General features: G+C 41.7%; 55 protein-coding genes, 2 tRNA genes and 1 pseudogene (2 of these 58 cut by a window edge). 57 read left to right on the top strand and 1 reads right to left on the bottom strand.

The window, feature by feature from the left end; genetic code table 11:
* From asp2 to IAE45_RS13295, 53 genes and pseudogenes are all read left to right on the top strand, one after another.
* Positions 1-839, top strand: partial view of an accessory Sec system protein Asp2 gene (gene asp2, locus IAE45_RS13560; protein ID WP_200126620.1) — the 3' portion only. It extends 748 nt beyond the left edge of the window; 839 of the gene's 1,587 nt are visible here — the last part of the coding sequence; the start codon falls outside the window, past its left edge; the stop codon is at positions 837-839.
* Positions 840-854: 15 nt separating this feature from the next.
* A complete protein-coding gene (gene asp3, locus IAE45_RS13555) occupies positions 855-1,760 on the top strand; it encodes an accessory Sec system protein Asp3 (protein ID WP_233619059.1) in 906 nt (301 codons plus the stop codon).
* 16 nt (positions 1,761-1,776) lie between these two features.
* Positions 1,777-3,216, top strand: coding sequence for a glycosyltransferase (locus tag IAE45_RS13550; protein WP_200126616.1), 1,440 nt, complete (start codon positions 1,777-1,779; stop codon positions 3,214-3,216).
* Positions 3,206-4,054 (top strand): hypothetical protein, encoded by an 849-nt coding sequence (locus tag IAE45_RS13545; protein WP_140966009.1) that lies wholly within the window; start codon positions 3,206-3,208, stop codon positions 4,052-4,054. Before IAE45_RS13550 ends, IAE45_RS13545 begins: the two co-directional genes overlap by 11 nt.
* A gap of 7 nt (positions 4,055-4,061) precedes the next feature.
* On the top strand, positions 4,062-4,619 hold the full coding sequence (locus IAE45_RS13540; RefSeq protein WP_200126614.1) for a hypothetical protein: 558 nt from the start codon (positions 4,062-4,064) through the stop codon (positions 4,617-4,619).
* 48 nt (positions 4,620-4,667) lie between these two features.
* The gene (locus IAE45_RS13535) at positions 4,668-4,859 is read left to right on the top strand and encodes a hypothetical protein (protein WP_077452924.1); all 192 of its coding nucleotides are present in this window, start codon (positions 4,668-4,670) and stop codon (positions 4,857-4,859) included.
* 45 nt (positions 4,860-4,904) lie between these two features.
* A complete protein-coding gene (locus IAE45_RS13530) occupies positions 4,905-5,891 on the top strand; it encodes a helix-turn-helix domain-containing protein (RefSeq protein WP_140966011.1) in 987 nt (328 codons plus the stop codon).
* The gene (locus IAE45_RS13525; RefSeq protein WP_140966012.1) at positions 5,888-6,904 is read left to right on the top strand and encodes a sugar transferase; all 1,017 of its coding nucleotides are present in this window, start codon (positions 5,888-5,890) and stop codon (positions 6,902-6,904) included. The genes IAE45_RS13530 and IAE45_RS13525 overlap by 4 nt, the downstream gene beginning before the upstream one ends.
* A complete protein-coding gene (locus IAE45_RS13520) occupies positions 6,901-7,284 on the top strand; it encodes a hypothetical protein (protein WP_140966013.1) in 384 nt (127 codons plus the stop codon). The genes IAE45_RS13525 and IAE45_RS13520 overlap by 4 nt, the downstream gene beginning before the upstream one ends.
* Before the next feature lie 71 nt (positions 7,285-7,355).
* Positions 7,356-8,693, top strand: a complete 1,338-nt coding sequence (locus IAE45_RS13515) for a hypothetical protein (RefSeq protein WP_241508673.1) — start codon at positions 7,356-7,358, stop codon at positions 8,691-8,693.
* A 660-nt stretch (positions 8,694-9,353) separates the two neighbouring features.
* A pseudogene (locus tag IAE45_RS13510) lies at positions 9,354-10,754 on the top strand (collagen-binding domain-containing protein); the annotation flags it as partial.
* A 365-nt stretch (positions 10,755-11,119) separates the two neighbouring features.
* On the top strand, positions 11,120-13,240 hold the full coding sequence (locus IAE45_RS13500) for a Cna B-type domain-containing protein (protein ID WP_442784496.1): 2,121 nt from the start codon (positions 11,120-11,122) through the stop codon (positions 13,238-13,240).
* Between the two features lie 144 nt (positions 13,241-13,384).
* Entirely contained in the window at positions 13,385-14,341 is a 957-nt protein-coding gene (locus tag IAE45_RS13495) for an alpha/beta hydrolase (protein ID WP_200126612.1), read from the top strand.
* Between the two features lie 17 nt (positions 14,342-14,358).
* Positions 14,359-14,631, top strand: a complete 273-nt coding sequence (locus IAE45_RS13490; protein ID WP_005234370.1) for a GNAT family N-acetyltransferase — start codon at positions 14,359-14,361, stop codon at positions 14,629-14,631.
* 156 nt (positions 14,632-14,787) lie between these two features.
* Positions 14,788-15,024 carry a preprotein translocase subunit SecG gene (secG, locus tag IAE45_RS13485; protein ID WP_005228700.1) on the top strand — a complete coding sequence of 79 codons (237 nt, stop codon included), beginning with the start codon at positions 14,788-14,790 and terminating at the stop codon, positions 15,022-15,024.
* A 123-nt stretch (positions 15,025-15,147) separates the two neighbouring features.
* A complete protein-coding gene (locus IAE45_RS13480) occupies positions 15,148-15,900 on the top strand; it encodes an alpha/beta hydrolase (RefSeq protein ID WP_200126609.1) in 753 nt (250 codons plus the stop codon).
* Between the two features lie 3 nt (positions 15,901-15,903).
* A complete protein-coding gene (gene rnr, locus IAE45_RS13475; protein ID WP_200126607.1) occupies positions 15,904-18,264 on the top strand; it encodes a ribonuclease R in 2,361 nt (786 codons plus the stop codon).
* Positions 18,265-18,279: 15 nt separating this feature from the next.
* Complete coding sequence (smpB, locus tag IAE45_RS13470) at positions 18,280-18,738, top strand: SsrA-binding protein SmpB (RefSeq protein WP_008380870.1); 459 nt, start codon at positions 18,280-18,282, stop codon at positions 18,736-18,738.
* Positions 18,739-19,031: 293 nt separating this feature from the next.
* Entirely contained in the window at positions 19,032-19,751 is a 720-nt protein-coding gene (gene atpB / locus IAE45_RS13465) for a F0F1 ATP synthase subunit A (protein ID WP_077452900.1), read from the top strand.
* 32 nt (positions 19,752-19,783) lie between these two features.
* Entirely contained in the window at positions 19,784-19,996 is a 213-nt protein-coding gene (gene atpE, locus IAE45_RS13460; RefSeq protein WP_005228705.1) for an ATP synthase F0 subunit C, read from the top strand.
* An 88-nt stretch (positions 19,997-20,084) separates the two neighbouring features.
* Positions 20,085-20,609 carry a F0F1 ATP synthase subunit B gene (atpF, locus tag IAE45_RS13455; protein ID WP_016612589.1) on the top strand — a complete coding sequence of 175 codons (525 nt, stop codon included), beginning with the start codon at positions 20,085-20,087 and terminating at the stop codon, positions 20,607-20,609.
* Positions 20,596-21,138, top strand: coding sequence for a F0F1 ATP synthase subunit delta (locus IAE45_RS13450; protein WP_016619750.1), 543 nt, complete (start codon positions 20,596-20,598; stop codon positions 21,136-21,138). Before atpF ends, IAE45_RS13450 begins: the two co-directional genes overlap by 14 nt.
* Before the next feature lie 23 nt (positions 21,139-21,161).
* Entirely contained in the window at positions 21,162-22,718 is a 1,557-nt protein-coding gene (gene atpA / locus IAE45_RS13445) for a F0F1 ATP synthase subunit alpha (protein WP_005228708.1), read from the top strand.
* 15 nt (positions 22,719-22,733) lie between these two features.
* On the top strand, positions 22,734-23,636 hold the full coding sequence (locus tag IAE45_RS13440; RefSeq protein ID WP_005228710.1) for a F0F1 ATP synthase subunit gamma: 903 nt from the start codon (positions 22,734-22,736) through the stop codon (positions 23,634-23,636).
* Positions 23,637-23,662: 26 nt separating this feature from the next.
* The gene (atpD, locus tag IAE45_RS13435) at positions 23,663-25,069 is read left to right on the top strand and encodes a F0F1 ATP synthase subunit beta (RefSeq protein ID WP_086291912.1); all 1,407 of its coding nucleotides are present in this window, start codon (positions 23,663-23,665) and stop codon (positions 25,067-25,069) included.
* Positions 25,070-25,100: 31 nt separating this feature from the next.
* A complete protein-coding gene (locus IAE45_RS13430; RefSeq protein ID WP_005228716.1) occupies positions 25,101-25,523 on the top strand; it encodes a F0F1 ATP synthase subunit epsilon in 423 nt (140 codons plus the stop codon).
* A 160-nt stretch (positions 25,524-25,683) separates the two neighbouring features.
* On the top strand, positions 25,684-25,917 hold the full coding sequence (locus IAE45_RS13425) for a DUF1146 family protein (protein WP_008380880.1): 234 nt from the start codon (positions 25,684-25,686) through the stop codon (positions 25,915-25,917).
* A gap of 90 nt (positions 25,918-26,007) precedes the next feature.
* A complete protein-coding gene (murA, locus tag IAE45_RS13420; RefSeq protein WP_086291913.1) occupies positions 26,008-27,300 on the top strand; it encodes a UDP-N-acetylglucosamine 1-carboxyvinyltransferase in 1,293 nt (430 codons plus the stop codon).
* Positions 27,301-27,320: 20 nt separating this feature from the next.
* On the top strand, positions 27,321-27,497 hold the full coding sequence (locus IAE45_RS13415) for a DNA-directed RNA polymerase subunit beta (protein ID WP_005228723.1): 177 nt from the start codon (positions 27,321-27,323) through the stop codon (positions 27,495-27,497).
* A gap of 92 nt (positions 27,498-27,589) precedes the next feature.
* Positions 27,590-27,865: a membrane protein insertion efficiency factor YidD gene (yidD, locus tag IAE45_RS13410; RefSeq protein ID WP_206600723.1), complete on the top strand. Its 276-nt coding sequence runs from the start codon at positions 27,590-27,592 to the stop codon at positions 27,863-27,865.
* 34 nt (positions 27,866-27,899) lie between these two features.
* Positions 27,900-28,358, top strand: a complete 459-nt coding sequence (locus IAE45_RS13405; protein WP_200126605.1) for a GNAT family N-acetyltransferase — start codon at positions 27,900-27,902, stop codon at positions 28,356-28,358.
* 126 nt (positions 28,359-28,484) lie between these two features.
* Complete coding sequence (locus IAE45_RS13400; RefSeq protein WP_140966534.1) at positions 28,485-29,366, top strand: ROK family protein; 882 nt, start codon at positions 28,485-28,487, stop codon at positions 29,364-29,366.
* A 284-nt stretch (positions 29,367-29,650) separates the two neighbouring features.
* Positions 29,651-30,838 carry an ABC transporter substrate-binding protein gene (locus tag IAE45_RS13395; RefSeq protein ID WP_086291916.1) on the top strand — a complete coding sequence of 396 codons (1,188 nt, stop codon included), beginning with the start codon at positions 29,651-29,653 and terminating at the stop codon, positions 30,836-30,838.
* A gap of 108 nt (positions 30,839-30,946) precedes the next feature.
* The gene (locus IAE45_RS13390; protein WP_005228742.1) at positions 30,947-31,825 is read left to right on the top strand and encodes a branched-chain amino acid ABC transporter permease; all 879 of its coding nucleotides are present in this window, start codon (positions 30,947-30,949) and stop codon (positions 31,823-31,825) included.
* A gap of 9 nt (positions 31,826-31,834) precedes the next feature.
* Complete coding sequence (locus IAE45_RS13385) at positions 31,835-32,812, top strand: branched-chain amino acid ABC transporter permease (protein ID WP_005228744.1); 978 nt, start codon at positions 31,835-31,837, stop codon at positions 32,810-32,812.
* Positions 32,793-33,569 carry an ABC transporter ATP-binding protein gene (locus IAE45_RS13380; RefSeq protein ID WP_008380898.1) on the top strand — a complete coding sequence of 259 codons (777 nt, stop codon included), beginning with the start codon at positions 32,793-32,795 and terminating at the stop codon, positions 33,567-33,569. The genes IAE45_RS13385 and IAE45_RS13380 overlap by 20 nt, the downstream gene beginning before the upstream one ends.
* Positions 33,569-34,270, top strand: coding sequence for an ABC transporter ATP-binding protein (locus tag IAE45_RS13375; RefSeq protein ID WP_144771408.1), 702 nt, complete (start codon positions 33,569-33,571; stop codon positions 34,268-34,270). Before IAE45_RS13380 ends, IAE45_RS13375 begins: the two co-directional genes overlap by 1 nt.
* A 3-nt stretch (positions 34,271-34,273) precedes the next feature.
* Entirely contained in the window at positions 34,274-34,921 is a 648-nt protein-coding gene (locus IAE45_RS13370) for a CBS and ACT domain-containing protein (protein ID WP_008380901.1), read from the top strand.
* Positions 34,922-35,043: 122 nt separating this feature from the next.
* A complete protein-coding gene (locus IAE45_RS13365; protein ID WP_005228752.1) occupies positions 35,044-35,277 on the top strand; it encodes a DUF2969 domain-containing protein in 234 nt (77 codons plus the stop codon).
* Positions 35,278-35,362: 85 nt separating this feature from the next.
* A tRNA-Tyr gene (locus IAE45_RS13360) sits at positions 35,363-35,446 on the top strand.
* A gap of 4 nt (positions 35,447-35,450) precedes the next feature.
* Positions 35,451-35,522: transfer RNA gene (locus IAE45_RS13355), tRNA-Gln, on the top strand.
* 380 nt (positions 35,523-35,902) lie between these two features.
* Positions 35,903-36,610 carry an EAL domain-containing protein gene (locus IAE45_RS13350; RefSeq protein WP_096741541.1) on the top strand — a complete coding sequence of 236 codons (708 nt, stop codon included), beginning with the start codon at positions 35,903-35,905 and terminating at the stop codon, positions 36,608-36,610.
* A 4-nt stretch (positions 36,611-36,614) separates the two neighbouring features.
* Positions 36,615-37,724 (top strand): GGDEF domain-containing protein, encoded by a 1,110-nt coding sequence (locus IAE45_RS13345; protein WP_077452885.1) that lies wholly within the window; start codon positions 36,615-36,617, stop codon positions 37,722-37,724.
* 330 nt (positions 37,725-38,054) lie between these two features.
* Entirely contained in the window at positions 38,055-39,107 is a 1,053-nt protein-coding gene (locus tag IAE45_RS13340) for a GGDEF domain-containing protein (protein ID WP_200126603.1), read from the top strand.
* A 60-nt stretch (positions 39,108-39,167) separates the two neighbouring features.
* Positions 39,168-40,208, top strand: coding sequence for a bifunctional glycosyltransferase family 2/GtrA family protein (locus tag IAE45_RS13335; RefSeq protein WP_200126601.1), 1,041 nt, complete (start codon positions 39,168-39,170; stop codon positions 40,206-40,208).
* A complete protein-coding gene (locus IAE45_RS13330) occupies positions 40,205-42,469 on the top strand; it encodes a glycosyltransferase family 2 protein (protein WP_200126599.1) in 2,265 nt (754 codons plus the stop codon). Before IAE45_RS13335 ends, IAE45_RS13330 begins: the two co-directional genes overlap by 4 nt.
* A complete protein-coding gene (locus IAE45_RS13325; protein WP_200126598.1) occupies positions 42,444-44,273 on the top strand; it encodes a lantibiotic ABC transporter permease in 1,830 nt (609 codons plus the stop codon). The genes IAE45_RS13330 and IAE45_RS13325 overlap by 26 nt, the downstream gene beginning before the upstream one ends.
* Positions 44,274-44,576: 303 nt before the next feature.
* Entirely contained in the window at positions 44,577-46,481 is a 1,905-nt protein-coding gene (locus IAE45_RS13320) for a BglG family transcription antiterminator (protein WP_200126596.1), read from the top strand.
* 1 nt (position 46,482) lies between these two features.
* The gene (locus IAE45_RS13315) at positions 46,483-46,932 is read left to right on the top strand and encodes a PTS sugar transporter subunit IIA (RefSeq protein WP_200126594.1); all 450 of its coding nucleotides are present in this window, start codon (positions 46,483-46,485) and stop codon (positions 46,930-46,932) included.
* Positions 46,933-46,955: 23 nt separating this feature from the next.
* On the top strand, positions 46,956-47,273 hold the full coding sequence (locus tag IAE45_RS13310; RefSeq protein WP_005234408.1) for a PTS fructose transporter subunit IIB: 318 nt from the start codon (positions 46,956-46,958) through the stop codon (positions 47,271-47,273).
* Positions 47,263-48,399 (top strand): PTS fructose transporter subunit IIC, encoded by a 1,137-nt coding sequence (locus IAE45_RS13305; RefSeq protein ID WP_200126592.1) that lies wholly within the window; start codon positions 47,263-47,265, stop codon positions 48,397-48,399. The genes IAE45_RS13310 and IAE45_RS13305 overlap by 11 nt, the downstream gene beginning before the upstream one ends.
* A gap of 2 nt (positions 48,400-48,401) precedes the next feature.
* On the top strand, positions 48,402-50,987 hold the full coding sequence (locus IAE45_RS13300; RefSeq protein WP_200126590.1) for an alpha-mannosidase: 2,586 nt from the start codon (positions 48,402-48,404) through the stop codon (positions 50,985-50,987).
* Between the two features lie 103 nt (positions 50,988-51,090).
* Positions 51,091-51,945 carry a GRP family sugar transporter gene (locus tag IAE45_RS13295; protein WP_200126588.1) on the top strand — a complete coding sequence of 285 codons (855 nt, stop codon included), beginning with the start codon at positions 51,091-51,093 and terminating at the stop codon, positions 51,943-51,945.
* 104 nt (positions 51,946-52,049) lie between these two features.
* Here IAE45_RS13295 and IAE45_RS13290 read toward each other — a convergent pair whose 3' ends face one another.
* The gene (locus IAE45_RS13290; protein WP_200126586.1) at positions 52,050-52,931 is read right to left on the bottom strand and encodes an AraC family transcriptional regulator; all 882 of its coding nucleotides are present in this window, start codon (positions 52,929-52,931) and stop codon (positions 52,050-52,052) included.
* Between the two features lie 199 nt (positions 52,932-53,130).
* On the opposite strand from IAE45_RS13290, the gene rhaB reads away from it, so the two are divergent.
* From rhaB to fucO, 4 genes are all read left to right on the top strand, one after another.
* Complete coding sequence (gene rhaB, locus IAE45_RS13285; protein ID WP_233619065.1) at positions 53,131-54,546, top strand: rhamnulokinase; 1,416 nt, start codon at positions 53,131-53,133, stop codon at positions 54,544-54,546.
* Positions 54,543-55,796: an L-rhamnose isomerase gene (rhaA, locus tag IAE45_RS13280; protein WP_144771426.1), complete on the top strand. Its 1,254-nt coding sequence runs from the start codon at positions 54,543-54,545 to the stop codon at positions 55,794-55,796. The genes rhaB and rhaA overlap by 4 nt, the downstream gene beginning before the upstream one ends.
* A 7-nt stretch (positions 55,797-55,803) precedes the next feature.
* A complete protein-coding gene (gene rhaD, locus IAE45_RS13275) occupies positions 55,804-56,628 on the top strand; it encodes a rhamnulose-1-phosphate aldolase (RefSeq protein WP_200126582.1) in 825 nt (274 codons plus the stop codon).
* Between the two features lie 84 nt (positions 56,629-56,712).
* Positions 56,713-57,671, top strand: partial view of a lactaldehyde reductase gene (gene fucO, locus IAE45_RS13270; protein WP_077452875.1) — the 5' portion only. Its footprint extends 193 nt past the window's final position; 959 of the gene's 1,152 nt are visible here — the first part of the coding sequence; its start codon is at positions 56,713-56,715; its stop codon lies beyond the right edge, outside the window.

Genomic DNA, 57,671 nt, shown 5'->3' with positions numbered 1-57,671 from the left:
ATCGAGGGCAATTTACGATCGGGCAGATGCACCTGCGTAGAGCAATGGCGGATGAAAGTGTCATGATTCCAGGAGGTGGTCGGATTCGGGATGAAGAGAATCTGGGGGGAGAAGTGATCTATTACTTTAACCCGGGAGATTTAAAACCTCCATTAGCGGTTTATTTTTCTGGCTATCGTTCAGCTGAAGGTTTTGAAGGCCGTGGGATGATGGGAAGTATGGGCTGTCCTTTTCTGCTGATTGGTGATCCTCGTTTAGAAGGTGGAAATTTCTATCTAGGCAGCCAGAAATTCGAACAAGAAATCGTAGCGATCATCTTAGGAAAACTAGCACTGCTAGGTTTTGAAAAGTCAGATCTCATTTTATCCGGATTGTCGATGGGAACGTTTGGCGCGCTATATTTTGCTAGCGATTTAAGCCCAAACAGTGTCATCGTGGGAAAACCGTTGACGAATCTTGGTTCCATTGCTCTAAATGAACGCATCAATCGACCAACTGGATTTCCAACCTCATTGGATATGCTGCTTTACAATATTGGGGTTGTTTCAAAAGAAGCGAGCAGTCAATTGAATGAGCGGTTCTGGAGCAAATTTAAAAGTGGCGATTATCGTGAGACGACATTTGCTATCGCCTATATGAAACAAGACGATTACGACATGGAGGCATTTCCAATGTTGTTTGATTTTTTAAAAAATAATTTCCCCATGACTCGTGTTCTGTATAAAGGCATGATCGGCCGACATAACGATAATAGTCCCACCATCAATAGTTGGTTTTTGAAACAATACAAAAATATTCTTGTGCATACATTTCACCGTGATATCAAGAAAATATTATAGGGAATGAGGGAGTCGATGAATAGTTTATATCGTATCAAGTGGGGGATCGACTTTAATGACAATTATAATTATGGCGCAAAAATAGCTTATATGCCCTCTGGGGAGGTCTCTTATTCTTCTCCTTTGATGCCTCCCGGCGTCAGTATTAAATCTTGGTATTCGAAAACAGAATTTCATATTAGTCGGAAATCACCAATGCTGCCTATGTTACTGCCGGGACACAAGTACGAGTTAACACTTCATGCTGAATTCGATCGTGAGGAAGCAGTACAGCTATTGATGGAATTTTTTGATAAAGATGGGTTTTTTCTTGAAAAACTAGTCTTCGAAACAAACCAGGAATGTTTTCTCTTTCCCAAAGGTGCCACTGATTACCAGATTCATATGGTAAATAAAAAGCATCAAGAGATTCTTTTTAAGGAATTGGTTTTATCCACTAAGGAGAATCAAGCATTTGAAGTGGTTCCTATAAATGCAGACACTGGAGCAAACGAAGGCTCAAACATAGCTACCAGCGTTGTTGCGGTTACACCGCTGGTTGAGAAACATGCTGCATTATCGGTCGTATTTGAAAAACAGAACAGCTATGTCAAAGAATATGCACTTTCAGATTTTGAAGCAGGATTGTTTGTTGAACCGGATATTAAGGCTGCATCATCGTACTTGGAGGCATTACTTGAAGAAATCTACCAGCGAAGCGACAGTCCCGAAAAAATCAACCTTAAAATGGGACAAAATTTTTCTCTGCTGGAATCTTGTTACCAAGAAGATTTTTCTGTATTAGCTTTATTATTTGCAAAGCCAAATGAAGAAACTGAAGCACCCGAGCTTATGGATCGTTTGCAAAAAAAGATCGTACTTAATCAAAGGGCACTAAAAGTTTTAGAGAATGTAAAAGAAAACAGGAAGAAATCAACCTAATAAAGAGGGGGACATCATGAATTTTTTTGTAAATAAAGCAATGGGGATTGGCAATTCTGGTGTGGAACATGCACAGTTCTATCGTGCTGCTTGTTTTGATAGAAAAAGAATTCCCTATAAGTATATTTTTATGGAATTAGTGAAGAATCTCCATGAAGCCATGGCAGCTTGGAAAATACCAGATGATAAAGTCATCTCCATGTGGGAGTATTTTGCACTAGAAGGTGATTATTTAAGGAAAGGGGCTAAAGCAGTTTTTACTGCACAACAAGATCTCTTAGTAGATGCTACGAACACACATAGAGTCAAAGAAACTATCACATCCTCAGGATTAAAAATCGTAGAGCATATGGAAAAATCTCCTAGTCGAAAAAAAGAAGGCTTACTGCTAGTTTCGGATTATCGGGTAGAGATCTTTGACTATCGAACGAATCAAAGAAAAATCATGTACAGTTACCAAAATGATCCGCATCGAGGAAGAGTAATGACGAATATTCATTTGTTTGCTTTCAAAGGCAAACATCGTTTCTTTAGAAATGAGGTCTTATTGCAGCGATTTTTCTTTAAACAACTGATAGAAGAATTCCCAGAAACCAAAAGTATCATCATTGATCGGGGGGAGGAAAGCGAGGCTGCTTTGTATGATCATTGTCCTCCGGAAATCAAATTGATTGAGATTGTTCATGCCGATCATTTATCTGATCGTGACGTAGCTAGCGCACCTCTTTGGAACAATTACTATGAATTTGCTTTGACACATTTGGAACAAGTCGCTCATATCGTTGTTGCGACAGAATTGCAAAGGCAAGATTTGTTGATCGACTTTCCAAACGAATCTCAAAAAGTTGTCACGATCCCGGTGGGAGGGATTCGTGATATGACAGAAGACTCATTTGAAATAGGCAAACAACAGGCAGAGAAGTTTGTGACGGTCTCTCGTTTGGCATCTGAAAAGCACATTGATCTTGTGATGCGGGCAATTGCTGCAGCAAAAAAAGAATATCCAACGATCTCTTTAGATATCTATGGTCAAGGGGGAGAAGAAGGTAAGTTAAAAGCAGTGATCAAGGAGTTGAATGCAGAAGAGTACATTCGGTTAAAAGGGCATTCTCATGCAATCAATGAAGTATATCCTGATTATGATGCATTTATCTCTGGTTCTTTTTCAGAAGGTTTCGGATTGACTTATATTGAAGCTTTAAATGCAGGATTGCCAATTGTAACCTTCAAGGCTCGTTTTGGGGCCATGGAGTTGATCAAAGAAGGAGTCAATGGTTATTTGAAAGATTTTTCTAGAACTGATGAAGCCTATACTATTCAGCAACTAACAGATGGCATTCGTCAGTTGACTGCTTCTGATTTAAACCAACTTAAAGCCAATACCCGCAAGTCTGTCCGAATGTTTCAAGACGCGATAATTGCAGAGAAATGGAGTGAGTTGATCGATGCATTATGAATTAGTCACCGTGATCCGACCAAATGACCGAATTTGGATGGCACAAAAATCACGAATCAAAGAAGGAAGTCAGGTGTTGTCCATCTCACCGAGTCCAAATTTCCAAGCAATGCTCCAAAAAGAAGCATTGCAGGGAATCAATATTTTAGATCAAGTGACACAGCGCAGTCACGATCCAGAAGCCTTTCTGTTTTTTAACCAAGTACCAACAGCATATTGTACAGAAGTTTATATGAACGAGGATCGGACCATTTCGTTGATCACTGATGGAGATGAAGTAGGTAAAGTGAGCTTGTATCCAATGACTAGAAGACATGTGAAAGAAGTTCGCTACTTTTATCCTGATGGCACGACAGATTTCATTGAAGAATATGCCGCAGATGGGAAATTGTTCTCAATTATTTATTACTGTAATGACCAGGTCCAAGAGATTGCTTTTTTCAATGATCAGCAACAGAGCATCTTGAATTACTACTTTTATCAAGGCACCATCAATTTGGTCACGACTCGTGATACAGAAACATTCAAGGTAACTCAAAAATTTAACACAACACTTGATTTCATTCGGGATCAGTTAGCTTTCCAGTTAACAGAAAATGATACAGTTGGCATTTCGTACATGGGATTAGAATTATTTTCTCTAGCAAAAACCAACTCAATAAATACACTTTATCTGGAAGAATCGCCGCTTGATGGCAAAGGGAATATCAAAGGGAACTTAATGAGTATTTTAGATGACCGCATTCCTTATATTCATAAGGTAGAAGTCGATCAAAAGAATTATCAGTTGTTGGCAAACAAAAATGTATGCATGGACAAAGTTGTGTTGAAAGGATGAAGACAAAATGAAAAAAATGAAAGCCACTGAATTGTATGAGCAAATTAAGTTGTTAATAAAAGAGAACAGTGGGTCCATGCTCACTTTTGAGAAGGAACAAGAGGAAGCAAAGAAACTTTTTGCTCATCAAAACGAATTGATTGATCAGTTGATTCAAATCAATCAAGAAATGAAAGCAATGATGAATCAGCCAGAAAACGACATCGATCTAAATGTGATCCAAACGTTAAAAAAACAATTCAATGCATCTTTTGAGCAGCAGCAGGAGGAGCAAAATAAATTACAAATGATTTATGAGAAGCTCTTTTCTGCTTATGAGGTTGAAAAGCAAATGCTTCGAACCTATTTTTTGAATGAAACCGAGCAGATCATTGATCGGTTAACCTCAACCGTCGAAAGACAAGATAACGATGTGAATCAATTGAGTCAAGAGCTGATTGATGAGCTTCGAGCAGTGGAAGTAGCAGAGGTAGTGAATGAGATAGCTACAAACGAAAATGAACCAGTAGAAAATGTTTCAGAAGTGAGTGAGTCACTACAACTGGCAGTCGATCATAACCAATAGATAAACCAGTTTTCTTCATAGGTGTTTGCCGAAAATAAACTGGAAGAGGTGATATCGTTGGCGAATAATCAGCTAGAAAAAACGATTCAAGCGGGATTTCAAGAAGAACGAGAAAACGTAAGAAATCACTCAGAAGAAAAGAAAAAGGGCAAAGCGATCACCATCGTGCTTTCCTTAGTTATGTCGATCGTGATCCTTGGATCGTTGGTTTATTCTTTATTGGAAGCATTACAGAAGTAAGAATAAAAATAGGTCCTGCATTTTAGAAAAAAGGATTTGAAAAATATGGAAACTAGATTACTAAGCGTTTGTCGATTAATTAGCACGATCAACCCAGACTTAAAGATACCTGATACATCAGTCGTTGCTGTCAATATTGATCGCGAGAAATTAGAAGAGATACGCAAATGTAAAGGACTATCTGTGAAATCTTTTGAAAGAAAGATTGGGTTATCTCGCTCACGGTACTATAGATGGGTACAATATGAGATCGACTTGCCCTTCGAATTGGTTGTTGGCATCAAGAAAATGTTGAGCATATCTGATACCGAATTGTTAGACATGTTTGCAATGTCAACAGATGAACAACTTCATCTATTAAGTGTATTGATTTATAGCTCTTTATCAACGAAAGAGGACATGTTTGTTACCTTTATGAAAGTCAGAAAAGAGTTAGAAAAATTTCGCTCCTCTACTGAGGATAATACGATGTTTAAACTTATGTTAGCCTATTCTGACCTCGTATTTGGTTGTATGAACCAGAAAGTCCCGGATGCAAGTTTAGAAATGCTTGAAACATTTTTTCTGGGAACTGATTTTTATACATTATTTGACAGCCTTTTATATTTAGCTACATTACGCATCAAACAGCGCTATGGCTTGCACGCTTCATCTTTAGAAAAACAAATTTTTTTATTAGAGAGCTGCATTTTAAAGAAAATAAATTCGACTGATTTTACGGAGCTGCGGCCAGTCTTGGTAGGCGCCGTACTAGATTTATCAGAATGCTTGGTAGACATCCAACGATGTGATGATGCGGTTCAATTGCTTCAACATGCAAGTCGTTTAATGGAAGAGCATTGGCATATTGATGTCTATAATCAGACAGTTCTAAAACTAGTCAAATATCTGCTGCTTACAAGGAATACTGCCCAAGAAGATCCAGCTGTACAACTGTTTTCTAAAAATTTGAAGGGGGCAGAATGGTGCTTACCAAAAGATGAAGTGATGTTTGTGCGGGCAATGATGGAAAAGGAGATGGGGCAAGCGTGAATCGGTGGGTGACGACGATCATTGAATCGAATGCAGCAGATTCAGTCAAAAAAGCGAAAGTAGATGTTTATCACATTGCCAATGGGATGGATTATCAGCCTTTATATATTTATCGTTATATCGATGAGAATGAAGATGATTATGCACTTATGTCAAGGATTGATGGCATTACAGCTGGTGTCGCTTATGAAGATATCGTGGTCTATCAATATCCAAGTTATAACGGAGCCCATTTTGATCGGTTGTTTTTACAAAGAATGAAACAAAGAGGGATTTACACGATCTTATTTATCCATGATGCCGAGATGTTGCGTGGAAAAGTCGATTTTGATGAATCTGCTCTTTTCAATGAAGCTACATTATTAATCGTTCATAGCCAAGCTATGCAGGTAGCACTAGTCGAAAGAGGCGTGACACGGAAAATGGTCCAAAAACCATTTTTCGACTATCAGCACCAGGGAGTTAGTGTCAGTCATGAAAGACCAGAAAAACGTGTTGTCTTTGCAGGAAATTTGGCAAAAACCCGTTTTCTACAGAAGTGGCCCAATCACACGGAAATACTTGTATACGGCGATAAAAACGACAGTCAATTTGGTCCAAATGTTCATTATTGTGGTGTTTTTGAGCAAGAAGAACTGGTTCGTAGGATGGAGAAAAGTAGTTTCGGACTTGCGTGGGATGATAAGTTGCCTGATGGTGGTGACTACCAACAATATACGAAGTATAATGCCCCGCACAAAATCTCGTTGTATCTCTCGTTGGGAATCCCTGTCATTGTATGGAAAGAAGCAGCTATAGCAGAGATGGTACAGAAACTGGAACTTGGCATTACTATCAACGCGATTGAAGACATTGATCATCAATTAAGTGAGTTAACAGATGAAGAGCTGCTGCGGATAAAAAATAATGTTCTTTCATTTAGTTGTTTACTGCAATCAGGAATATTTACTAGAACGGCACTGATGGATTCAGAAGTGAAAATACTCCTAAGCAAAGGAGCAAGTCAAGCATGAAACAATCGATGAGTACAAAGAAGTTATCCGCAATCGTTCAAATCAGCGAGCTAGACCAGATGCTGGCCGATTTGAAACAAGCGATCGAACAACGAGATAGGAAAATTGCACAGTTACAACAGATGATTTTAGAAAAAAAACAGTCAGTCATTGGGTATCGCGATCTTTTTGTCTTAAAGAATAGCCAAGATGAGTTGAGAGAGCTATGTCAAAAAATTGACATACAGCTGGTCAAAACTAATGAACTTCTACGGCATATCCGTAATACAAAAGCTATTTTCAGCGATTTGTTGTTTTTAGAAGCAGAAGTCAATGAGCAAAGGGAGAGAATTCAGGAACTGTCCAATGCATTCTTTATCCAAGAAGTGACAGGAGAATAGAGAATGAAGCGTCAATAGGATGGTATGGAAAGCTGTAAGTCATGATCAATAGGGAAGTTAGGGGGATTAGTGTGAACAAAATCATTGCGTTAGACATTGATGAATTTCGAGTAGGCGTTGTTGGCTACGGTTATCAAGATGTCAGAAGTTCTGTTTACTCAGAAGTCAAAAAAAATAATCTACAATATCTTTTAGGAAAAAATAATGAACCGATCTACCTAAAAAACAAAATAGGGAAACGAATTCTTCTCGAGGGCAGCGAGAAAGAAATTACTTGGGGACTCGACAGGTTGTATAGTCGACGATCGGAAGCCTACCAAACATTTGGGAATCCGTTGATAACTCTCGGAGATCAAAAATTTAAGACATATATCAAAACGATACTCTCTTATTTAGTAGAGAAAAGCCCCTCACTTTTTACCGAAATTGCAGAGGATTGCTTTAGCTGTTCATTATGCCTTGGAGTAGCAACAGAAAGTTTTGACCGGCTTGCTGACATTGAGAGACAACTGGCGGATGAATTCGAGACCGTTGTTGATGGCACTCACTATCGGATTCGTATCGAGCGAGTAAAGCTGATTCCCAAATCTCTAGCCACAGTTTTTGAAAGCAAACGAAATGATATTCATTTGATGTTAGGCGTGGAAGAAATCCTTGCTGGGTTGACCTATGTCATTGAAATCAATGATCATTCTCTCACTTGTGACAGCTACGAAAATGGAGAACTAATCAAAAGTTCAAAAGTCGCAGACGGCTTGTATGAATTGGCAGGCAACGTGGTACAAGCTTATCAAGAAAATGAAGGGAATCATCCGGCACCAATCTTTGAGCTGGATCATGGCGTCGTCTACGATATGCTTGTCACAGCTAAGAAAAACAATCCATTTATTGTGACGATCAATGGACGTCAGACAATAGATTTAACTGAAATCGTTAGTAAAGAGACGACTGCTTTGACAGATCAATTGATTGAGTATGTAAATAGTGATCAAGATATTCAATATGCTGATACAATTCTAGTCAGAGATATTCCTTCAGCAGCGATCAACGAAAACACAGTAAATCAGACACTCATCAAGATGGGGCTATCTTGTAAAGTATTTAACAATAAAAATGCTCTTGGTGTGTATCTCTTTGGGGAGTTGTTCTGGAAAAGTCAACTGAATGCTTCGACGGATCACTTTGAAGATAACAGTCCATTTCCAATGAAGCCAGACGGTTTAGAGACGAAAGTGAATGCAGAACCTTTACCAGTCGAGAAGGCCATCGAATCAGCAACTAACCAAATTGATGCTGAGTTGCCAGAAGCTACCAAGCAAAAGAGTCATAATAGAAGCTTATCAGTAGAAGCAATTTTTGCGGAACAGTCTGAATTGCTCGACTTCTTGATCAACAACGATAAAGAGTAGTCAATTTGGTAAAGAAAAAGTGAATCTTCTGCAAACAACGATAACCATTCCTTTTTCCAAATGGACAGCTTTTTTACAATATCAGAATATCAGACTGCGCAATAAAATCTTTCTCTCATTGAGATTGATGTGTTAGGCAAAATCAAATTTGGGACTGAAGAATCAATTCTGAGTAATCAGTCCCAAAAATGATAAAGACGTTTCTTTGTACAGTAAAAATTAAGAGAACTTATAAATAGAGAGAAAATAACAGTAAGATTTTAAAGAATCTGCTAAAATTTTTGTAATCGAAAATGAAAATAATATGATTGTTTATGAAAATTTTCATTTTTTATTTACAATTATTATTTTTTGACTAGTGAAATTTTAACGAGTTGCTAATCACTGCTGTTGCTCAAGAGTTTTAAATGAAAGAACTTTTATCACAAACAAAAGATTCTTTCTTGATTTTGAGTATTTATCATGAAGAAATTGTTCTGCTCTTTTTTAAAACTAAAGAAATTCTATTTCATTTTCACAAGTTCTCCTGAGAGCAAGAATCATTTTATGATTCTTGCTTTCATTTTTTTCACATAAACAAACTTTGAGGTATTTTGCATTTTGTCTTTTTTCCGATTAGGATAATCACCTGAGTAAAATTTGTTGTTTGGAGGAAGAAAAATGCTTACTTATGTGAAAAAAATAGCTTACCCAATTTTCATGTTATCCTTGCTTGTCATGTCGTATGTGACGCCATTGTTACCAGTCGTTACAGCTCATGCAAACACCGAGGGAAGCACCAAAACAGTCCTATTTCAGAACGAAAAAGGCACAGCGCAAGTGACCTCATTACCAGATCCTACCACAGGGGAGATCACTTGGAGAATCCAAGTTGAAAAAAACCAACAAGCAGCAGCTAATCAACTGGCATTCAGCTTGAGTGAAGGGGAACAAACGATTTTGCCGGAATCAATCCAAAGCAGCGGCACGAACTTTACATATGATTCGCAAAGACAGCAGTTGATAGAAGAAACTGCTAGCAGTTCCTTTAGTCAAATGACGCTAACGTTTCAAACTAAAAGTCTTCAAACATTGACAATCAAATCAGCGTTTCTTCAAACAGATGAAGAAAAGGGTCAAGTGAAAGAAGACCTCATCAACGCAACCGATGTAGCAGTTGTTCTACCTGAAAATCAATCCACAGAAGCAACGAGTACCGAAGCCGTACTTTCTGATAATCAGGATCAAACAGAGGCTTCTGAAAAACAGATTGTAACAACAAGTAGCGAGTCACAACAGCAAACGGCGTCAAATACTGCATCAACAGCAATAGAATCAACACCTGATACCCAAGTAAGTGCACCAGCAGCTTCACAACTTTCAAGTGGCGGCATTTTTAAAAATGATGTTCCTGAAGTTGATGACGCCCTTCTGGGAGAAGCCCAATATTTTCATATTTTTGCTAACCATGCGACGCTAAATACCCATACAAATGGAAACTTAGCAGTGGGAGAACTAAATGGAAATGTCAATTTTGGAACCAGTATTCAGGATGGTTCGTTGGCAACAGAAATCAATTACATTCAAAAGGTCAATACGATTGCAAATTCTTCTTTTGTGTCAGGAACGGATAGTAGAAAAAACAAAGTTGTTTTTGGTCCATCAGTCACAGTAGATTTAGCAGATCAAAATCAACAGCCTGCCGTTTTTGTAAATGGTCAGAGAATGGATCATTTGAAAACTTCCGAAGTTTTTCAAGATCCCTCCGTAAGTGAACCGTATATAGATTTTGAAAAGGTATTTTCAACGTTACAGGCGACGTCAGAAAGGCTGGGAGCTTATCCACAAACACCCGGTGTAACCAAGGACTTTACTGATAATAATCAGCGAGTCATTGATACTGCCAGTGCTGAAAATGATACTCAAGAGGTTGTTTTGACCTTAACAGACGAACAAGGAAAGCCACTTGATGATGGTGTTTACGAACTTCAAAATAAAAAGACACATAAAGAGGTTGATGAAGAGGTCACTAATGATGATGGACAAGTAATCGAAACGGATCTTCCAGAGGGAGAGTATTCCTTTGTGGAAACGGAGGCGCCAGACGGCTACCTGATTGATACGAAACCCATCTCCTTTTCAGAAGATCCAATTGCGAAAGAAGACCAAAAGGTAGTTGTTTCTCTTTCAAAAACAGAATTAGAAAAAGATACGCCGATTACTATCAAAGGGCTGACAAAAGGCACGTCTCCTGTGCTCATCAATGTGGATACCGAAGGAGCAAGTACCGTTAATATCAAGTCGCAAATCAAACTAGAATATACAGATGGTACGTCTCGTAATAGCCATGAAACAGAAGAGTTTGATGATGCTGTATCTTATGGAATTTTGTTGGCCAATCAGAGGGCCAAACGATTTCGATTAATAGTCCCTTCCAAGGAACCATCTTGGCTGTTGGTGATACAGTCGATGTCCATCAAAATGTTGACGGCAGTATCATTGCTGATACAGTATTGGTCAACGCAGAAACCCATCGCTGGGATCTGCAAGCAAATGAAACAATCGTGCCGACTATTAAACTAGCTGCCATGAATCAATTGCTTTCTTTTGATACAACGACAATCAGCGGGACCAAAACGTGGGACGATTATGACAACAAATTTAATACCCGTCCGGCAAGTATTACGGTTCAATTATTGCAAAACGGTGAAGTGTTCCAAACAAAAACGGTTACCCCAAATAAAGAGGGGGAATGGCATTATGAATTTACGGACCTACCGACAACTGACGAATCTGGTCAGACTTATGATTACACAATCCAAGAAACACCTGTTGAAGGGTATAGTACTAAAGTAAACGGCTATGATCTAGTCAACACCTATCGTAACACCGAAACGACAGAAGTATCCGGAACAAAGACATGGAATGACTATGACAATAAGTTCAATACCCGCCCTGAAAGCATCACTGTCAAGCTGATGCGAAATGATAAGGAAATCGACGATCAAATCGTAAAAGCAGATCACCAAGGCAACTGGACTTATCGCTTTGACAATCTGCCTAAGTATGATGTCGAAGGAAAAGCTTACACCTACGCGATCCAAGAAGAAAAAGTGTCAGGATACACCACTGAAATCAAAGGCTATGACCTAGTCAACACCTATCGTAACACCGAAACAACGGCAGTATCGGGAACGAAGACGTGGAATGACTATGACAACAAGTTCAACACCCGCCCTGAAAGCATCACTGTCGACTTAATGCAAAACGGTAAAGAGATTGACAAGCAAACCGTAAAAGCAGATAAAGAAGGCAACTGGATCTATCGTTTTGACAATCTGCCTAAGTATGATGAAAAAGGTCAAGCATACAAGTACACGATCCAAGAAGAAAAAGTGCCAGGTTACACCACTGAAATCAATGGTTATGACCTAGTCAACACCTATCGTAACAACGAAACGACAGACGTAGCTGGAACAAAGACATGGAATGACTATAGCAACAAGTTCAACACCCGCCCAGAAAGCATCACTGTCAAGCTGATGCGAAACGGCGAAAAATACGCAGAAAAAATTGTAAAAGCAGATAAAGAAGGGAACTGGACCTATGGCTTTGACAATCTGCCTAAATATGATGCCGAAGGAAAAGAGTACACCTACACGATCCAAGAAGAAAAAGTGCCAGGTTACACCACTAAAGTAAACGGCTATGACATAGTCAACACCTACAGTAATACCGAAACGACAGACGTAGCCGGAACAAAGACATGGGATGACTATGACAACAAGTTCAATACCCGCCCAGAAAGCATCACTGTCGACTTAATGCAAAACGGTAAAGAGATTGACAAACAAACCGTAAAAGCAGATCACCAAGGGAACTGGACCTATCGCTTTGACAATCTGCCTAAGTATGATGAAAAAGGTCAAGCATACAAGTACACGATCCAAGAAGAAAAAGTGTCAGGATACACCACTAAAGTAAATGGCTATGACCTAGTCAACACGTACCACAATACTGAAACGACAGAAGTAGCCGGAACGAAGACATGGAATGACTACGATAATAAATTCGAAACAAGACCAGAAAGCATTACTGTCAAGCTGGTACGAAACGGTAAAGAAATCGCCAAGCAAGTCGTAAAAGCAGATCACCAAGGGGACTGGAGCTATCGTTTTGACAATCTGCCAAAATATGATGCGAAAGGTCAAGCTTACACCTATAGCATTCAAGAAGTGGCTGTCAAAGGATACAAGTCAGATGTCCATGGCTATGATTTGATCAATACTTATGTCGAACCAAAAACGCCGAGAACGCCTGAGACACCGAATGATCCTAGCGGTCCCAAAGTACCAACCCCTTCTGACAAGTCTGATAAACCGAAAAAAATAGCCAGATACGCCGAGCAAAAGCTGGATGACAAAAAGAACCAGACAGAGTCATCACAGACAGATAATGAAAAACGATTACCTAAGACAAACGAGGAATCCTCTTATGAACTAAGTGTTCTTGGAGGTATCTTACTCACCATGATTGCTTTCCTATTCTATAAACAGAAACATATTTAACCAAACAAATCTTTGTACTGCTCCTTCGCTAGAAGTCAGTACAAAGATTTTTTCTTAAAAAAGTATAGGACTTATTTAAGACTTGCGACAAAACTTTGGCTGAAAACCGGTGTAAATGGTAAACTAAAATGAAGGGGGGATCCTATGGTTTGGCTATTGCTACTACTGCTTATTTTTATTTTTTTGGTGTACTATGTATATCGCACGTCTGTGATGAAAAAGGGCGTACGCTATTTTGTTTCGGCAATTATTATGCGTAACAATGAATGGTATGAAAAAGAAGGCAGAAAGAAACTGGGGATTCCATATAAAGAGCGGATCGCAAAAAGCAGTTCGGCTTTTTGGGCACAAGGTTCGGAATGTACGGTAACGACCACCGATGATCTGATCTTGAGAGCAGAAGTCTTCGATCAGTGTGCTAAAACATGGGTGATTTGCTTGCATGGGTATCGCAGTGATGGGCAAGCAGACTGTCAAGAGGCGGCCGAGAAATTCTGGGCTGCGGGTTACAATGTTTTAGTTCCTGATTTGCGTGGACATGGCCGCAGTGAAGGCAAAGAGATCGGCTTAGGGTGGCTAGATCGGATGGACCTGCTTTTGTGGGTCGATAAGATTTTGGAAAAAGACCCCCAAACCCAAATCTTCCTCTATGGTTTGGGAATGGGGGCGGCGACTTTGCTGCTGGCCAGTGGAGAAGTCATGCCGGTGCAAGTGACGGGGTTGATCTCAGACAGCAGTTACACGTCCGTTTACAGTGCCATTCGGGCAAGTCTACCGCAATTTTCTCGGTTACCCGTCAAGCGCTTTTTGCGATTAGCCAATCGTTACAGTAAACACCTAGTTGGCTACCCCTTCCTACAAATCTCAGTGACCCGACAAGTCGGCAGCAACCATTTACCTGTGCTGTTTTTACAAGGAGAGAAGGATACGTTTCTTTCTGAAAAAGAAATCAATACTTTAATGGAGGCAACGGCTGGTCCGAAACAAAAAGTCCTTTTTCCCAGTATGGGACATTTACAGGCAGTTAAAGACGCACCAGAATATTGGCCAACCGTTTTGCAATTTATTGAGAATAGCAAACAAAATACAGACATTGTCTGATAGAAAGGGAGAATACAATGGAAATAAAAGAAGAAAACAAGCGTTTTGCTTTGTATGATGGAGAAACAGAAATCGGAGAGATCACATGGCAAGAAACGCCAGATGATGTGCTAGAAGTAGACCACACCTTCGTCAACCCTGATTATCGCGGACAGCAATTGGCGCAAAAGTTACTCAAAGCAGTTGTTGAAAAAGCACGACGGGAAGAGAAAAAAATTATGCCTGTCTGCTCTTTTGCGGTCAAGGAGTTTAAAGAGAAACCAGAGTACGATGACGTACTGGTTCGCTGATTTGAACGAAAAGCAATCTATGAGAAAAAGGCTGTCAGAAAGGACAGTCTTTTTTTAAACCATCATGCAACGGGCAATGACAAAAAGAGAGTAGTAATTTCCAGCGGAAAATGCTAAAATGGAAAGGACGACTTTAGCAAGCAAGGAGGAGCTAACGTGTATAACATCTTATTAACTGCTGTGATCGTTATTTCGATTTTAATGGTCATTACGATCATGATGCAGCCTAGCAAGCAAAATAGTGCAGCTAGTGCCTTTACCGGCGGTGCAGATCAATTGTTTGGTAAGCAAAAAGCCCGTGGATTTGAAGCGGTGATGCAGCGTTCAACGGCCATTTTAGGTTTTGTTTGGATGGTCTTGCTCTTTATTTTGGCTTTTCTTTCATCAAACTAATCACTTTGTTAGCGAACCTCTCGTAAAGAGAGGTTTTTTTCTTTTTAAGGGGAAGATTTTGATCGCATTTGTCGAAGTATTCTTGCTAACTATGGTAGAATTGGACGTGAGGTGAAAGGAAACATGAAAACATTTAATCAACCAAAACCGGTTTTTGCTGAACACGGCAAACGAGCGGTCATTTTGTTCCATGCCTATTCAGGCAGTCCTAACGATGTGCGCATGCTTTGTCGTTCGTTAGAACAAAAAGACTACACGGTTTATACACCGATGTTTACTGGACATGGTACACCGAATCCAGATGATATCTTAAATCAAGGGATGGCTGTTTGGCAGCAGGATGCTGCGGATGCAGTTGCTTATGTGAAAGAAAAAGGCTATGAGGACGTTGCTGTTCTGGGACTTTCCATGGGTGGGATTTTAGCGATGGATCGTTTGACCCAAGATCCAACATTGATGGGGGGCGGACTGTTTTGTTCGCCATTATTTGAAACCAAGAATGAAGTGCCAGTCAATTTTGAAAAGTATGCTGAAATGGTCATACCCTATGCTGATTTAGACGAGGCGACCCAAAAAGAAATATTGGCAGAAGTCCCTCGTAAGGTCAGAGAACAGCTACAAGGCATCGAAACAGTCGGACAAACCACAGCTGGGTATTTAGGAAAAATCAAGCGCCCAATCTTCCTGGCGCAAGCAGGAAAGGATCAAATGATCGATCCACAGACAGTTTTCAAAACAGCAGGGGCACTGTCCCATGTTCCCTATACGCTTCAATGGTATCCCGAAAGCGGTCATGTGGTGACCGTTGGACCAGAACGGAAAAAATTAGAGCAGGATGTGTTTGCTTTCTTAGAAACACTTGCTTGGAAAGAGTGAGTTATGACAGAAACGATTAAAACAAAAATCATTCAGTTTCTCGAAGAAAGCCGCAAAAAAAGCTTTTCAATGGAAGAAATTGCTGAAGGTCTAGGACTTCAAAAAAGCACAGACTTTAAGAATCTTGTCCAGACAGTAGCAGCGATGGAACGAGAAGGCAGTGTGATTTTTAACAAAAAAGGCAAAGTGAAATTACCCATGAAACGTGTATTTGTGGAAGGGACTTTCCGAGCCAACGAGCGGGGCTTCGGTTTTGTCACGTTGGATGAAGAAGAAGACGATATTTATATCCCTAAAGAAGCAACAGGCTATGCCATGGACGGCGATACCGTTGCTGTAGACATCGTGCATGTTGCCGATCCTTTCTCAGATCGTGGTGCAGAGGGGAAAGTCGTAGAAATCAAACAACGGGCCATCAGTCAGTTGGTCGGCGAGTTTACATTATTTGACGAAAAAGAGATCGAAGAGTCGGATCTATATGGCGTAGTTCAGCCTAAAGATAAAAAACTAAGTGAATTAAAGGTGTTTATTGGCGCTCAAGGGATTCGACCTGTAGATGGTAGCATTGTGATCGTTGAAATCAGCCATTACCCAGAAAAAGGTTATTCGAAAAGCTTAGAGGGGTTGATCACGAAAGTTGTAGGACATAAAAACGATCCTGGAATGGATATATTGTCGATCGTCGTGGCGAACGGGATTCCCACAAAATTCGAGGAAGAAACCTTAGCGGCGGCAGATGCAGTCCCAGATACGATCGATCCTGCTGACTTTCCAGAACGGCGGGATTTGCGAGATCAACAGATCGTAACGATCGATGGAGCGGATGCCAAAGATTTGGATGATGCGGTGACGGTAAAAGCATTGCCTGACGGCAGCTTCTATTTGGGCGTGCATATCGCCGATGTTTCTTATTATGTGACCGAAAACAGCGCATTGGATAAAGAAGCGTTTGATCGGGGAACGAGTGTCTACCTTACGGATCGAGTGATTCCAATGATCCCACAGCGTTTATCAAACGGCATCTGTTCGTTGAATCCAAACGTGCCAAGGTTGACCATGAGCTGTGAAATGTGGATCAATCAAGAGGGGATCGTCACGGATTACAATATTTTCCAAAGTATTATTCAAACAAGTGCCCGGATGACGTATCAAGCAGTCAATCAAATCATTGAAGATAATGATCCAGAAACCACCAAAAAATATGCGGAACTAGTACCGATGTTCCATGATATGGCCGCCTTGCATCACGTGTTAGAAGCGATGCGCATCAAACGTGGGGCAGTTTCTTTTGAAGACCGAGAAGCGAAAGTCTTAGTCGATGGAGAAGGACACCCACAAGAAATCGTTCTGCGAGAACGTGGTGTCGGCGAGCGATTGATCGAATCCTTCATGTTGGCAGCCAATGAAACTGTGGCGCGCCATTTCAATCGAAAGCACTTACCATTTATTTATCGGATCCATGAGGAACCAAAAGAAGAGAAAATGCGCCGCTTCTTTGATTTTGCGTCTGCTTTAGGGATCGTAGTCAAACAGACCAATGGCTCGATCTCACCAAAACAACTACAAAAAGTGGTTGAAGATGTGGCAGATAAGCCAGAGGCAATGGTTGTCAATACGATGCTACTAAGAAGTATGCAACAAGCGAAGTATTCTGAAGAAAACGTCGGTCACTATGGTTTGGCAGCGGAAGATTATACCCACTTCACGTCACCGATCCGTCGGTACCCCGACTTGATCGTGCATCGCTTGATTCGTTCTTACAGTGAAGATGTCTCTGAAGCCAACCAAAACAAATGGGCGGAAATCTTGCCGGACATCGCGATGCACAGCTCCCAAATGGAACGACGAGCAGTCGATGCAGAAAGAGAAGTCGATGCGCTTAAAAAAGCTGAGTATATGGCCGATAAAGTAGGAGAAGAGTTTGACGGTATCATCAGTTCAGTGGTCAAGTTTGGCTTGTTTATTGAATTGCCTAACACGATTGAAGGGCTGATCCATATCAATAACTTGAAGCAAGATTACTTCCATTATTTGGAAAACCATCTAGCACTTGTGGGGGAACGGACAGGCTTGACCTTTAAAATTGGTCAGAAAGTTCGCATCAAAGTCGTAAAGGCTGATCCAGAAACAAGAGAGATTGATTTCGAACTGGTAGCAGCAGAAGAAGTTGAAAAACTGCAAGCACCAAAAGCTAACAAACGAAGCAACCATCAAAGAAATGAAGCGAACCGCCGTGGAAAAAAACAACGAAACCCTGAGAAAAACCAAGGGAAACGGTTTGAACAATCAGGCAAAGGCAAGCCGAAAAAAGCTGGCAAAGTGAAAAAGAAAAAACCTTTTTATAAAGGAATCAAGAAAAAATAATTGGAGGGATGGCCCGTGCCTAAAGGAGAAGGGAAATTAATCGCCCAAAACAAAAAGGCCCGCCATGATTACACGATCCTCGATACGATCGAAGCGGGGATCGTCTTGCAAGGAACCGAGATCAAGGCGATTCGCAACAGTCGGATCAATTTGAAAGACGGCTTCGTGCGCATTCGTAACGGTGAGGCATTCTTAGTCAATGTGCATATCAGTCCTTACGAGCAAGGCAACATTTTTAATCACGATCCATTGCGGACGAGAAAACTGTTGCTACACAAAAAGCAGATCGCTCGTTTGATTGGCGAAACAAAAAATACTGGTATGACGATTGTGCCATTAAAGGTGTATATCAAGGATGGTTATGCCAAAGTTTTGATTGGTTTAGCGAAAGGAAAACGCGAGTATGATAAGCGAGAATCCTTAAAACGCAAAGATCAGGAAAGACAAATTGACCGAGTTCTTAGAAATTTCTAATTTTCTAAGAACTTCTTTTAGAATCCGACAGAGGTTATTGCTTTGAAAATCACGCTAAATTTGGTAGCATTTAAGGGAAAGCTGTTGATTTAATAGGCTTTTTCTTCCACATAGCGACACGAGGATTTTTCACTTAATTTAGGATTTTTAGCATTGTGAGTTTTTTGTCTAATTTTCTTGAAAATGCTTTGAAATTTTCCATTCGTGGTGGTATGATACCGATTGTTATGAGAGGAAACGCATTGTAACACCAGATTTTTTTCTGGAGATGACAGGAAAAGAGGTGAGAAAGATTGGAAGATAAATCGCTTATGTTTCATATCGGTCCTATATGGTTTGATGGAACTGTAGCTATGATGACAATCATTTCTTGTATCATTGTTTTTTTGGTGGTCTTTATTTGTACACGTAATTTGCAAATGAAACCGAAAGGGAAGCAGAACTTCATTGAATGGGTCATTGACTTTGTTCGTGGCATCGTGGCGGACAATCTACCAGGATCTCAAGTGAACAACTTTCATTTGCTCGGTGTAACAATGTTTCTTTTTGTGTTTGTGGCAAATGAGATCGGCTTAGTCACGAAAATCGTGACGACAGATGACATTACCTTATGGAAAAGTCCGACAGCAGACCCGTTTGTTACATTGACACTCGCACTTATGGTTATTTCCTTGACACATTTCTTTGGGATCAAGTCGTTGGGCTTCAAAAATTACTTGATCAATTCGTATCTGAAACCGGTGGGCTTTTTATTGCCACTAAAAATCATCGAAGAATTTACGAATGTCATCACGTTAGGCTTGCGTTTATATGGAAATATATTCGCTGGTGAAGTGTTATTAGGATTGATTGCCAACATGTTTATTAGTCTTGGTTGGTGGTCATTGCCGATCGTGATGCCGCTAGAAATGATCTGGATTGGCTTCTCGCTCTTTATTGGAGCGATCCAAGCTTATGTATTTGTTACATTGACCATGGTATTTATGAGCCACAAAACCGTGGCAGAACATTAATCGAATCGACATACAATTAGGAGGAAAAAAGAATGAACTTTATTGGAGCAGGATTAGCAATTATCGGAGCAGCAATTGGTGCAGGGTATGGTAACGGACAAGTAATCGCAAAAACGATCGAATCAATGGCACGCCAACCTGAAATGTCAGGTCAACTACGTTCAACAATGTTTATCGGGGTAGCGCTAGTCGAAGCTGTACCGATTCTAGGGGTAGTTATCGCGCTGTTATTAGTCTTCCGATAAGACAAGCACGAAAAGGCAGAAACGAACAATTGCACTCGTTTTTGCTTTTTTCTAATGAAACAATGACTTTCAGAAAGGAAGAATCGTTATGCTAAATCAGTTGGTTATGGCGGAAGTTCAAAATCCAATGCTTGGCAATATTATCGTTGTCAGCGGATCAATTCTTCTTTTGCTATTCTTATTGAAACATTTTGCATGGGATGCCATCAGTAGCATGATGCAAAAACGGGAAGATAAAATCGCCAATGATTTGGATTCAGCGGAACAATCACGCTTGAATGCAGCAAAATTAGAAAAAGAACGCCAAGAAAAATTGGCACGTTCTCATTCTGAAGCTGCGGAGATCATCAAGAGCGCCAAAGATAGCGGGGAATTGAGTCGGCAAAATATTTTGAGCGAGACCAAAGAAGAAGTGGCTCGTTTGAAAGAAAAAGCCAACTCAGATATCACCCTTGAAAAAGAAACTGCGTTAAAAGAAGTGAAAGATGATGTGGCAGAACTTTCGCTTCAAATCGCAGAAAAAATCTTAGGCCGCGAATTGACTCCCGAAAATCATGAATCCCTAATCAATCAATATATCGAAGGATTGGGTTCAGTTAATGAAACTCGATAAATTCACAGTGGGAAAACGTTATGGAAAAGCGTTGTTCGAATTGGCGATGGAAGAACAGCGCTTGACAGAAGTTTACCAAGAATTAATGACCTTGCGTCAGATTTATCAGGAAATTCCAACATTCGGCCAAATCGTGACCGATAACCGTTTGGATCTTCATGAGAAAAGACAATTAGTCGATCAATTGCTGAAGGGCTTTGAAGGCTTGGTCAGAAATTTCTTAGAGATCGTTTATGAATATGATCGCATGGATGATCTATTGCTGATCATTGATGAATACGAACGTCGTTACGATGAATATCAAGGTCTTGTTCTCGGAACGATCACAACGGCTGTTGCTTTGTCAGCAGAACAAAAAAGCAAAATTGAAAAGCAGATCGCCGATAAGCTTGGGTACAAGCAGGCACAATTGAAAGAAACGATCGATCCAACGATTTTAGGCGGTGTCATCGTTGAAGCAAATCATCAAGTGATCGACGGTAGTATTAAGAGCCAACTGGATTATCTGCGACAAAAAATCGGCAGATAAACAAGAGATAAGAGGTGAATCGGATGGCCATCAAAGCAGAAGAAATTAGTGCCTTGATCAAAGAGCAAATTAAAAATTATCAGAACGAACTTTCTGTAGAAGAAATCGGTACTGTCACATACGTTGGGGACGGGATCGCCCGCGCCCACGGTTTAGAAAATGCCATGAGTGGAGAACTGCTTGAGTTTTCAAACGGTTCTTATGGGATGGCACAAAACTTAGAGTCAAACGATGTCGGGATCATCATCCTAGGTGATTTTGAAACCATTCGTGAAGGGGACAAAGTAAAACGAACCGGTAAAATCATGGAAGTTCCTGTCGGCGATGCATTAATTGGCCGGGTAGTAAATCCATTAGGGCAACCAATCGATGGTTTAGGTCCGATCGAAACAGATAAATCACGCCCAGTCGAAGCAGCTGCACCAGGTGTTATGCAACGGAAATCCGTTTCGGAACCAATGCAAACTGGTTTAAAAGCTATTGATGCTTTAGTACCAATCGGTCGTGGCCAACGGGAATTAGTCATCGGTGACCGGAAAACCGGGAAAACAACGATCGCTATTGATGCGATCATCAACCAAAAAGGGCAAGACATGATCTGTATCTATGTCGCTATTGGCCAAAAAGACTCAACGGTTCGTGCACAAGTAGAAACATTACGCCGTTACGGTGCACTTGATTACACGATCGTTGTTTCAGCAGGTGCTTCACAACCAGCACCATTGCTTTACATCGCACCTTATGCTGGGGCAGCAATGGGAGAAGAATTCATGTATAACGGCAAACATGTTTTGATCGTCTTTGATGACTTATCAAAACAAGCAGTCGCTTATCGTGAACTTTCTCTCCTTCTACGCCGTCCGCCAGGTCGTGAAGCATACCCAGGGGATGTCTTCTACTTGCACTCTCGTTTATTGGAACGTGCAGCGAAATTAAGTGATGAACTAGGCGGTGGATCAATGACGGCATTGCCGTTTGTTGAAACACAAGCAGGGGATATCTCAGCCTATATCCCAACCAACGTGATTTCTATCACAGATGGACAAATTTTCTTAGAAAACGACCTATTCTATTCTGGTGTGCGTCCTGCCGTAGCGGCTGGATTGTCCGTTTCACGGGTTGGTGGTTCTGCGCAGATCAAAGCGATGAAAAAAGTTGCCGGTACCTTGCGTTTGGACTTGGCTAGCTATCGCGAACTAGAGGCCTTTACACAGTTTGGGTCTGATCTAGATGCTGCGACACAAGCCAAATTAAACCGCGGTCGTCGAACCGTTGAAATCTTGAAGCAAAAACTGCATGAACCATTGGCAGTAGAAAAACAAGTCGTGATTCTTTATGCCTTGACGCATGGATTCATTGATAGTGTGCCAGTCAATAAACTATTGGACTTTGAAGCAGAATTATTTGAATATATCGAAGCAAACGCAGCAACGATTTTTGAAACCATTCGGACAACGAAAGACTTGCCAGAAGAAAGCTTGTTAGATGACACCATTAAAGCATTCAAAGATATTTTCATGGCATCCAACAGTTCTCGGGTAACGCCGCAAGATAAAATATCGACAATGCAAAACGCATAAAAGAGGTGAGAGAAAATGGCTGCTTCATTAAATGAAATCAAGCAACGAATTGCCTCAACAAAAAAAACCAGCCAAATCACAAAGGCCATGCAAATGGTTTCAGCTGCAAAATTAACAAAATCTGAAGCTCATTCGAAACAGTTTCAAGTGTATGCCAACAAAGTACGTGAAATCGTTACGCATTTAACTGCGCAGCAGCTTTCCGATCTTGCAGGTTCCGGTCCTAAAGATGGTGTGAACTATAACAGTATGTTGGTTAGTCGTCCGGTCAAACGCACAGGCTATATCGTCATCACTTCTGATGGCGGTCTAGTGGGCGGCTACAATAGTTCCATCTTGAAGCAAATGATGACCATGCTGGACGAAGACCATGCAAAAGAAGAAGAGTATGTCATGATTGCCATTGGTGCAACTGGCGCCGACTTTTTCAAAGCACGGGGCATCAATTTGGCGTACGAGTTAAGAAACCTTTCGGATCAACCAAGCTTTGACGAGGTGCGTAAAATCGTAACATTGGCGACAACGATGTACCAAAACGAAGTCTTCGATGAATTATATGTGTGTTATAACCATCATATCAACTCATTGACTAGCCAATTTCGTGTGGAGAAAATGTTGCCGATTTCCGATCTAGATCCTGAAGAAGCCGAAAGTTATGAACAAGAATACTTGTTTGAACCTTCTAGAGAAGCGATTTTGAATCAATTACTGCCTCAATACGCTGAAAGCTTGATTTATGGTGCGATTGTTGACGCAAAAACAGCCGAGCATGCTGCCGGAATGACAGCGATGAAAACAGCAACAGATAATGCCAAAAATATTATTGGGGACTTGACGATCTCTTACAACCGAGCGCGTCAAGGCGCAATCACCCAAGAAATTACTGAAATTGTGGCGGGGGCATCCGCGTTAGAATAGTTTCAAGAACGAATGGAGGAATACGAATGAGTTCAGGCAAGATTGTTCAAGTCATTGGTCCCGTTGTTGACGTGGAATTCTCTCTAGACCAATCATTACCAGATATCAACAATGCGTTGATTGTTTACAAAAAAGATGAGCAGAAAACAAAAGTTGTGTTAGAAGCTGCCTTAGAACTTGGCGACGGCGTTATCCGTACGATTGCCATGGAATCAACAGATGGCTTACAACGAGGAATGGAAGTAATCGATACAGGCGCCTCCATTTCTGTTCCAGTTGGGACAGACACCTTAGGACGGGTGTTTAATGTCCTAGGAGACACTATCGATTTAGAAGCGCCGTTCCCTGAAGAAGCACCTCGCAGTGGGATTCACAAAAAAGCTCCTGACTTTGATGAATTGTCAACAAGTACCGAGATCCTTGAGACTGGGATCAAAGTTATCGACTTATTAGCCCCTTATTTAAAAGGGGGGAAAGTTGGTCTTTTCGGTGGTGCCGGTGTTGGTAAAACCGTCTTGATTCAAGAACTGATCCACAACATCGCCCAAGAGCATGGGGGGATCTCTGTCTTCACAGGTGTTGGTGAACGGACACGTGAAGGAAACGACCTTTATAATGAAATGAAAGAATCTGGCGTTATCGAAAAAACAGCCATGGTGTTTGGACAAATGAACGAACCACCAGGTGCTCGGATGCGGGTTGCCTTGACTGGTTTGACCTTAGCGGAGTACTTCCGCGATGTAGAAGGACAAGACGTACTCTTGTTTATCGATAACATTTTCCGATTTACGCAAGCTGGTTCTGAAGTATCTGCCTTACTAGGTCGGATGCCTTCTGCTGTTGGGTATCAACCGACACTAGCAACCGAAATGGGACAATTACAAGAACGGATCACTTCAACGAAAAAAGGATCGGTTACTTCTATTCAAGCGATCTATGTTCCTGCCGATGACTACACGGACCCGGCACCAGCGACTGCTTTTGCCCATTTGGATGCAACAACCAACTTGGAACGGAAATTGACTGAACAAGGGATCTATCCAGCCGTTGATCCACTGGCTTCTTCTTCTAGTGCGTTAGCACCTGAAATCGTTGGTGAAAAACACTATGAAGTAGCGACTGAAGTACAGCATGCGTTGCAACGTTACCGCGAACTACAAGACATCATCGCTATCTTAGGGATGGATGAGTTGTCTGATGAAGAAAAAACGTTAGTGGCTCGTGCGCGTCGGATTCAATTCTTCTTGTCGCAAAACTTCCACGTAGCGGAACAGTTTACTGGACAACCTGGTTCTTATGTACCAGTTGAGGAAACGATCAAAGGCTTTGCTGAGATTCTTGAAGGAAAATATGATGATCTTCCAGAAGAAGCCTTCCGTAGTGTAGGACGAATTGAAGACGTCATTGAAAAAGCGAAAAAAATTGGCTATTAATTAACCAGCCTCGAAGAAAGAGGGGAACCTCATGGATCAATTTTTAACAGTCAATGTGGTGACACCTGCTGGTTTGGTTTACGATCACCACGCGAAAATCGTGGTTGCACGTACGACAGATGGCGAGATCGGTATTTTGCCGCATCATGCCCCAATCATCGTTCCTTTGACGATTGATGAAGTCCGGGTCAAACGGATCGATTCGGATACTCACGTCGACTGGGTCGCCGTCAATGGCGGTATCCTTGAAGTGCGGGACAATGTTGTCTCTATCGTAGCCGATAGTGCGGAACGTGATCGCGACATCGACGTTTCACGGGCAGAAAGAGCAAAACAACGTGCAGAACGTCAAATCGAAGAGGCCAAACAAGTCGAAGATATCGACCAGCTTCGTCGCGCAACGGTTGCTTTGCACCGCGCCATCAATCGAATCAACGTGTCAAAACATTCCTAAAAAACAAGGGCATCTTGCCTTTGTTTTTTTGTTTCTCCGAGAAAACGTTTTAAAAACTTTTTAAAGTCTTTTCATGAAGGTTTCAAGAAAGATTATTTTTTATCTTGACATCTTTGTGGTATGATAGGAATGTTCAATTATGAAAAAAGGAGCAGGAAGTATGCAAGTGTATGGAATTGATGCAATCATTCGAATCGTGAGTCATTTAGCGTTCATCTATTTAGCATTTTGGGCATTGCAATCTGTGCGGATCGATGCTTTTTTTAAAGCCTTACGAACGACTCAGATACGAATGGTCATGGTGTTTCTTGCGATTGCATTAGGCTACACCGCCAGTACTTTTTTCCTTGAGTTGATTGCGTTATGTCGTAATTTATTTTTAACAGGTTTTTAAGAATTTCATTAATATATGCAAAAACACCGAATATTATGCTATAATTGGCAAGATTTGTGTGAGTCACTGCATTATTTGGAGGGAACATAAATGGAAGAGATGATCGTTCAAGGTGGTAATCGATTAACTGGAACAGTGAAGATCGAAGGGGCAAAAAATGCTGTTCTACCTATCTTAGCGGCAAGCTTATTAGCGGAAGAAGGAACAACGACATTAACAAATGTACCGATCCTTTCCGATGTATTAACAATGAAAGAAGTGATTCGGCATTTAAATGTCGCAATCGATTTTGAAGAAGAAAACAATACGATGACGATCGATGCATCACAAGAGTTAGCGATCGAAGCACCGTATGAGTATGTAAGCCAAATGCGCGCTTCAATCGTAGTCATGGGACCTTTGTTAGCCCGTAATGGTCATGCCAAAGTGGCAATGCCTGGCGGCTGTGCAATCGGCAAACGACCAATTGATCTACATTTGAAGGGATTTCAAGCACTAGGCGCTCAAATCATCCAAAAAGATGGATACATAGAAGCGATCGCTGATGAGTTAAAAGGCAATAGCATTTACTTGGATTTCCCAAGTGTCGGCGCAACGCAAAATATCATGATGGCTGCCGTAAAAGCTAAAGGCATCACTATCATTGAAAACGTCGCTCGTGAACCTGAAATCGTCGATTTAGCAAACATTTTAAACAAAATGGGTGCCAAGGTCTTTGGTGCAGGAACCGAAACGATGCGTATTGAAGGGGTCGAACACCTGCATGCAGTAGATCATTCGATCGTCCAAGACCGTATCGAAGCAGGAACCTTTATGGTTGCAGCTGCGATGACTCAAGGAGACGTTATTATTAAAGATGCAATCTCAGAACACAATCGTCCATTGATTTCAAAATTGATCGAAATGGGCGCAGAAGTGACTGAAGTAGCTGAAGGGATTCGTGTCGTTGGACCTGAAAAATTGAAGGCAACAGATGTGAAAACAATGCCTCATCCAGGTTTTCCTACGGACATGCAAGCGCAAATGTCTGCTATTCAACTTTTAGCAGCTGGAACAAGTGTTGTGAATGAAACGGTATTTGAGAATCGTTTCCAACATTTAGAAGAAATGCGTCGGATGAATGCTCATGTCAAAATCGACGGCAACATAGCAGTGATCGAAGGCGGCCATGAATTGCAAGGTGCGCTGGTCTATGCGACGGATTTACGTGCTGCCGCAGCGTTGATTTTATTAGGTCTGCGTTCAACTGGTCGGACACGTGTCCGCAATCTAAAATATTTGGATCGTGGCTATTACAAATTCCATGAAAAATTGCAGCAATTAGGTGCTTCTGTGGAACGAGTTTCTGAAGTAGTTGAAGAAACCGTACCAGTAAACGCTTAGTAGGAGTAGGAGAGAATAAAGTGAAGTTGAACCGTTACATTCTAACTAGCTTGATAAAAATTCTAATTGTCATTTTGTTAGCTATTTTATTGTTCTTAGCTGGAACAATGATTGGCTATGGAGTGATTGGCGACGGTAGTCCTTTTAAAGTCTTCTCTCCAAGTCTTTGGAATCATATCTTTGAGTTTATGAAGTAAACCAAAACTAGGACTTACGCCTCGTGCTGAGTCCTAGTTTTTTCTATCTGTCTTTACTGCATCGTGATCATAAAAAGAAAGGTTGGCAAGAAATGAGTAAACTTTTGATTGGCTTTGTTCGTTTCTATCAACGTTTTATTTCTCCATTATTTCCTCCTAGCTGTCGTTATTATCCGACTTGCTCAGGATACATGATCCAAGCGATCCAAGTCCATGGAGCAGCCAAAGGAGGTTTGATGGGAATCGCACGTATCTTACGGTGCCATCCTTTTGTAAAGGGGGGAATCGACTACGTGCCTCAGACCTTTACGTTAAAACGTAACACTGATGATAAAGTCAAACCAACGTACCGTTATCGGAAAAGTTAAACGAACATAAGAGAAAAAGAAAAGGAAGAAAAACATGATTCGTCCAATCCACCCTAATGAAGCGTATCCTTGGTCACTGTTGCTGGATTCGGATCCTGAAAAAACAGTTGTAGAAGGCTATCTATATGACAGCCAGACGCTTGTTTATGAAGAAGCTGGAGAAGTGATCGGTGTCTTAGTGTATCAAGACCAAGGCACAAAGTGGGAGATAATGAATGTGGCTGTCTCCCCAGCAAAGCAAGGAAGGGGCATTGGGGGTCAATTGTTGCAAGCTGCCGAAAAAGCGATTCTTAGTCAGCAGCAAGGTGCAAAACACCCTCTTGTCGTGATCAAAACCGGTAGTCTGCCCTCTGCAGCCTTGACTTTGTACCAAAAGCAAGGCTATGTTGAAAAAGACCGGGTGAAAAATTATTTCACCACCCACTATGCTGAACCGATTTTCGAAAATGGGCAGCAGTTGATCGATCAAGTTATTTTGGAAAAGCAGCTCTAATCCCATAGAGACAGTCTATGTCGATTTTAGGCTGTTTTTTTTATTGTTATCGGAAATCGCTTTCTTCAAGCGGGGACTTACGGTAAAATAGATAGTATCAGAATAATAAAGGATTGAGGGGAAAAAATGGCGATTTTAGTCTTTGATATGGGTGGTTCAGCAGTAAAATACGGCGTCTGGTCACAAGATTCTTTGGTGAGTAAAGGCAAATTTACTACTCCAAATACTTGGGAGGAAATGAAAGCCCAACTTCAGCAAGTGAGAACAAGCGTAAACGAAGAGATCGAAGGAGTCGGGATCAGTGCGCCGGGTGCGGTCAATGCCCAAGAGCGGCGGATCGACGGCATTAGTGCGATCCCTTATATCCATGGGTTTGACATCTACTCTGAACTCGAAGCAGCATTTGGGGTACCAGTAACCATCGAAAATGATGCCAATTGCGCTGGGATGGCTGAATTTTATCAAGGAGCGGGCAAAGAGTTTCAGCAAGCTGCCTTCGTTGTGATCGGAACAGGCGTTGGCGGCACCCTGTTTCAAAATGGTGAGCTAGTCCGTGGGGCACATTTATACGGTGGCGAATTTGGGTTGATGATCTTGGATCAAGGCAAAACATTTTCGCAATTAGGGACAGCGGTTCAGATGGCTTGGCGGTATTGTGATCGAATCGGTGTAGATCGAGCCACAATTACCGGCGAAGAGGTCTTTCAACGCGCAGAAGATGGGGATGCCATTGCGATCGAGGAAGTCAATAAATTTTACCGCTATTTAGCGCAAGGACTGTTCAGTATTCAATTTGCTTTTGATCCTGAAGTGATCATTATCGGTGGCGGTGTCAGTGCCAAAAAAGGCTTATTACAAGAAGTTGATCAACGGTTGAAAAAAATGCTGGCAGATCAAGCTTTAAATGATTTTGTCCCACTGATCAAGCTTTGTGACTATCGCAATGACGCCAATCTAGTTGGGGCAGCAGCCAATTTTCAAGCATTGTATCCAAGAAATAGCCGCTAACATCTAGATGTGATGTTTTCAAACGTCCTTTTGACAAAAAAATGAAGCAATTCGAAACGTTCAAAAAGTAAGCAAAGGAAAAAAACTTTGCTTACTTTTCTTTTTGCTCAAAAAACTGAAAAGCGATTCCATTGTTGGTGGATCAGTGTTTTAAAAACCCCATTTTTTTATAGCGAAAAAAATAAATTCTGAATAGGTGAAATATTCTGATAATTCGTTGACATTTTCCGGATTTTTCAGTATATTGGATAACATATTCAGGGGAAGTGAAGGAGAGGAAAAATATGAAAAAGAAATTTGCGTTTTTGTTTGCGAGTTTGTTTTTGTTGACAGCGTGTAGCGCTGGACCAACAGGTGGATCAACGGACGGCAGCGGGGCTGCTGAAGGTGGCAACAAACAAGAGGGAGATACCATCAAGATCGGAACCAATTTAGAGTTGTCAGGAGCCGTAGCTGCTTATGGGACGGCTGAAAAAGAAGGAATCGACTTAGCAGTAGAAGAAATCAATGCTGCCGGTGGTGTTCTTGGAAAACAAATTGAAATTATTTCGAAAGATAACAAATCAGATAACAATGAAGCTGCTACAGTAGCAGCCAATTTAGCAACGAATGATAAAGTGGTAGCCATCATTGGTCCAGCAACCTCTGGTGCTACGAAAGCAGCTTTGCCTAACGTGACTAGAGCGCAAGTACCAATGGTTACTCCTTCAGGTACTGACGATGCGATTACTTACACTAGTGGGAAAGTGCAAGAATTTGCCTTCCGTTCTTGTTTCCAAGATAGCTTCCAAGGAACGATCTTAGCGAAATATGCGGCTGAAAATTTGGATGCATCAAAAGCCGTGATCTTGGGAGACAACTCAAGTGATTACGCAATTGGATTGACGGAAGCATTTAAAGAAAGCTACCCAGGTGAAATTGTCTTAGAAGATAACTTTACTGAAGGCGACAAAGATTTCCAAGCAGTTCTTACAAGAATCAAAGATGTCGACTTCGATGTCTTGTTCATTCCAGGCTACTACACAGAAGCTGGTTTGATCATCAAGCAAGCGCGAGAATTAGGAATTGATCAAGCAATCATTGGTGCCGATGGATTCGGTGATGAAAAAATGGTTCAAACAGCTGGTGCAGAAAATGTCAGCAATGTTTACTATACCGGTCACTTCTCTACCAAAGCACCAGCAAATGACAAAGTTGAGCCGTTTGTGGCCGCTTTCAAGGAAAAGTATGGCAAAGAACCTTCTGCTTTTAATGCATTAGCCTATGATGCCGTTTATATGATCAAACAAGCAATCGAAGATCAAAACTCAGCAGATTCATTGGCAATTGCAGCTGGTTTGTCTGAACTGAAAGACTTTGTCGGCGTGACAGGTGAAATCACAATGGATGAAAATCATAACCCTGAGAAATCAGCAGTTGTTTTAGGATTGACTGACGGGAAGGAAACCTCAGCAGACACTGTGGAACCTTAAAAACCTGTAGTTGTTTGGCAGTGAAAACTGGGACAGACCTGATGTGTTTGTCTCAGTTTCTTTTCTCTAATGAGAAGAACCATAATAAATGATATTGGAAGTGAGTATATGGAAATGATGATCCAACAATTGATCAACGGCTTGTTTCTAGGCAGTATCTACGCCTTGTTAGCGTTGGGTTATACGATGGTGTATGGCATCATCAAGCTGATCAACTTCGCCCACGGAGAAGTTTATATGATTGGTAGTTTTATCGGTTACTTTTTGATCAATCAATGGCAATTAGGGTTTTTCCCCGCGTTGTTCATTTCAATGATCGCCAGTGCAGCTCTTGGGGTAACGATCGAATTTTTAGCGTATCGTCCCTTACGCAATTCCACGCGAATTTCGGCACTGATCACGGCAATCGGGGTTTCTTATTTTTTGCAAAATGTCATGATCTTTTTCTTTTCAGCCAATGTGCGCCCCTTTCCGCAAGCGATCGAACGACAAACTTATTCCATCGGGTTTGTTCAAGTAAGTAATGTCCAGTTATTGATCTTGGCTGTTTCGGTTACCTTAATGATTCTCTTGCAATTGATCGTGAAAAAGACCCGGATGGGAAAAGCGATGCGGGCAGTAAGTGTTGATGCAGATGCAGCGCGTTTGATGGGGATCAATGTCAATCGAACGATTTCCTTTACCTTTGCCTTAGGCTCGGCTTTGGCTGCAGCTGGCGGGATGCTGATCGGTTTGTATTATAATTCCATTGATCCATCAATGGGGGTCGTTCCTGGTCTGAAATCTTTTGTTGCGGCGGTTCTCGGCGGGATCGGGATCATTCCTGGTGCAGCTTTAGGCGGCTTTGTGATCGGTTTGGTGGAGACAGCAGCGACAGCGCTTGGTTTTTCTGATTACAAGGATGCTTTAGTGTACGTCATTTTAATAATTATATTGTTGGTTCGTCCAGCTGGGATCCTCGGCAAAAATATCAAAGAGAAAGTGTAGGTGGCAGAAATGAAAAAGAATTTACGTTACAACTTAATCTGGCTCGCTCTGGCAGCTATTCTTTATTTCGGATTATTTGCAGCTTACAACGGCGGAATGATCAATTTGTTCTCTGATGCCATCATCGTCAATATCGGCATCAATATCATCTTGGCAGTCAGTTTGAATCTGATCATCGGCTTTTCAGGGCAATTCTCCTTAGGACATGCTGGATTTATGGCAATCGGTGCTTATGCTGGCGCGATCCTGTCGGCAAGCAATCCAACCTTTGGCGGCTTTTTAACTGGTTTATTGGTGGGAATGCTGGTTTCAGGTGCAGTCGCATTAGTAGTTGGGATTCCGACCCTCCGTTTAAAAGGCGACTATCTAGCGATCGCTACCTTAGGTGTGGCAGAGATCATTCGGATCTTGTTGGTGAACTTACGAGGCTTGACCAATGGTCCTGCTGGAATTTTCGGATTGCCCCAATTCAGTAATTGGCAGATCGTCTTTCTCTTTGCCGTTTTATCGATTCTTGTCGTGTCAAACTTTATCCATAGCGGACCAGGTCGGGCGACTTTAGCGATTCGGGAAGATGAGATCGCTGCAGAATCGATGGGGGTCAACACAACGAAATACAAGGTAATTGCGTTTGTAATGGGAGCAGTGATGGCAAGCATTGCTGGTACCCTTTATGCCAGCTATCAGCAGTCGGTTTTCCCACGAGATTACGGTTTTATGAAATCGATCGATGTCTTGATCATCGTCGTTTTTGGAGGGCTTGGGAGTACCACAGGAGCAGTTGTTTCGGCAGTAGTGCTAGGAATCTTAAACATGTACTTGCAAGGCTTCTCTGATTTGCGTATGATCATTTATGCATTGGCTTTGATCATCATCATGATCTTTAAACCAAGCGGACTTTTAGGAACCTGGGAATTCTCCGTAAAAGGACTGCTGGATAAATTTAGAAAAAAGGGGGATGACAACGATGCCTCTATTAGAAGTTAAAAGCTTAACGAAAAACTTCGGCGGTTTAGCTGCTGTTTCTCATGTAGACCTCCATCTAGATACCAATGAGCTGGTCGGGTTGATTGGACCAAACGGTGCCGGCAAGACAACGCTCTTTAACCTCCTGACAGGTGTGTATGAGCCTAGTGAAGGCGAAGTGCTTTTTGAGACCCAAGGTAAGCCAAAACGTTTAAATGGCGTGAAGCCTTATAAAATCGCGGATTTAGGCCTTTCAAGAACCTTCCAAAACATTCGCTTGTTTAAAAACTTGACCGTGATGGACAACGTTTTGATCGCTATGAACAGTAAGCATAAAGAAGGACTACTGACCAGCATCTTGCGTTTGCCAAAGTATTACAAAAACGAAGAATCCATGAAGAAAAAAGCCTTAGAGCTGTTACGGATCTTTGATATGGATGGCAAAAGTCAAACGTTAGCGAAAAATTTGCCTTATGGCGAGCAACGCCGTTTAGAGATCGTACGCGCATTAGCTACAGAGCCAAAAATTTTGTTTCTTGACGAGCCGGCAGCGGGGATGAATCCTCAGGAAACAACAGAACTGACAAAGCTGATCTATAAGATCCAAAAAGATTTTCAATTGACGATCCTCTTGATCGAGCATGATATGAGTTTGGTCATGGAAGTGTGCGAACGGATCTATGTACTGGAATACGGGCAAGTCATCGCCCACGGTGAACCAGAAGAGATCAAAAACAATCCACGGGTAATCGAAGCCTATCTAGGAGGGGAAATCTGATGCTGGAAATTCAAAATTTAAGTGTTCACTACGGCATGATCCAAGCAGTTCATGATGTTTCCTTCCACGTCAATCAAGGAGAGATCGTTTCGCTGATTGGTGCCAATGGTGCCGGAAAAACCACGATTTTACGGACGATTTCTGGATTGATCCGTCCTTCAAAAGGCTCCGTCACTTTTGAAGGAAAGCAAATTGAGAAAGAAGCACCGCAAAAAATCGTCGCAAACGGCTTGTCGCAGGTGCCAGAAGGGCGGCACGTCTTTTCCGGTTTGACGGTTCAAGAAAACTTAGAGATGGGCGCCTTCTTGCGTAAAGACAGTGGTGTCAAAGAAGACTATGAACAAGTTTACCGCAAGTTTCCTGTATTGAAAGAACGCCTCTCGCAAGATGCGTCGACATTATCTGGCGGTGAGCAGCAGATGTTGGCAATGGGGCGGGCATTGATGTCAAAACCGCGCTTGCTTTTGCTGGATGAGCCATCGATGGGCTTGGCACCAATTTTTATCAAAGAAATTTTTTCCATCATTCAAGAAATCAAGCAGCAAGGAACGACTGTGCTGCTGATCGAACAAAATGCGAAAATGGCTTTATCGATTGCCGATCGCGGCTATGTATTAGAAACGGGGAAAATCGTTTTAGAAGGTTCAGGAGAAGAATTATTAGCAAGCGATGAAGTAAGAAAAGCGTATCTAGGAGGTTAAACAATGAGCGTAAGTGATTTTATGACGAAGACGGTCATCACCGTCGATTCACAAACACCGATCTTTGATGCAATAGATGTGATGAAGCAGCACGATATCCATCGTCTACCTGTCGTTGATGATGGCAAATTAGTAGGGTTGATCACAGAAGGAACGATCGCTGAAGCAACTCCCTCAAAAGCGACAAGCTTAAGCGTTTATGAAATGAACTATCTCTTAAATAAAACGACGGTCGCTGATATCATGTTGAAAAAAGTGACCACGATTGAACCAGATGCACTATTAGAGGACGCCATTTCCGTCATGCGTAGTGAGAACGTGGGGGTTTTACCAGTCATGGATGATGATGCCCTAGTGGGAATCATTACCAACAATGATATTTTTGATGCCTTTTTGAAAATCACTGGCTACCACGATGGCGGGACCCGAGTATCGATCGAGATCACGGATGACCATGTGGGGGTTTTAGCAGACGTGACGAAACTCCTTGCCGATCATCAAATGAGTATTTTGACGATTGTGGTAAATCGGATGGCACTAAAAACAGTTGTTGAGATCCAAGTAGAATCACGGCAAGTCGCAGCAATCGAGAAAATTTTAAGCGATGCAGGTTATACCGTGACGAGTGCTGTCTTGACGAACCAGAAGTGATCTAAGGAAATGTAGCTGATCGTAAAGATTGGCTACTTTTTTTATTTCCAGAAGAGATTTTCTTTTTCTTTTGCTGCTTTTCTGTTAAAATAGGAAGGTGCTGTAAAGAAAGAGGTGCAACCATGTCTAAGAAAAATAAAGATATCGAAGTCCGTATTGAAGAAACAACAAAAGCCATTCATGGCAAAGACTATACCGTCAATGAATTATTTATCGGTAAAAAACGAATCGGTGAGATTTTAACAACTGGACCAAAAGAATTTCAAAGCTTTTTAGGGGATGAAGATCTAGGTTCGAGCAGAAGCTTAGAAGCTGCCATCGAGATGATTATTCGCCAATGGAATTTACATGAATAATTTCTAGAAAAAATTACTTTTTGCTCTTGCAATTTGTTATCTTTTTCGGTATTATAACTATTGTCAGGTTTGAGAAAAACCTTTTGGAGGAGTAGCGAAGTGGCTAAACGCGACGGACTGTAAATCCGTTCCTTAGGGTTCAGTGGTTCGAATCCACTCTCCTCCACCATTATTGGGGTATAGCCAAGCGGTAAGGCAACGGACTTTGACTCCGTCATGCGTTGGTTCGAATCCAGCTACCCCAGTCAAAGAAATACGTAGAAAAAACAGCAAGCAGACTTGCTGTTTTTTTTGTTATTTAAAAAGAATCGTTTTTTTATAAGTACTTAGGGAAATAGGAAGCTGATGAGAAAGAAGCAACTTTCAACGTGCAAGTTTCTACGAAAAAGCAAAAAGTGGTTACTTTGGAGCATTTCTATTAAACAGGCATGGGGTTGCCGTCCATTCTTTTACGGAAGTCTCTTTCAGAGAATTTAAAATATTTGGGCATTTTTGGTTCTGTTTGGTATACTTAGGCAAATCAGTTCCTTTACGAGAACCATTTTTTTGCATGAGGAACGAACGATGACAGGAATATTACCGATTCTCGGATATGATAACTTTACTAGATGGGGGCTTAACGAAGATGGGGAATGAAACAACTTGGGAAAACATAGATCGCCTTTATCTGTTGTGTCAACCAATCATGCAGGTAGAATCGCTAAGTCAGCAAGAGCTGAATGGCTATGAAGTCTTACTGCGTAGCGAGAAGAACAACCGCTTCCCACAGCAAGAATTCAGTACAATGATTCAAACTGAAAGCGGCAATCAGCAATTGATGGAATGGTATGCTAAGGAATTGCGGCGTTTGTGTCAAAAAAAGCCGGAAACCCGCTTTAGTGTCAATATTCATCCACAACAGCTGCTGTGGCAGTCAACGTGGTCCTTTTTTGAAACGATGGCTGTTCATAAGGAGCAGTTGCAGATTGAATTGACGGAGCATCCCGTACGCATACAACAGGAGTCATTTGATTTGTCTGTAGCCATTGCAAAAATTAAAGCTTATGGTTATGTGATTGCGGTCGATGATATCGGCTGCGGACAAAATACCCTCTCGTTGGTCTTTGCCAATCTTGCCAGCGTTGATTGTTTGAAATTTTCGTTGTTACCGTTTATTCAGCTTGATGAGGAGATTGGCTTCAGCTTTTTGGCTTGTTGGTTGAAGGTTGCCCAAAAATATCAGCTTGAACTGATCGTTGAAGGCATCGAGAACCGCGAAAAAATGGTACAGTTGCTTGAGATGGGGGTGCATTTGCAACAAGGGTATTTATGGTCTAAAGGAGAGCGATTGTGATGGAATGTTAGAACGAGGCGTGCTTTTGGCGTTTGGTTTGCCGCTGATGATTGCCAGTTTACTGGTGACCGCAGATGTTTTTGTACGAAGTGTGCAAAAAATATCGGTTTCTCGTCCATTTAAGTATTTTATTATTGGTATTCTGACGTTTACGCATTTGTATTTTATTCTTTCTTTTTCAATGAATTCAGTTGGGTTTATCTGTTATCAATACACAACTGCTTTTATAGCGAGTCATTTTTTCTATGGTGATCGTGGTAAGATCTTGATTTTGATAACGCCGTGTATGGTCGTCTTTTATTTGTGGTTTGTCGGTTTTTCTGATGTGGGTAAAGCTTTTTATCTTCCATTATTCGGAGTTGGGCTCTTTGTCCTTGATTTTCTTTTATCAAAAGTCAAGCGGATCCGTCCGCAACAGCAATTTTATTTGATGTATTTTTTGACCTGTCTGCTCTCACCGCGTTTTTCGATGCTGGTCCATCATACGACGACCTATGACTGGGAAGCGATGCTGGCAGTATTTGTTGGTTCTTTTGTGCTGTTGGGCGGCTTTATGTGGCTTCATCGGTTGATTGAAGGCGAAGAGTACCAAGTACTGGCAGAGTTGGCGAATAGTAAGATCGATGCGTTGACCGGCTGCTTCAACTATGGGACCTATAACCACGATCTTCTTCAAGCTGTTTCACAGAAAAAGACTGTGACGATCGCCATGATTGATCTCGATCACTTCAAAAAGGTCAACGACCGTTATGGTCATATCGCCGGAAATGAGTTGTTAAGAACCTTTGCCTCACGGACGACTACTTTTTTAGAGGCGCATTTTGCCGAGACCTTTTCCTTTTATCGTTATGGCGGAGAAGAGTTCTGTCTCGTGATCGAAGGGGATGTCAAAGAAAAGACCGTAGCTGCAATGACGACACTGTGTCAAACCATTTCCAGCAGTATGTTTCCTGTGGCCAATTTTGAAAAAGGGACGATGTCTTTGTCTTGCGGCGTTGAAGCGAGTACCGTTTGTCATGGCGATATCTTGGCAGCTGTTGAAAGAGCCGATCAAGCCCTCTATCTCGCAAAACAAAGTGGTCGAAACCGGGTATGCACCTTGCCTGAGACGTAAAAAATAATGGAAAAATAATTTACACAAATTCACAAAGAATTAAATGTTTATGCACAAAAAGTTAGTAATAATAAAGAAATAATGTTATTTATTTAGAAAATATACATTTTGATCAGTTTATTTATTTTGAGAATCTTCTTATATCAACAAAAAGATTGAAAATATGTATAATTTCTGGTAAATTATTTTAAATCAAGAGTGATAGAAACTGTCAATGATAAATAGTGATCCTTACTTGATGCTCCGTCCGCTTTTCCATGAAACATCTTTGGAAATGTTCTGTCGAATCAGCAAGTAAGGATTCTTTTTTTTAGAAAGGAAGCGCAGGAAATGGCAAATACGCTGGTTGTCAATACACTCGCAAATTTAGGTGCAATCATCATCAATATTTACTTGTTGTTCAAAGTCAGTGATGGCTTCGTAGGGCAAGGGACCTTCAAAGCAAAGCAGATCGCAGCGGCGATTGTTTGTGAAACCGTGGTAGGGATGTTGCTAATGAACTTCTCTTATGTCGTATATGAAACAAGATTTGACCTGCGCTTTTTGCTTTACGCTTTTTCTATGAAGTATCTGGGCTGGAAGGTGACCGTACCAACGATGTTCAATCTAGCGTTAGGTCGTTTTTTGTTTGAAGTATCAAAATCTTCTTGGTTGAACTTATATCTCAGTTTCTTTTTGATGGTGACCCTGACGTTTCTCCATGCTTGGGCCAAGCGGCGGCTTAGTGACAAACAAGAGTTAATTTTATCGATCACCTACTTGATTGTTATCTCCTTTCTATTTGGCTGTTATTTGACTGGTGATATTCAAAAAACGACCTTAATTTATATAGTTTATGGCATTCTTGCTTATACGTTGGCGTTTTTCCTTTACTCAATATTAAATGATATGCAGCGCATTTTGGCTTTAGTCAAAATCGATGATTTGACGCAGTTGAACAACTTTCGTAAGTTTCAAGAGGACCGCCAACGCCTAGATACGACCGAGGTGGACTTATCGATCGCTTTGATCGATATCGATCATTTCAAAAATTACAATGACCGTTACGGACACCGTGCCGGGGATGTGATTTTGCAAGAAATCGCTCGTATTTTTTCGACCTACTGTACGGCTAGCAATCCGGTCTATCGCATCGGTGGGGAAGAGTTTGCGATCTTGATCCAAGGAGACGCACAGACTGCTACTTATCTCCTCGAAAAAATCCAAAAGCGCATCCGTTACCAAGAAATCATCTTGGATGCCGGCGATTCGGTCAACATCACGTTGTCGATTGGGATCGCACAACGGCAAAAGGGCGAGCTGCTGATGCAAACACAAGAACGTGCCGATCAAGCATTGTATCGCGCCAAGCGCAGCGGTCGCGACCAACTCTGTCTTTACTGATGGGGTTGGCTTCTTTTCTTTTTTTGTTTTCAAAAATACTACCTTAAATGAGGAACGCATATGGAAAATAGTTTAATCATGATTCCTTCGCTAGAACCTGACCACAAACTGCTGGCTCTGGTGGAGAAAATTCGTTTGCATAACCAGCACCTGCCGATTTTGGTCGTGGATGATGGCAGTGGATCAGCTTATCAGTCTGTCTTTTCGACGTTGGAACAGCAGTTTGGCTGTCAGGTTTTGACCCATCCAAAGAATCTTGGAAAAGGCGCAGCTATCAAAACCGCCCTCAACGAAGTGCTGACAAATCAACCAGCAGTTGAATTTATGGTGACCATTGATTCGGATGGGCAACATGAGTATACCGATATGATGGCTTGCTTAGCAAAGGCCCAAGCCCATCCCGACAGTATTATTTTAGGGACCCGATCCTTTGGCAAAGAAGTGCCCTTGCGGAGTAAGTTCGGCAATATTTTGACCCGAAATATCCTACGTTTAGCGACTGGTCTTGCTATCGAGGATTCGCAGACGGGCTTAAGGGTTTTCCCTCGGAAATTCATGACAGATTTGTTGGCGATCTCAGGTGAGCGATTTGAATATGAAACGCGGATGCTGATCGAAGCCCAGAAACGGGGGTGGCCGATTCTCTCGCAACCGATCGCCACCATCTATATTGAAGAAAATGCCTCTTCCCATTTTCGGGTCTTGGCAGATTCCGTCGCTATCTATAGCGTCTTTTTGAAGTATTTGTTTTCATCTGTGGTCTCCTTTTTTGTCGATGTGATCGCCTATGCGTTATTGATCCATTTCTTGTCTGTCATCGATCTGTCCTCCATCGTGATCGCTTCGTTGGGTGCCCGCTTGATTTCAGCGATCGTCAATTACTACATCAATCGCGAGCTTGTTTTTGGTCAACGGACAAAGAACAGTATGCTGCAGTATTTTTTATTAGTGATCGTACAGATTTTGCTGTCCTCTTTCCTCGTCTACCTGATCTATTTGATCCTGCCGATCGGGGATTCTGTGTTGTTAAAAATAGGCGTCGATTGCCTGCTCTTTTTCTTTAGTTACCATGTGCAAAAAAATGTCATCTTTAAGGAGTGATTGAGGTGGAACAAAAACGTTTGCCTTGGGCGAAAAAAGTCGTTTACTTTCTGGCGTTTGTCTTCTCGCTGATCTATTTATCATGGCGGGGGCTGTATACATTGCCATGGCACGAGTCTTGGTTTGCCCTGCTGTTTGGTTTGCTGCTTTGGGGCAGTGAGATCGTATCGAACTTTACGGGCTTGCTGTTGATTTGGAACAAAAACAAAGCAAAGCCTTTTGAAAAACCGATCGTGCCAGAAGCCGACTATCCAGCGATCGATGTGTTGATTGCGACCCATAATGAAGAAGTGCCGCTTTTATTAAAAACGGTCAATGCGGCAGTTCATATGAAATACCCCGATCCCAAAAAAGTTCACATCTACTTGTCAGATGACACCAACCGTCCAGAGGTCAACGCACTGGCAGATAAATTTGGCATCGGCTATATCGGGTTGACAGGCAATCAGCATGCCAAGTCAGGCAATCTCAATCATGCATTATCAGAAACCAATTCGCCGCTAGTGGCGACCTTTGATGCAGATATGATCCCTTACTCAGATTTTTTGCTGGAAACAGTGCCATATTTTGTGGCAAATCAGCAGGAACGCCGTAAAGACCAGACCATCAAACCGTTGGGCTTTGTCCAAACACCGCAAAGCTTTTATAATGCGGATCTTTTTCAGTACAATCTTTTTTCAGAAGCGGCAATCCCTAACGAGCAGGACTTCTTTTCCAGAGAAGTCAATGTTTTGAACAACGCCCATGATACAGCTATTTATACAGGTTCCAATACGGTGATCGCACGAGAAGCGATCGAAGCCGCTGGCGGATTTCCGACGGACACGATCACGGAAGATTTTGAATTAGGCGCCTTGATCAATTGCAAAGGTTATCGCAGTTTATCAACACTGCAGCCAATGGCCAGCGGTCTGTCTCCCATTGATATCCCAAGTGCCTTAAAGCAGCGGATTCGCTGGGGAAGAGGAGTGGTCCAAAGTGTCCACAATCTCCATCTTTTCAAAAACAAGACGTTGTCTTTGGCGCAAAAAATGGTTTTCTTAAACAGCTATTTGTATTGGTGGTCGTTTTTACGGCGGTTGCTGTTTATTTTCGCGCCGATTTTGTACACCGTCTTTAATGTAAGGGTCGTAGAGACCAACTTTTGGGTCTTGCTGCTGTTTTGGCTGCCAAGCTATACGTTCTTGCATTTGGCGATGCAGGATTTGAGTAGCGATATTCGAACGCAGCGCTGGGGCGAGATCCAGGAAACGATTTTTGCACCTTACCTAGTGATTCCTGTCTTTTTACAAGCCATCGGCATCAAAGAGACCCGTTTCAAAGTGACCAATAAAGCAGCAACTCAGTCTAAAAAAGACTTGTTGTTTGTGGTGCCGCATTTGTTGCTGTTGATTTTGACGATTATCGGCTTAGTGAAGTTTAATTACGGCAAATTCGGCTCAGAGATTTTCTATGGCAGCGTGTTGACTTTCTGGTTGCTGACCCATTTCTTTAACTTAACCTTTGCGGTCTTATTTTATCTCGGTCGCCCGATTTACCGAACGACGGAACGGTTCAGAGCCCATTATCCTGTTGAAGTTTCCGACCAAGACGCCAGCTATTCTTTGATGACAGAAAATATCTCAGAAAACGGCTTGTCCTTCGTTTCTGACGTTCCTCTTTATTTTCCGCCAGATGCGCAGCTGACTTTTAAAATCACCCGTAATGGCTACCAAGCAGAGATGACGGGAAACGTCGTCCGCGTTTTTTCAGGCAAGGACCGCTGGGTCTATGGGGTTGCTTTACACCAATTATCAGAAAAAGACTACTTGGCTTATTTGCAGATCATTTATGATGGCTTCAATCAAAGCCTGCCGGTTCTGCGGGACCCATGGATGACCTTCTTTGATAGTCTTTTTGAAAATCTCGGTAAGCATCTGCTGCAAGCCAAACAAAAGCCATTGCCGCCTCAACGAGTGCCCATACTGACCATTGATCAAAAATGGCACTTTGATGAAGGAACCTATGCGGTCACAACATTTGGTTTTGACCAGCTCACGTTGGCAAAAACAGAAGAGGTCGAGATGCCGACCCATCTAACCTTACCGATCAGTAATCTTGTGCTTCACGCTGAAAAAGCGATGCTTCAACCAACAGAAAATCAAGTGATTTATCAAGTAAGCAATCTTTCCGAGCTGCGTTTTACAGCAGCCTTTCATGAATGGGTAGACAGCTTGCTGAGAAAGGAGGCAGACGATGATCGAGATCCTGCTGCGATTTAGTCTCTTTGGTTTATCATTAGCTGGCTATGCCTATCTTTTTGTACGAGTTTGTCATTTTCCCAAATACATTAGCTGGATCGCTGCCTGCTGTTTGCCGATCCTCGTTCTTTCCTTTGTCGCATATGGTCCCAAAGGATGGTTGATCTGGGGGGCATGGGTTTTATTTGGTCTTGGCTTACTATTATGCGTTTGGCGTTTTTGGCAGGAGCGCTATCAGGTGCGTTGGGGCTTGCAAGAGCCCATCATGCTGTGGTTTTACGGCTATTTTGCTTTGTTCGTTTTGATATTGCTTCACAGTCATTTGACCCACTATGACAACTTCTCCCATTGGGCGACGATCGTTAAATTCCTTTATACGCAGGGACAATTGCCAACGGCAGCCGATGCCATCATTAGTTTTACTTCCTATCCTTTAGGCAGCTCGCTGTTTGTTACTTATACAGCAATCATCGTTGGCTATCATGAGAATGTCTTGCTGATTGGTCAATTGATTTTGATTTTCTGTAGTCTATATAGTTTTTTTGCGATTATTCGTGATCCGAAAAGAAAGCTGGCTTTCGCTCTGATCTTCACCAGTATGGCGGTTTTCAATTATTTTAATATTGCGATTCGAATGAATAATTTATTAGTAGACTTTATCCTGCCAGTGTTGACTTTAGCTGGCATCGCTGGCTTATTCGCTTTAAAAGGCAACGTACTACCGTCGATCGGTTTCTTTCTTTTGATTGGCGCCTCTCTTGATTTGGTCAAAAATAGTGCCGTCTTTTTTCTGCTGATTTTAGGCGGCTATTTACTAGTCTGCTTGTGGCAGGCATCAGTTCGTTGGCGGCAACGGCTGGGCATGATGATTGTAGGATTAGCTGCCATTGGGCTATCTGTCCTGCCAGCGATTCTTTGGAACCTGCATGTCAAAGCGAATTTTCCTAAATCGAAGCATGAAGTCAGCGTGACCGCTTATAAACAGATTTTTGGTGAAAAGGATTCTCAGATACTGCAGCAGATTACGGATGTTTTTGTTAAAACCATCACGGATGTTGCGACGATCTCCACGCAAGGAATTCTCTTGATCCAGGTCATTCTGTTGGGCAGTTGGCTATTTGTCCGATTTATCATGAAAAAACGCAATCCATTTTTAAAAGAACTGCTGTTGATCGATGGTATCATTGGGGGGTATTATTTAGGAATCTATGCCATGTTCTTGTTCTCGATGCCCACTGATGAAGCATTGTCTTTGGCAGGGTTCGATCGCTATGCCTCAAGTATCGTGATTTTAGCAATTGGATTAATGACCTTTTTCATGGTCAGAGGCATTGATCATTTGTATCATGAACAAGCGATCGATCGGCGAACCTACCGTAGTTTTGCCAGCTTGACCACGAAAAAAATCTATCAATACAGTACCTTGATTCTGTTATTTTTTGCGACATTGCTGATCCTTTCAGAAAATAATGGCATGCGTTATACCAATCGTGAATATGCTGCTTCGATTCCAGCACAAGTTTCAGCCGTTACTGGCGATCGCTTTGACCTAAACCAGAAAAAATACTTGGTGGTCAGTACCAATAAAGAAGCAGTAGACAGCTACTTAGTCGGCTATGTCGGCAAATATTACTTGTTTTCACCTAATGTCGATGGTCGAGAGAATTTCCTCTTATCAGATGCAGATTTTCGCACGCTATTAAAGCAATACGATGAAGTCGTCGTCTTAGAAGAGCACTATACCTTTAATGCCATGACGATGAAGCTAACAGGCAAAACCTTTGCCCCAGGCGTTTATTCGGTGGCGGAGGTGTTGGGGCGTTAAGGGAAGGAATTACTCAAGCGTGTCTCTTTATTAGAGAATCAAAAGTTAAAATACCAATGAAACAGACGACATATCGTTTGTTCATTGGTATTTTTTTTTCTGTTCCCACTGAGTAATATCCTCTATACTATGAAAATACCAAGGGACATGTAAATAAACTGGATTAAACGAAAAAGTACACATGAAAAAACGGCGCAATATATTCAGTGCTTATGATTTACTGTAATGAATGCAGTAAAAGTAAGTGTTTTCATTTTTTTAAGAAAAAGCTACCATTAGAAATGTAGACGAGGTGATAGTTTCATGATTAGTGAACGGGAAAAAGCAATTATTCGATATCTCTTAGAGAATGGACCAACAACGGTTGCTAAAATTGGGTTGCATATGTCGCTTTCGCAAAAGACAGTTTCGCAATCGTTAAAGAGAATTGATGAATTTTTGCAGGAAACAGCAATAAGGCTTGTTCGCAAACCTAGAGTAGGTGTATTTCTTGATGGCGATTCAGCTGAAATTCTAAAGTATCTTGATGGGCACGAGGAATCAAACTTACCGACGAGCAAAAAAGATCGTATTCAGTTTCTTTGCTTTGAAATACTGAAACAAAAAACATATTTTACGCGTCAAGAACTGCAAGATGCACTCTACATCAGTAAATCAACTTTAGAAAATGACATGGGGCAGGTAAGCGAGATCTTTCGTCATTTTAACGTTACGATTGAAGTTTTACCGGGGAAGGGTTCCTTTTTGAATTTGTCAGAACAAGAAAAACGTCGTTTAGCATTTGATTTGATCTACTATTTCTGGGGTGGAAATTGGAAAATAACACAAGAGCAGCAACGCTATTTGCATTCGATTCAAGGAATTCCTCAGTTTGTTAATGATTTTATTGACCTGACAAAGATTTCTTTAGTTGATACGCTCTTACAAGAGTATTTGAAAAAAGAACAAATTACGCTTAATGATGCTGCCTATCACTCACTATTGCTTCATCTAATCATCATGATTGATCGGGTCAAAGAGAAGAATTATCTGACTTTCGAAGAAAGAAGACATCCTTTGATGGAGAATAGAGCTTTTTATCGTTTTATTGCTTCAATAGAAGAAACGTTTTCTCTGTCGTTGCCAGTTTCGGAAGTTCATTATATTTCGCTTCATATCTATGGGGATTCGTTGATGAAGAAGAATGACTCCGATGATTTGCTTGATGAAACGATACGCAAATTGATTCATGAAACGATCTCCCTACGCAATGAAAGTCTTTTGTTAGGATTGGTATCACATATCAAAGAAGCTATTTATCGCATTCAAAAAGGATTAGTCATTCATAACCCTTTTCTAAATGATGTGAAGAAGAATTTCCCTTTGTCTTTTGAGGAAGCGCTTCGATTAGCTCATGCCTTAAATTGGCATTTTTCGATTTCGATCCCCGAAGATGAGGTTGCCTTTCTGGCCGTACACATCCAAGTGATGAAAGAACAACGAGAAGAAAAACAACCGAAGAAAGTGAGTGTCTTATTAGTTTGTAGCAGTGGGAAAGGCACTTCACAGCTATTAGCTGCTCGTATTCGGAGAAATTATGAGCAAATCGATATTTCCAGGATTCTTTCAATTCAAGAGTTGATTCAGACCAATATTTATGAGGACTTGATTTTATCGACAGTGGATTTAAAAATCGATTCGATTCCAACAATCCATGTTTCACCTGTACTGAATAAAGATGAGCAGCGAAAAATAGAAGCCTTTTTAAGAAAAGTCGAAGAAAAACAAAATGGTTCTTTCAGTCAGTTTGCGAAATTGATTCATGAGGACTTGATTTTCTTAGATCATCATTTTGAAGATTATCAAGAGGTGATTACATTTATTGGAGAGCAGTTGGTTACTCGTGGGTATGTGATCGAGGAAATGATTGATTCTTCCCTAAAAAGGGAACAACTTTCCTTTACTTCTTTTGGACGATTCGCAACGCCTCATGGGACGCCAGAATACGTGAAAAAATCAGCGATTGTATTTTTACGTCTTAATAATGAGATCCACTGGGGAGAAACAAAGGTGAAATATGTCTTTTTCATCTGTATCAAGGATGAAACTGTACAAGACCTTGAGGAAATCTATGACACGATGCTTAGTGTGATGGAATCAGATGAACGAACCTTCCTCCTTAAAGGGACGAAAGAGGAATTAAAAAAGTATTTACAAGGGGGAACATAAAATGAATATAGAAACACTACTACCTTTTGAACATATTGTTCTTGGTCTAGAGGCAACCACTAAAGAAGAAGTGGTCCGTCAATTAGCAAAAATATTAGTAATTGAAGGAATCGTTCAATCCGAAAATGAGTATGTTCAATCAGTTATGGAAAGAGAAGATCACTCGACCACAGGAATAGGCAATAATATAGCTATCCCTCATGGAAAAAGTCGTGCAGTTTCTGAACCCGCAATCGTTTTTGCTCGGTTAAAGGCACCATTAGAATGGCAATCTTTAGATGATGAACCGGTAACGGTTGTGATTATGCTTGCTATTCCTGAAGAATATCAAGGAGACACCCATTTACGGATTTTATCAGAAATTGCCATGAAATTGATGGATGAAGACATCACAGAAGCGCTGAAAAGCGAAACAGATAAAGAGATTATCGCGAAATTATTAAGCGAATAAAATGGAGAAAAGGGGAAAGACGAATGAAGAGAAAAATTATTGCAGTAACGGCGTGTGCCACAGGAGTTGCTCATACCTTTATGGCGGCACAGGCGCTAAAAAAAGCAGCAGCGAAACGTGGCGATTTAATCAAGGTTGAGACACAAGGAGCAACAGGTATCGAAAATGAATTGAACGAGCGGGATTGTCAAATTGGGGAAGTCGTGATTTTTGCCGTTGATACGAAAGTGAGAAATGAGGAGCGTTTCAATGGCAAAATGATTCTCAAAGTCCCGGTAGCAGCCCCTATAAAAAACGCAGAAAAAGTAATTGAAGATGCATTAAAGCTGATTGATCAATAAAGAGGAGGAAAATCAGATGAAAAAGTTGGCAAGTGAAATGAAAAATCATGTTTTAACAGGAATATCCTATATGATTCCTCTAGTGATTGCCGGAGCAGTTATCATGGCGATTTCTCGAGTAGGTGGATCAATATTTGGGATTGTCGATATTTGGGACGCCTCTCATGGAGAAAGTGCGAATACGATCATCCGATTACTCCATAGTTTAGATGGATTCGGAGGGATTGCGTTAGGATTGATGTTTCCCGTAATATCGGCATTTATTGCTTATTCGATTTCCGATAAGCTAGGGATTGCCCCTGGTCTTGTTGGAGGTATGTTAGTAAAAGACATTAACGCAGGCTTCTTAGGCGCAATTGTTTCAGGGTTGATCGCTGGGTACATCTGCTTGTGGATCAAAAAACATATCAAACTGCCAAAATCGATGGCATCGGTAGTTCCAGTGTTCTTAGTTCCTGTTTTAGGTACTTTAGTCACTGTCCTACTTGTGAACTATGTGATCGGTACACCATTTGCAGCTATCAATGTGGGCTTAGAGTCATGGTTGAATGGATTGAGTGGCGGAAATGCGGTCGTGATGGCGGCAGTTGTAGGGGCAATGGTTGGATTTGATCTTGGAGGGCCAGTAAATAAGGCAGCTGTGACAACCGCGATGGCTTTATTGACAAGTAACGTTTATGCACCAAACACTGCAGCGCAAGTGGCAATCATTATTCCACCAATTGGTTTAGGCTTAGCGACTGTTTTTGCCAAGAGTAAATACAATAACGAATTAAAAGAAGCAGGAAAATCGTCGATCATTATGGGTCTAGTAGGCATTTCAGAAGGAGCGATCCCATTTGCGGTGGAAAATCCACTAAAAGTGATCCCAGTGAATATGATTGGTTCAGCGATTGGTTCTGCAATGGCTGTAGGTCTAGGAGCTGTCAATACAGCCCCAATCTCTGGTTTTTATGGCTGGTTCACTGTAGAAAAATGGCCACTGTATGTTTTATCGATTGCTACTGGCTCATTATTCATTGCGATTTGTACAAGCTTGCTACGTTCAAAAGATGCGGGGAAAGAAACAGATACCACGATGGAAGAATTTGACGAAGCTGCTTGGGAAGAGCAGTGGGAAGCATAGCTATGACAAATGTACACATAGTAAACCACACCCATTGGGATCGTGAATGGTATTTTACTTCAATGGACTGTGTCGTTTTGAGTGATCAATTATTTAGTGATGTACTAAAAGAACTAAAGAGGCAACCGACTGCTTCTTTCGTGCTAGATGGACAAATGTCTATTCTAGACGATTATTTAGAACTCTATCCTGAGCGCTTGACTGAGGTCAGAGAGTTGATCGCCAATGGTCAATTGTTCATCGGTCCTTGGTACACCCAAACAGATGCCTTTTTTGCTTCTGGTGAGTCCATCATTCGAAATGCCATGATTGGTATATTTGATAGCAAAAAATATGGCAGCTATATGCCGATCGGCTATTTGCCAGATACATTTGGTTTTAATGCTCAAATGCCAACCATATTGAACGAAGTTGGACTTGATAACATTATCTTTTGGCGAGGCATCGATTTAGGGGAACAGGTCAAATCCCCTTACTTTAAATGGACGAGTTTAAGTGGGCAAGATTCACTGTATGCGGTGAATTTTCCTCAAGGATATGGTGCACAGCAGCAATTGGAGCCAACAAGCAGTTATGTAGATGGCAGACTCGATAGAGGTGTTGATTTTATTAAGAGCTACGCGAATGAACCTGAAATCTTGATTCCAACTGGAAATGATCAGTTAGGCATTGTTTCTGCCATAGAAGAAAAACTAACGAAAATCAATCAGCTTGGAAAATACAAGTATCAATTGAGCACCTATCCAGCATTTATGGAGATCGTCCGTCAAAAAGAACTGGAAGTTTATCAAGGAGAGTTTCGTGCACCGGTTTTTGCACGGGTTCACAAAACGATTGGTTCTGTACGAATGGATCTGAAACGTGAGATTTTTCGATTAGAAAACAAATTAGTTTTAGAAATTGAACCAATGTTAGTTATTGCGAAAGATTTAGGGATCGAATTAAGCAATCGCTTGCTAATGAAAGCTTGGAAAAAGTTATTTGAATGTCAAGCCCATGATAGTTTGGCAGGCTGTGTATCAGATAGTGTTGCACAAGATATCAGTCATCGGTTAAAAGAAATCAGTGAGATTTGTGAGAGCATTGAAAATTTGATTTTAAAAAGAATCAGTGAAGGACTCGCTTTACAAGCCAACCAATTTCTGATTCTTCATCCAACACCAGTGCCATTTCAAGGAGAGAAATTAGTTAAGATCGTATCCAGAACCAACAATATCAAGGTTATTGGAGCTGATTCATCTGTACTTGAAGCAGTGTATATCCCAAGCAGGAAAAATATTATGGAAGAAACTCCGGCTGGCAACCGTTTTATTGAAGAAGAGGGGTATTATCTGTTAACCGTTCAAGTGACCTGTGCCTTTTCAGGCCTTGGTTATCAAGTCCTTACATTTGAAGAGCAAGAGACAACTCCCGAATCGTCTTTAGATCAAAACACATGGATTAGAAATGGAAAATACATGCTTTCCTTTGAAGACGGCCACCTGATTTATTCAAATGGAAAACAACAGATCGTGGATTTCTTGTCGATCATCGATGATAGTAATGCCGGTGATACGTATGACTATTCGCCTATTTTGAATGATCAACCGATCACGCTTCGTTTTGCCAGCTGCAAAGGGAAGCAAGAAACATTGGCTTTGGAAGGAAGTTTACAGCTACCGTATACGATCGAAGAACGGATGAAAGGAATCGCCACCAAAACATTCGATTATACATTGACCCTCCAACTGACAAAAAATGGTGAGGTAAACGCAAAGCTACGTTTTAAAAATACGCTTTTAAATCATCGGATTCGAGTGAAAGCTCGATTAAACAAGCCGATAGAAAGAGCGGTTGCGGCCATTCAATTTGGCTATCTTGAAAAAAGAAATCAAACACTGGAAAATTGGCAAGAAAAATATGCAGAAAAACCTGTCAATATTGAACCATTTGAAAAACAAGTGGTTGTTTATGATCAAGAGAACGCCCTCGTTTTTTATAGCGAGCAGAGCAAAGAGTATGAATATATCGATGACTCCTTATATGTAACGGTACTAGCTACAACCGACTCTCTAGGAAAACCAGATTTGTTGTATCGACCAGGTCGTGCTTCTGGCGATACAACCAAAAAGGGACATATTATGATGGAAACACCTCTTGCTCAAATGGAAAACTATGAGATGGTCTTCGATTTTTCCCTAAGGGTCGCATCAACAGCTATTTCTGAAGATTTGTTGGCTACTTGGAAAACTGTTAAAGAACAGCCATCGATTTCTTATCAATTGCAAGATTTGAATTACTTTATTTATCGTATAGACAATAAAATTCAAAAGCGCATTGATCCATTATCTCTGACCGACATGTCTCTTTCTTTGTTGTCTTGCAGCTTAGAACCAGGTGTGGGAGTCAGTGCGCTCCATAATGCGTATTACTCTGAAGGAATCGTTGTCCGTTTCGTCAATTCAACGAACAAAGAACGTCCTCTTGAGCCCAAAAAATTATTTAATGGGTACGAATATCAGCGAATCAATGCCTTAGAAGAACCGCTTGAAGCGGATCAGATCATCCACGCTTATGGAGTAGCAACCTATTTATTAACTAAAAACTAGGAATAAAGAACACAAAATTTGTCGAGAAGGAATTGCTTCTGTAACGTTTTCCTCTACAAGATTTTGTGTTCTCGCTTTTTTACAATATTTAGAAGGAGTTTTTATGTCCGTACAACTTTTATTGCTTGCCTCACTGCCTGCACTAGGATGGGGCTTAATGCCAATCGTCGCTAAATTGATGGGAGGAAAATCAGAGGAACAACTGCTAGGAACAACAATCGCAGCCTTGATTTTCGGTAGTGTATTTGGTTTCTTGAATCAAGTGAGTTATGCCATGGTGCCATTTTTCATCAGTTTATTATCTGGGGTTTTTTGGGCTTGCGGACAATACTTCCAATTTATCGCTTTGGAGAAAGCGGAGGTTTCTAAAGTAATGCCCGTCTCCGTCGGGACCCAATTATTATTTGTTACATTAGCATCTGGCTTCTTTCTCAAAGAATGGACAGATTTAACGACTGCAATTTTCTCAATCATGGCATTAGGAGTCATTCTAACAGGTGTTTTCCTTGTAACTAAGACAACTCATCAGCAAACAGGCTTAACACAGCAAGTACTTCTTTATCTATGTTGTTCTTCAGCTTTTTTGATGCTATATGTGACAGTCACTGGTCTGTTTCAGATAAGTGGCGCACAGATTTTCTTGCCTCAGGCAGTAGGGATGTTTCTCGGGGGAAGCGTAATTTCCTTGAAAAGTAAGCAACAGTTGCATTTCCGCAAAATAATCCGCAATTTAGGTACTGGTAGCACATGGGTTATCGCGAATACTTCGTTATTCGCTGTATCGTCTTCTTTAGGTGTAGGCGTAACCTATTCATTTTCTCAAATGAGCTTACTTGTTGCTACTTATGGAAGTATTATTCTCTTAAAGGAACAAAAAGTTGGCAGAGAAAAGCAATTTGTAGCTCTTGGTAGCTTGCTCTATATTGTTGGTGTATTAGGGATGAGTTGGTTGAAATAACTTTGCACCTGAGCAATTTTAGTTAGTGACCAATAAAATAGCAGATAACAGTATAATCAATAGATGAAAAAAACATGAAATCAGTGAATGATTTCATGTTTTTTTTACCGCCCATTCTCCGTCTGTCGATAATCACTAGGCGAAATGCCGACTTTTTTCTTGAATAAACGGCTGAAATAGGCGGTGTTTTCAATGCCGATCGCCAATGAGATCTCTTTGATGGATAGCCGAGAATAGTGCAAAAGGTCTTTCGAGTAAGAGATGCGTTTGCTAATCTGGTACTCGATGGGGGGCAAGCCCATATATTTGGAAAACTCCTTGACGATTTGATACTTATTGATATGATACCTTTCCTCCAAAGATTCCAAGGTGATCCCTTGACGGAAATCTTCTTCTAGCTGGTCACGAATCTGCAAAATATAAAGCGGGATCTCACTATCCGAAAAGTCGAGATGATATTTTTGCAGGAGCAGTTCATTGAGCAGCTGATGGATCAAAACAGAGCTTTGGAAGGCAGTTTTCGCATTTGGTTCTGGCTGTAGCATCAATAAATCTTGTAAGACCAAGTGGATCGGATTTTGACGACTGCTGGCAGGATTGGTGTGAAAAACTGGACTGCCATTCTTTAGAAATTCATCATAAAATGCTGCGACATTGGCGCCATATAGATGGATCCAGTCCATTTCCCAGGGCTCTTGACTAACGGTGCGGTAGTACTGATAGTCTAGACAGTCGATAAAAAACACATCACCTGCTTTTAATTGATAGCTTTTACCTTTGTAGCGCAATTCACCGCAGCCGGACAATGTATATTTGATCAAATAAGAAGGCAGGTTCTCTCGTTCTGTAAAGTAAGGTTTGCTGGCTTTGAAATAGCCGATTTCTTGAATGTAATAGAAAAGTTCACGCTGCTTTTGGGTTGAAGTATTGATGTAACGCAGTGAATCGGTTGACCATGAGTGGTTGGCTTTTTCCCAGTAGTCCATCGGATCCTCCTTTTTACCAAGATTGTGCAAGTCTTTATCAAAATTGTGTGATGAAACTCGTTGATTGTCAAGCTAAAATTGAGGCAACAAGAATGAATCAGTGAATTGTAATCGATTTATTTTTAAACAAGATAATGAAAGGTGGAGACCAGTGAACACATTTATCGCAATCGATATCGGCGCATCAAGCGGTCGTCTGATGCTGAGCCGTTGGGAAAATGAGCAGATCACTTTAGATGAGATCCATCGCTTTAAAAACGGCTTTCGTCCCCATGACGGCTTTGACCGTTGGGCGATCGATTATTTGATCCAAGAGATTTTAGTAGGACTGCAAAAAGTGAAACAAGCAGGTATCAATGACTGCTTCGTCGGAATCGACACCTGGGCAGTGGATTACTGTTTGATCGATCAAGCAGGCGAGCGTTTAGGCGACCCAGTCGCTTATCGAGATAGTCGCACCAATGATGCGATCGCAACTTTTGGTCAGCGCTATTCTTTGCAAAAACTGTATGAGAAAACAGGCATTCAGCTGCAGCCCTTCAACACGATTTTTCAGTTAGCCGCAGAAGAAGCGCAACTGTTGCAAAAAGCCGACAAGCTGCTGTTGATTCCAGACTACTTGGGCTACGTTTTTACTGGTAAGATGGTCACGGAAAAAACCAATGCTTCGACGATGCAGCTTTTAAATGCCAACACCCAAACATGGGATGCAGAATTGTTAGCTGAGATCGGCGTAACAGAAGGCCTATTCCCACCTTTGGTTGATGCCGGGACGGTTTTAGGCGCACTGCAAACACAGAAGTTTCCAGCCTATGATTTGCCACAAGCGACCTTTGTCACTGTCGCTAGTCATGATACGGCGTCGGCGATCATCGGTACACCTGGAGAGGGTTCAGATTGGGGCTACATCAGCAGCGGGACTTGGTCATTGCTGGGGATCGAAACCAAAGTACCCAATGTTTCCCTTGCCGCCTTTGATGAAAATTATACGAACGAATGGGGTGCCCACAACACGATTCGCTTTTTAAAAAATATTATGGGCATGTGGCTGATCCAAGAAGTGGCTCGGCAGCAAGACTATCAGTATTCCTATGCAGAATTGGCGGAATTGGCGCAAGCAACGCCTGCTTTTCAACAGTTTGTCGATGTCAATGATCCTCGTTTTTTGAATCCAGAAAACATGATTACTGAACTGCAAGCGTATTGTCGAGAAACCCAGCAGAAAGTTCCAGAAACCGCAGGGGAACTGGCTCGCTGTGTGTATGATAACTTAGCGCTTTGCTATGCCAGTGAATTGCAAAAGCTGGAACAGCTGACAGGTACGACGAGCAAGCTGCAAAAACTGCATATCGTGGGGGGCGGTTCCAACAATCGCTTTTTAAATCAACTGACGGCTGATACTGCGCAGCTGACGATCGAAGCCGGCCCAAGTGAAGCAACGGCGATCGGTAATCTTTTAATGCAGATGATGAGTGCTGGCATCTTCACGTCGCTGGCTGAAGCACGCCGCGCGGTCAAACACTCATTTCCTTGCAGTGTTCATGAACCACAGCCTTTTGATCACAAGATTTTAAGCAACTATCAACGTTTTATAAAAGGAGTAGGAAAAAAATGACAACGATTCAACAGCGTTATGAAGAAGCTAAGACAGCATATGCCAAATTAGGCGTCGACACGGATGCGGTTTTGAAAAAATTAGCCGATGTGAAAATCTCGATGCATGTTTGGCAAGGGGACGATGTCCAAGGATTTTTGAGTGATGAAGCATTATCTGGTGGGATCTCTGTAACGGGGAATTATCCTGGTGCTGCCCATACCCCAGAGGAGTTGCGCCAAGATTTAGAAAAAGCCTACTCTTTGATTCCTGGAAAACACAAATTGAACCTTCACGCCATCTATTTAGACACCGAGGAAGCAGTGGATCTAAATGAATTGGAGCCGAAGCATTTTGAAAAATGGGTTGCTTGGGCGAAAGAACAAGGCTTAGGTTTAGACTTCAATCCAACCTTTTTCTCACATCCCATGTTCAAAGATGGCTTTACCCTTGCTTCACCAGATGAAGAAGTTCGTCAGTTCTGGATCGAACACGGCAAACGTTCTCGTCAAATCGCTGCTTATATGGGGAAAGAAACTGGGCAAGTCTGTGTCAATAATTTCTGGGTGCCAGATGGCTACAAAGACAACCCGATCGATCGTTTTACACCACGGGAACGCTTGATGACAGCATTAGATGAGATTTTTGCTGAAGAATTGCCAGCGGACTACACGGTAGATGCCGTGGAAAGCAAGTTGTTTGGTCTTGGTGCCGAAGCCTACACCGTCGGCTCTCATGAATTTTATATGGGCTATGGCTTGACACGCGATAAATTGATTTGTTTGGATGCTGGACATTTCCATCCAACCGAAGTGATCTCCAATAAACTGTCTTCATTGGCACTATTCAGCAAAGGCATTTTGCTGCATGTCAGCCGTCCTGTACGCTGGGATAGTGATCATGTCGTGATCATGGACGATGAATTGCAAGAGATTGGCCGCGAATTGGTTCGCAATGACTTATTACCAAAAACCAACATTGGGTTAGATTTCTTTGATGCGACGATCAATCGGGTCGCTGCGTGGGTGATCGGGACGCGCAATACTCAAAAAGCGTTGCTAAAAGCGATGCTAGAACCGATCGAAGAACTAAAAGCAATCGAATTGTCAGGTGATTTCACCACTCGTTTAGCCATGACGGAAGAATTAAAAGACTACCCGTATGCAGATGTTTGGAATTACTTCTGTGAAAGCCAAGGGGTACCAGCAGGTCTGGATTGGCTATCAGAAGTGAAAGCCTATGAAGAAACCGTCTTAAAAGCCAGAAAGTAGGAGAACGATGAAAAAGATTGATATTTTACAAGCGAATTTTGTACAAGAAATGATGGAAACGACAGCAAATCTTTACCGTTTAGGGTGGGATGAGCGCAACGGCGGCAATATTTCTTACTTATTAACAGAAGAAGAGATCTTGCCTTTCATCGATCCGCAAAGCGTCTTGCGGGAAATTCCCATGATTTTTGATGCCACTGCACTAGCTGGCAAGTACTTTATCATGACAGGTTCAGGAAAATACTTTAAAAATGTAGCGGCACATCCAGCGGAAAACCTTGGTGTGATCCGAGTCAAAGAAGATGGGCAAACATTGGAATTGCTTTGGGGCTTGGAAAATGGTGCGGTGCCAACGAGTGAACTGCCAAGTCATTTTATGAGTCATATCGCTCGCTTGTCGGTCGATCCAGAAAACCGAATCATCATGCATAACCACGCATCGCATCTTTTAGCCATGAGTTTTACCCATGAGTTGGATGAACGCAGTTTCACGAGGACTCTGTGGCAGATGTGTACGGAGTGCTTGGTGGTCTTCCCAGAAGGAGTTTCCATCATTCCTTGGATGGTTCCAGGAACGAACGAGATCGGCGAAGCAACAGCTGCTAAAATGAAAGAAACCCGTTTGGTCCTTTGGCCGCAACATGGGATCTATGGCGCCGGCAAAGATATGGACGAAGTCTTTGGCTTGATTGAAACGGCAGAGAAAGCTGCGGAAGTGTACACCTATGTCAAAGCACAAGGCCCAATTTTACAAACCATTACGGATGAAAATCTGAAAAAATTGGCTGACGCTTTCAAAGTCACTCCCCGAGCAGGCTATCTTGAGGTATAATCAATGGTAGAAGAATAGAAAAGGCTTTCAGTCTTTTCTATTTAAACTATATTGTGAATAAACAAACAAATGGAGGTAGGAAGAATGGCGAATAGAATGATTTTGAATGAAACATCGTATTTTGGAAAAGGAGCGATCGAGAACGTACCGACCGAATTCAAGGCACGAGGGTTCAAAAAAGCGGCAGTGATCACCGACAAAGATTTGGTGAAATTTGAAGTTGCGACCAAAGTGACGAAATTATTGGATGAAGCAGGTGTCGATTATGCGTTATATGATGGGATCGTGCCGAACCCAACGATCCAAAATGTCAAAGACGGCTTAGCGTTTGTCAAAGAAGCCCAAGCCGATTGCATCATCGCGATTGGCGGTGGTTCACCGATCGACACGGCAAAAGCGATCGCGATCATTGCTACGAATCCTGAATTCTCAGATGTGATTAGTTTGGAAGGCGTGGCAGACACGAAACATCCATGCTTGCCGATTTTAGCGGTACCGACAACTTCTGGAACTGCAGCCGAAGTAACGATCAACTATGTGATTACAGATGAAGAAAATCATCGGAAATTTGTTTGTGTAGATCCTCACGATATTCCTCTAGTAGCCTTTGTGGACAGCGATATGATGATGGGGATGCCGAAGAGCTTGGCAGCCGCAACGGGAATGGATGCCATGACCCACGCCATCGAAGGCTTCATCACTAAAGGCGCTTGGGAAATGACTGATATGCTGCACATCAAAGCAATCGAGATCATCGGCCGCTCATTGAGAGATTCCGTGAAGGGCGATCAAGCAGGACGAGAAGCAATGGCGCTAGGACAATACATTGCTGGTATGGGCTTTTCAAACGTCGGCTTGGGCTTAGTCCACGGCATGGCACATCCATTGTCCGCTTGGTATAACATTCCTCACGGAGTAGCGTGCGCGTCCTTGCTGCCAACCATCATGAAATACAACAAAGACTTTACGGGTGAAAAATACCGTGAGATCGCGATCGTTTTAGGCATTGAAGGGGCAGAAGCGATGTCACTTGAAGACGTCCG

It is taken from the genome of Enterococcus sp. S53, assembly GCF_016516865.1.
Lineage (GTDB): Bacteria > Bacillota > Bacilli > Lactobacillales > Enterococcaceae > Enterococcus_D > Enterococcus_D innesii.
Note: the sequence above shows the minus strand (reverse complement) of the source record. Positions and strands in the feature narration are given on the sequence as shown.

Coding starts and splice junctions, on each gene's coding strand:
- IAE45_RS13545 (WP_140966009.1), top strand. CDS start 3,206: ATGCATTATGAATTAGTCACCGTGATCCGACCAAATGACCGAATTTGG.
- IAE45_RS13380 (WP_008380898.1), top strand. CDS start 32,793: ATGCCTCTATTAGAAGTTAAAAGCTTAACGAAAAACTTCGGCGGTTTA.
- IAE45_RS13310 (WP_005234408.1), top strand. CDS start 46,956: ATGAAGAGAAAAATTATTGCAGTAACGGCGTGTGCCACAGGAGTTGCT.
- IAE45_RS13440 (WP_005228710.1), top strand. CDS start 22,734: ATGGCTGCTTCATTAAATGAAATCAAGCAACGAATTGCCTCAACAAAA.
- IAE45_RS13520 (WP_140966013.1), top strand. CDS start 6,901: ATGAAACAATCGATGAGTACAAAGAAGTTATCCGCAATCGTTCAAATC.
- IAE45_RS13290 (WP_200126586.1), bottom strand. CDS start 52,931: ATGGACTACTGGGAAAAAGCCAACCACTCATGGTCAACCGATTCACTG.
- IAE45_RS13390 (WP_005228742.1), top strand. CDS start 30,947: ATGGAAATGATGATCCAACAATTGATCAACGGCTTGTTTCTAGGCAGT.
- rnr (WP_200126607.1), top strand. CDS start 15,904: ATGACAGAAACGATTAAAACAAAAATCATTCAGTTTCTCGAAGAAAGC.
- IAE45_RS13540 (WP_200126614.1), top strand. CDS start 4,062: ATGAAAAAAATGAAAGCCACTGAATTGTATGAGCAAATTAAGTTGTTA.
- IAE45_RS13490 (WP_005234370.1), top strand. CDS start 14,359: ATGGAAATAAAAGAAGAAAACAAGCGTTTTGCTTTGTATGATGGAGAA.
- IAE45_RS13370 (WP_008380901.1), top strand. CDS start 34,274: ATGAGCGTAAGTGATTTTATGACGAAGACGGTCATCACCGTCGATTCA.
- murA (WP_086291913.1), top strand. CDS start 26,008: ATGGAAGAGATGATCGTTCAAGGTGGTAATCGATTAACTGGAACAGTG.
- IAE45_RS13365 (WP_005228752.1), top strand. CDS start 35,044: ATGTCTAAGAAAAATAAAGATATCGAAGTCCGTATTGAAGAAACAACA.
- atpA (WP_005228708.1), top strand. CDS start 21,162: ATGGCCATCAAAGCAGAAGAAATTAGTGCCTTGATCAAAGAGCAAATT.
- IAE45_RS13480 (WP_200126609.1), top strand. CDS start 15,148: ATGAAAACATTTAATCAACCAAAACCGGTTTTTGCTGAACACGGCAAA.
- IAE45_RS13495 (WP_200126612.1), top strand. CDS start 13,385: ATGGTTTGGCTATTGCTACTACTGCTTATTTTTATTTTTTTGGTGTAC.
- rhaD (WP_200126582.1), top strand. CDS start 55,804: ATGAAAAAGATTGATATTTTACAAGCGAATTTTGTACAAGAAATGATG.
- IAE45_RS13320 (WP_200126596.1), top strand. CDS start 44,577: ATGATTAGTGAACGGGAAAAAGCAATTATTCGATATCTCTTAGAGAAT.
- IAE45_RS13345 (WP_077452885.1), top strand. CDS start 36,615: ATGTTAGAACGAGGCGTGCTTTTGGCGTTTGGTTTGCCGCTGATGATT.
- IAE45_RS13400 (WP_140966534.1), top strand. CDS start 28,485: ATGGCGATTTTAGTCTTTGATATGGGTGGTTCAGCAGTAAAATACGGC.
- IAE45_RS13340 (WP_200126603.1), top strand. CDS start 38,055: ATGGCAAATACGCTGGTTGTCAATACACTCGCAAATTTAGGTGCAATC.
- IAE45_RS13385 (WP_005228744.1), top strand. CDS start 31,835: ATGAAAAAGAATTTACGTTACAACTTAATCTGGCTCGCTCTGGCAGCT.
- IAE45_RS13335 (WP_200126601.1), top strand. CDS start 39,168: ATGGAAAATAGTTTAATCATGATTCCTTCGCTAGAACCTGACCACAAA.
- IAE45_RS13530 (WP_140966011.1), top strand. CDS start 4,905: ATGGAAACTAGATTACTAAGCGTTTGTCGATTAATTAGCACGATCAAC.
- IAE45_RS13405 (WP_200126605.1), top strand. CDS start 27,900: ATGATTCGTCCAATCCACCCTAATGAAGCGTATCCTTGGTCACTGTTG.
- IAE45_RS13315 (WP_200126594.1), top strand. CDS start 46,483: ATGAATATAGAAACACTACTACCTTTTGAACATATTGTTCTTGGTCTA.
- IAE45_RS13375 (WP_144771408.1), top strand. CDS start 33,569: ATGCTGGAAATTCAAAATTTAAGTGTTCACTACGGCATGATCCAAGCA.
- asp3 (WP_233619059.1), top strand. CDS start 855: ATGAATAGTTTATATCGTATCAAGTGGGGGATCGACTTTAATGACAAT.
- IAE45_RS13300 (WP_200126590.1), top strand. CDS start 48,402: ATGACAAATGTACACATAGTAAACCACACCCATTGGGATCGTGAATGG.
- rhaB (WP_233619065.1), top strand. CDS start 53,131: ATGCTGAGCCGTTGGGAAAATGAGCAGATCACTTTAGATGAGATCCAT.
- IAE45_RS13425 (WP_008380880.1), top strand. CDS start 25,684: ATGCAAGTGTATGGAATTGATGCAATCATTCGAATCGTGAGTCATTTA.
- atpD (WP_086291912.1), top strand. CDS start 23,663: ATGAGTTCAGGCAAGATTGTTCAAGTCATTGGTCCCGTTGTTGACGTG.
- IAE45_RS13450 (WP_016619750.1), top strand. CDS start 20,596: ATGAAACTCGATAAATTCACAGTGGGAAAACGTTATGGAAAAGCGTTG.
- atpF (WP_016612589.1), top strand. CDS start 20,085: ATGCTAAATCAGTTGGTTATGGCGGAAGTTCAAAATCCAATGCTTGGC.
- IAE45_RS13430 (WP_005228716.1), top strand. CDS start 25,101: ATGGATCAATTTTTAACAGTCAATGTGGTGACACCTGCTGGTTTGGTT.
- yidD (WP_206600723.1), top strand. CDS start 27,590: ATGAGTAAACTTTTGATTGGCTTTGTTCGTTTCTATCAACGTTTTATT.
- rhaA (WP_144771426.1), top strand. CDS start 54,543: ATGACAACGATTCAACAGCGTTATGAAGAAGCTAAGACAGCATATGCC.
- IAE45_RS13295 (WP_200126588.1), top strand. CDS start 51,091: ATGTCCGTACAACTTTTATTGCTTGCCTCACTGCCTGCACTAGGATGG.
- IAE45_RS13325 (WP_200126598.1), top strand. CDS start 42,444: ATGATCGAGATCCTGCTGCGATTTAGTCTCTTTGGTTTATCATTAGCT.
- IAE45_RS13395 (WP_086291916.1), top strand. CDS start 29,651: ATGAAAAAGAAATTTGCGTTTTTGTTTGCGAGTTTGTTTTTGTTGACA.
- atpE (WP_005228705.1), top strand. CDS start 19,784: ATGAACTTTATTGGAGCAGGATTAGCAATTATCGGAGCAGCAATTGGT.
- IAE45_RS13550 (WP_200126616.1), top strand. CDS start 1,777: ATGAATTTTTTTGTAAATAAAGCAATGGGGATTGGCAATTCTGGTGTG.
- IAE45_RS13350 (WP_096741541.1), top strand. CDS start 35,903: ATGGGGAATGAAACAACTTGGGAAAACATAGATCGCCTTTATCTGTTG.